Annotated in this window: 42 protein-coding genes and 1 rRNA gene (1 of these 43 only partly in view); 17 read left to right on the top strand and 26 right to left on the bottom strand. The window is 58.8% G+C overall.

From position 1 onward, the window contains the following. Positions 1 to 265: ribosomal RNA gene (locus tag LARV_RS02850) — 16S ribosomal RNA — on the bottom strand (it extends 1,235 nt beyond the left edge of the window). A 648-nt stretch (positions 266 to 913) separates the two neighbouring features. Between LARV_RS02850 and LARV_RS02855 the strand changes: the two genes are divergently transcribed. Both LARV_RS02855 and LARV_RS02860 read left to right on the top strand, forming a co-directional pair. Further along, entirely contained in the window at positions 914 to 2,791 is a 1,878-nt protein-coding gene (locus LARV_RS02855) for a tetratricopeptide repeat protein (protein WP_075072221.1), read from the top strand. A gap of 10 nt (positions 2,792 to 2,801) precedes the next feature. Continuing rightward, positions 2,802 to 5,681 (top strand): transglycosylase domain-containing protein, encoded by a 2,880-nt coding sequence (locus LARV_RS02860; protein ID WP_075072222.1) that lies wholly within the window; start codon positions 2,802 to 2,804, stop codon positions 5,679 to 5,681. Between the two features lie 28 nt (positions 5,682 to 5,709). On the opposite strand, the gene LARV_RS02865 is transcribed toward LARV_RS02860, so the two are convergent. Then, positions 5,710 to 6,924: an alpha/beta hydrolase family protein gene (locus tag LARV_RS02865; protein WP_172797767.1), complete on the bottom strand. Its 1,215-nt coding sequence runs from the start codon at positions 6,922 to 6,924 to the stop codon at positions 5,710 to 5,712. A gap of 199 nt (positions 6,925 to 7,123) precedes the next feature. Here LARV_RS02865 and LARV_RS02870 point away from each other — a divergent pair, with 199 nt between their 5' ends. Together LARV_RS02870 and LARV_RS02875 are read left to right on the top strand one after the other, a co-directional pair. Next, positions 7,124 to 7,729 (top strand): chromate transporter, encoded by a 606-nt coding sequence (locus tag LARV_RS02870; protein ID WP_075072224.1) that lies wholly within the window; start codon positions 7,124 to 7,126, stop codon positions 7,727 to 7,729. Then, positions 7,726 to 8,238, top strand: a complete 513-nt coding sequence (locus tag LARV_RS02875; RefSeq protein WP_083522275.1) for a chromate transporter — start codon at positions 7,726 to 7,728, stop codon at positions 8,236 to 8,238. The genes LARV_RS02870 and LARV_RS02875 overlap by 4 nt, the downstream gene beginning before the upstream one ends. A gap of 336 nt (positions 8,239 to 8,574) precedes the next feature. Here the strand turns inward: LARV_RS02875 and LARV_RS02880 are convergent, their stop codons facing one another. The 4 genes from LARV_RS02880 to xseA form a co-directional block, all read right to left on the bottom strand. Further along, a complete protein-coding gene (locus tag LARV_RS02880) occupies positions 8,575 to 9,585 on the bottom strand; it encodes a phosphotransferase (protein WP_075072225.1) in 1,011 nt (336 codons plus the stop codon). Between the two features lie 142 nt (positions 9,586 to 9,727). Next, entirely contained in the window at positions 9,728 to 10,183 is a 456-nt protein-coding gene (locus LARV_RS02885) for a divergent PAP2 family protein (protein ID WP_075072226.1), read from the bottom strand. A 1-nt stretch (position 10,184) separates the two neighbouring features. Further along, complete coding sequence (locus tag LARV_RS02890; RefSeq protein WP_075072227.1) at positions 10,185 to 10,427, bottom strand: exodeoxyribonuclease VII small subunit; 243 nt, start codon at positions 10,425 to 10,427, stop codon at positions 10,185 to 10,187. Positions 10,428 to 10,429: 2 nt separating this feature from the next. Further along, a complete protein-coding gene (xseA, locus tag LARV_RS02895; RefSeq protein ID WP_083522276.1) occupies positions 10,430 to 11,665 on the bottom strand; it encodes an exodeoxyribonuclease VII large subunit in 1,236 nt (411 codons plus the stop codon). A gap of 278 nt (positions 11,666 to 11,943) precedes the next feature. Here xseA and LARV_RS02900 point away from each other — a divergent pair, with 278 nt between their 5' ends. Beyond that, on the top strand, positions 11,944 to 12,453 hold the full coding sequence (locus LARV_RS02900; protein WP_075072229.1) for an HIT family protein: 510 nt from the start codon (positions 11,944 to 11,946) through the stop codon (positions 12,451 to 12,453). 197 nt (positions 12,454 to 12,650) lie between these two features. Here LARV_RS02900 and LARV_RS02905 read toward each other — a convergent pair whose 3' ends face one another. The 3 genes from LARV_RS02905 to LARV_RS20285 form a co-directional block, all read right to left on the bottom strand. Beyond that, positions 12,651 to 13,787, bottom strand: coding sequence for a DUF5667 domain-containing protein (locus LARV_RS02905; protein WP_152031670.1), 1,137 nt, complete (start codon positions 13,785 to 13,787; stop codon positions 12,651 to 12,653). After that, the gene (locus LARV_RS02910; protein WP_075072231.1) at positions 13,778 to 14,323 is read right to left on the bottom strand and encodes a sigma-70 family RNA polymerase sigma factor; all 546 of its coding nucleotides are present in this window, start codon (positions 14,321 to 14,323) and stop codon (positions 13,778 to 13,780) included. The genes LARV_RS02905 and LARV_RS02910 overlap by 10 nt, the downstream gene beginning before the upstream one ends. A 232-nt stretch (positions 14,324 to 14,555) precedes the next feature. After that, on the bottom strand, positions 14,556 to 16,223 hold the full coding sequence (locus tag LARV_RS20285) for a DUF5666 domain-containing protein (protein ID WP_075072232.1): 1,668 nt from the start codon (positions 16,221 to 16,223) through the stop codon (positions 14,556 to 14,558). Positions 16,224 to 16,621: 398 nt separating this feature from the next. Here LARV_RS20285 and LARV_RS20780 point away from each other — a divergent pair, with 398 nt between their 5' ends. The 5 genes from LARV_RS20780 (at position 16,622) to LARV_RS02940 (ending at position 22,568) form a co-directional block, all read left to right on the top strand. Continuing rightward, the gene (locus LARV_RS20780) at positions 16,622 to 17,722 is read left to right on the top strand and encodes an amidohydrolase family protein (RefSeq protein ID WP_075072233.1); all 1,101 of its coding nucleotides are present in this window, start codon (positions 16,622 to 16,624) and stop codon (positions 17,720 to 17,722) included. A gap of 179 nt (positions 17,723 to 17,901) precedes the next feature. Next, positions 17,902 to 18,888, top strand: a complete 987-nt coding sequence (pyrB, locus tag LARV_RS02925) for an aspartate carbamoyltransferase (protein WP_083522277.1) — start codon at positions 17,902 to 17,904, stop codon at positions 18,886 to 18,888. A gap of 137 nt (positions 18,889 to 19,025) precedes the next feature. Next, positions 19,026 to 20,459, top strand: a complete 1,434-nt coding sequence (gene pyrF, locus LARV_RS02930) for an orotidine-5'-phosphate decarboxylase (protein ID WP_075072234.1) — start codon at positions 19,026 to 19,028, stop codon at positions 20,457 to 20,459. A gap of 388 nt (positions 20,460 to 20,847) precedes the next feature. After that, entirely contained in the window at positions 20,848 to 21,915 is a 1,068-nt protein-coding gene (locus LARV_RS02935; RefSeq protein ID WP_075072235.1) for a quinone-dependent dihydroorotate dehydrogenase, read from the top strand. Between the two features lie 203 nt (positions 21,916 to 22,118). Further along, positions 22,119 to 22,568, top strand: coding sequence for a hypothetical protein (locus LARV_RS02940; RefSeq protein ID WP_075072236.1), 450 nt, complete (start codon positions 22,119 to 22,121; stop codon positions 22,566 to 22,568). Between the two features lie 308 nt (positions 22,569 to 22,876). Here LARV_RS02940 and LARV_RS02945 read toward each other — a convergent pair whose 3' ends face one another. From LARV_RS02945 to LARV_RS02960, 4 genes are all read right to left on the bottom strand, one after another. Then, complete coding sequence (locus LARV_RS02945) at positions 22,877 to 24,703, bottom strand: tetratricopeptide repeat protein (protein WP_172797768.1); 1,827 nt, start codon at positions 24,701 to 24,703, stop codon at positions 22,877 to 22,879. 5 nt (positions 24,704 to 24,708) lie between these two features. Further along, on the bottom strand, positions 24,709 to 25,578 hold the full coding sequence (locus LARV_RS02950) for a toxin-antitoxin system HicB family antitoxin (protein ID WP_075072238.1): 870 nt from the start codon (positions 25,576 to 25,578) through the stop codon (positions 24,709 to 24,711). Positions 25,579 to 25,595: 17 nt separating this feature from the next. Beyond that, complete coding sequence (locus LARV_RS02955) at positions 25,596 to 25,826, bottom strand: type II toxin-antitoxin system HicA family toxin (RefSeq protein WP_075072239.1); 231 nt, start codon at positions 25,824 to 25,826, stop codon at positions 25,596 to 25,598. A gap of 613 nt (positions 25,827 to 26,439) precedes the next feature. Then, complete coding sequence (locus tag LARV_RS02960; protein WP_083522278.1) at positions 26,440 to 27,189, bottom strand: class I SAM-dependent methyltransferase; 750 nt, start codon at positions 27,187 to 27,189, stop codon at positions 26,440 to 26,442. Between the two features lie 234 nt (positions 27,190 to 27,423). On the opposite strand from LARV_RS02960, the gene LARV_RS02965 reads away from it, so the two are divergent. The 3 genes from LARV_RS02965 to LARV_RS02975 are packed head-to-tail and all read left to right on the top strand — an operon-like array spanning position 27,424 to position 30,115. After that, positions 27,424 to 28,449: an ABC transporter ATP-binding protein gene (locus tag LARV_RS02965; RefSeq protein ID WP_083522279.1), complete on the top strand. Its 1,026-nt coding sequence runs from the start codon at positions 27,424 to 27,426 to the stop codon at positions 28,447 to 28,449. Beyond that, complete coding sequence (locus LARV_RS02970; protein WP_075072241.1) at positions 28,433 to 29,269, top strand: ABC transporter permease; 837 nt, start codon at positions 28,433 to 28,435, stop codon at positions 29,267 to 29,269. The genes LARV_RS02965 and LARV_RS02970 overlap by 17 nt, the downstream gene beginning before the upstream one ends. Before the next feature lie 3 nt (positions 29,270 to 29,272). Then, the gene (locus LARV_RS02975) at positions 29,273 to 30,115 is read left to right on the top strand and encodes an ABC transporter permease (protein ID WP_075072242.1); all 843 of its coding nucleotides are present in this window, start codon (positions 29,273 to 29,275) and stop codon (positions 30,113 to 30,115) included. A 136-nt stretch (positions 30,116 to 30,251) separates the two neighbouring features. Here LARV_RS02975 and LARV_RS02980 read toward each other — a convergent pair whose 3' ends face one another. Further along, complete coding sequence (locus LARV_RS02980; protein WP_075072243.1) at positions 30,252 to 31,787, bottom strand: hypothetical protein; 1,536 nt, start codon at positions 31,785 to 31,787, stop codon at positions 30,252 to 30,254. Between the two features lie 210 nt (positions 31,788 to 31,997). Here LARV_RS02980 and LARV_RS02985 point away from each other — a divergent pair, with 210 nt between their 5' ends. From LARV_RS02985 to LARV_RS02995, 3 genes are all read left to right on the top strand, one after another. Beyond that, positions 31,998 to 32,867, top strand: coding sequence for a nitrilase-related carbon-nitrogen hydrolase (locus LARV_RS02985; protein ID WP_075072244.1), 870 nt, complete (start codon positions 31,998 to 32,000; stop codon positions 32,865 to 32,867). 12 nt (positions 32,868 to 32,879) lie between these two features. Continuing rightward, on the top strand, positions 32,880 to 33,707 hold the full coding sequence (locus LARV_RS02990; RefSeq protein ID WP_075072245.1) for an NAD+ synthase: 828 nt from the start codon (positions 32,880 to 32,882) through the stop codon (positions 33,705 to 33,707). Positions 33,708 to 33,818: 111 nt separating this feature from the next. Continuing rightward, positions 33,819 to 35,072: an MFS transporter gene (locus tag LARV_RS02995; RefSeq protein WP_075072246.1), complete on the top strand. Its 1,254-nt coding sequence runs from the start codon at positions 33,819 to 33,821 to the stop codon at positions 35,070 to 35,072. Positions 35,073 to 35,116: 44 nt separating this feature from the next. Here LARV_RS02995 and LARV_RS03000 read toward each other — a convergent pair whose 3' ends face one another. The 6 genes from LARV_RS03000 to LARV_RS03025 all read right to left on the bottom strand — a co-directional run bounded on the left by LARV_RS03000 (position 35,117) and on the right by LARV_RS03025 (position 43,565). Beyond that, the gene (locus LARV_RS03000) at positions 35,117 to 37,918 is read right to left on the bottom strand and encodes a glycoside hydrolase family 31 protein (protein ID WP_075072247.1); all 2,802 of its coding nucleotides are present in this window, start codon (positions 37,916 to 37,918) and stop codon (positions 35,117 to 35,119) included. Further along, positions 37,915 to 39,060, bottom strand: coding sequence for a glycoside hydrolase family 15 protein (locus LARV_RS03005; RefSeq protein WP_075072248.1), 1,146 nt, complete (start codon positions 39,058 to 39,060; stop codon positions 37,915 to 37,917). The genes LARV_RS03000 and LARV_RS03005 overlap by 4 nt, the downstream gene beginning before the upstream one ends. Positions 39,061 to 39,067: 7 nt before the next feature. Beyond that, positions 39,068 to 39,925, bottom strand: coding sequence for a carbohydrate ABC transporter permease (locus tag LARV_RS03010; protein WP_201785863.1), 858 nt, complete (start codon positions 39,923 to 39,925; stop codon positions 39,068 to 39,070). Between the two features lie 3 nt (positions 39,926 to 39,928). Further along, entirely contained in the window at positions 39,929 to 40,693 is a 765-nt protein-coding gene (locus tag LARV_RS03015) for a carbohydrate ABC transporter permease (protein ID WP_236709915.1), read from the bottom strand. A gap of 224 nt (positions 40,694 to 40,917) precedes the next feature. After that, on the bottom strand, positions 40,918 to 42,267 hold the full coding sequence (locus LARV_RS03020) for an ABC transporter substrate-binding protein (protein ID WP_075072250.1): 1,350 nt from the start codon (positions 42,265 to 42,267) through the stop codon (positions 40,918 to 40,920). 128 nt (positions 42,268 to 42,395) lie between these two features. Continuing rightward, complete coding sequence (locus LARV_RS03025) at positions 42,396 to 43,565, bottom strand: ROK family transcriptional regulator (protein WP_075072251.1); 1,170 nt, start codon at positions 43,563 to 43,565, stop codon at positions 42,396 to 42,398. Between the two features lie 347 nt (positions 43,566 to 43,912). Between LARV_RS03025 and LARV_RS19815 the strand changes: the two genes are divergently transcribed. Next, on the top strand, positions 43,913 to 46,582 hold the full coding sequence (locus tag LARV_RS19815) for an ABC transporter permease subunit (protein WP_236709916.1): 2,670 nt from the start codon (positions 43,913 to 43,915) through the stop codon (positions 46,580 to 46,582). Positions 46,583 to 46,700: 118 nt separating this feature from the next. Here LARV_RS19815 and LARV_RS03040 read toward each other — a convergent pair whose 3' ends face one another. The 6 genes from LARV_RS03040 to LARV_RS03065 form a co-directional block, all read right to left on the bottom strand. Then, the gene (locus LARV_RS03040; protein ID WP_075072252.1) at positions 46,701 to 50,870 is read right to left on the bottom strand and encodes an ExeM/NucH family extracellular endonuclease; all 4,170 of its coding nucleotides are present in this window, start codon (positions 50,868 to 50,870) and stop codon (positions 46,701 to 46,703) included. 314 nt (positions 50,871 to 51,184) lie between these two features. After that, the gene (locus LARV_RS03045) at positions 51,185 to 51,847 is read right to left on the bottom strand and encodes a deoxynucleoside kinase (protein WP_075072253.1); all 663 of its coding nucleotides are present in this window, start codon (positions 51,845 to 51,847) and stop codon (positions 51,185 to 51,187) included. Positions 51,848 to 52,037: 190 nt separating this feature from the next. Beyond that, complete coding sequence (locus LARV_RS03050) at positions 52,038 to 54,368, bottom strand: PEP/pyruvate-binding domain-containing protein (RefSeq protein ID WP_075072254.1); 2,331 nt, start codon at positions 54,366 to 54,368, stop codon at positions 52,038 to 52,040. 187 nt (positions 54,369 to 54,555) lie between these two features. Beyond that, entirely contained in the window at positions 54,556 to 55,683 is a 1,128-nt protein-coding gene (dnaN, locus tag LARV_RS03055; RefSeq protein WP_075072255.1) for a DNA polymerase III subunit beta, read from the bottom strand. Between the two features lie 174 nt (positions 55,684 to 55,857). Then, positions 55,858 to 57,045, bottom strand: a complete 1,188-nt coding sequence (locus LARV_RS03060; RefSeq protein ID WP_075072256.1) for a sigma-70 family RNA polymerase sigma factor — start codon at positions 57,043 to 57,045, stop codon at positions 55,858 to 55,860. 129 nt (positions 57,046 to 57,174) lie between these two features. After that, positions 57,175 to 57,651: a YceD family protein gene (locus LARV_RS03065; protein WP_075072257.1), complete on the bottom strand. Its 477-nt coding sequence runs from the start codon at positions 57,649 to 57,651 to the stop codon at positions 57,175 to 57,177. Positions 57,652 to 57,671 lie beyond the last annotated feature (20 nt).

The following is a 57,671-nucleotide window of genomic DNA, read 5'->3' on the forward strand; positions in this document are numbered from 1 at the left end:
GTAGGCCACTACCCTACCAACTAGCTGATGGGACGCAGGTCCCTCCCGAAGCGAATTACTCCTTTCATCCCGGACTGCTAATCTCCGGGATCACATGCGGTATTATTGGTCCTTTCGAACCAGTATCCCACACTTCGGGGCAGGTCACCAACGCGTTACTCACCCGTTCGCCACTAAGATCGTATTGCTACAATCTCCGTTCGACTTGCATGTATTAGGCACGCCGCCAGCGTTCATCCTGAGCCAGGATCGAACTCTCCGCAACAACTTTCTCAACCTTTCGGTTGTTTCAGTCGTCTTGGTCTCCTCTCTCTCAAGGGCTCGCTTTCCTATCACTCTTCAGTTGTTAAGGTTCTGCTCGTCACGACCGGCCGACAAAAAGGCGCAAAAAAACCGATGTTTCCCTTCGTATTCCTCTGGTCAACATCGGCTCTCACAGCGATGTCTTCGGCCTAACTGCCACGACTATTCTGTTTTGATGGATCGGTTTACGCTCGATCCGTTCTCAATCAGGAGTTCAAGTTTATCTTGAACTTCGTGGTTTGTCAAGGTTTTTTCCGGGCTAAATTTTGCCGATGTCTTGCTTGTTCATCGGCCCCGGGCCTTGCTTTGCGGTCGTTTTCGGTTTTTATCGGTCGCTTTCTGGTGACCGGCTGTTCATTTCTGAAAGCTCGATAATTATATGCAGATCAAGAAATGTGTCAAGGGATTTGGTGGAAAGTCGCAAGAAGTGAAGAGTGATGCGTGAAGCGTGATGGGGCTCCTCTCTATTTTTCATATCCTCTTCTCCGTGGCCTCCGTGGTGAAATGCTTCCCCTTCCTTACTAAACTGTGAACCCGCCCCGGTCTGCCCGCGCTTGCCCGGCATCCGGGGCTGTGCTACACTTTGCCTATGCCTACCCCAGAAGAGAAGATGGCCCACGAGGCCTTCAAGGCCCTCGAAGCCCGCGACCGCAACCGCGCCCGCGACCTGCTGGCGCGCCTGATCAAGCTCAACCCGTCCCGCGTCGATTATTGGGTCTGGATGAGCACAGTGGTCGACAGCGCCAAGGAGCGCGTCTTCTGCCTGAGGGAGGCCCAGCGCCTGGACCCGCAGAACGTGATGGCGCGCCGCGGCCTGACCGTGCTGGGCGTGCTGCCGGTCGACGAAGCGCTGGTGGTGCCCTACGCAACCCAAAAACGGAGCTGGCAGCCCAGCCTATTAAAAGAAGCCGAAGAGCAGAAGAAGCTGGCCGCCAAAGCCTGGAAACAACTGGCCGTGTACGCCGGCGCGGCTGTGCTGGTCATCTTCCTGATTTCAGCCGCGGTGTACGGCGCCAATAAACTTTTCCAACCCAGCACACAGGCCAGTGGACCCTCAGGCGCCTTCCTCGCTAACGCCACCCCCACGCCGCTGCCCACCAACACGCCCCTGCCCGGACGCGGCGTCACCCCGACCCCCACCGCGCCCTGGGGCGACCTGCAACTGTCGCCCACGCCGCTGTACGCCGCAACCGCTCACCCGCGCACCGAAGCCTACCGCTCGGCCATGCGCGCCTACGAACGCGGCGATTGGGCCGGCGCATTGAGCTATATTCAACAGGTCATCGAGGTCGAACCGGACGCGCCTGACCTGTACTATCTCATGGGCGAGATCTACCGTTTCCAGGGGCAGACCGATGAAGCCTCAAAGGCTTATGAGACTGCCATGGAAAAGGCCGATTTTGCCGCGGCCTACCTGGGCCGCGCCCGCCTGCGGATGGAATCTTCCCCCAAATTCACCAACGATACCATCCGCGCCGATCTGGAAAAGGCGGCCGAAATCGACCCGCAGTTGGGTGAGGTTTGCCTCGAGTTGGCGCGCCTGGACATGAACGACGCCGCCCACCTGGATGAAGCCGGCCAGGCCCTGGATCAGGCCGCCAAACTCATGCCCGATTCTCCCGAGGTCGACCTGCTGCGGGGTGAGGTGCTGCTGGCCCAGGGCAAAGCCGCCGACGCGGTCCAGGCCCTGCGCGATTCAATCGAACGAAATCCGGCCAACCTGGCCACCTACAAACTGCTGGGGCGCGCGCTGCAGTTGAACGAACGATACGCCGATTCGATCGAGCCGCTGCAAACGTACATTCAATACAGCGAACCGGATGCGGAAGCGCTGGCCTGGCTGGGCGCGGCCTATGCAGGCCAGGGTAAATATGAAGAAGCACTCGAGACGCTCGACAAAGCCGTGGCGCTGAACAGTAAATCCTTCGAGGCCCTCTACCAGCGCGGCCTGACCAACCTGGCATTGAAAGAGTACAAACAGGCGGTCAAAGATCTTTCTAATGCGTATGTGCTGAACATGGATTCCTTCGACGCCAACCTGGCGCTGGCACGCGCCGATCTAAAGATCGACGCCACCAAGGAAGCCTTTGCCCTGTTCGAGGCCAGCGAAAACCTGTCGCGTTCGGACGCCGACCGGGTTCAGGTCTACTATTATCGCGGCACGGCCCAGCAGGAATATGGCAGCATCAGCGCCGCAATCCGCGATTACCGCGCTTTGTTGGAAATGCCCACCGATTTGGTGCCGCCGGCCTGGTCGAAAGAAATCCGCGCACGGCTCGACCAGCTCGTTTCGCCCACGCCGACCGCCACCCGGGCCACCTCCACGGCCAGCCCAACAGCGCGCACCAGTAAAACACCTGCCAAGACAGCCACCTCCACGCCGCGCGTCAGCAAGACGCCCACGCCAACTCCAACGAGGACACCCACCCCGCGCGTGACACCCTCCCAGGGTGTGACACCCTCGCAGGGTGTGACCCCCACGCCGTAAATCCACTGCCGTGCGATCGCAACCTGTTTCACTGCTGGTCAGACGCCGCCGCCGCCGTTCAATCGAACGGCGCGAGCGAAACCAGCGGCGCGCCGGCGGCGCGCTGCTGGGGTTGGGATTCGCGTTGGTGGTGGCGCTGATGGCCGGATTGATCAGCCTGGGCGCGGGTTATGCCAGCCTGACGGCCGATCTGCCGCCGGTCAGCCAACTGACGGCCTGGCTGGACCCCGAAACCGGCGCGCTGCTGGAACCCACCCGCCTGTACGACCGCAGCGGAGAGCACCTGCTGCTGACGCTGGATAACCCGGGCGTACCGCGCAAGCTGCTGCCGCTCGACCCGCAGCAGCCCGATTCGATCAGCCCGATCTTCACCCAGACGGTGCTGGTGCTCAACGACCCGACCTTCTGGCAGAATCCCGGCTTCAGCCTGAAATACCTGCTCGATCCCGAACCCCACACCCTGGCCGAACGCCTGGTGAACGACCTGCTGCTGGGCGGAGAACCCGCCACAACGCGGCGCGCCCTGCGCATGCGCCTGCTGGCCGCGCAGGTCACGGCGGATTACGGGCGCACGCAGGTGCTGGAGTGGTATCTCAACAGCGCATCCTTCGGGCATCTGGCCTACGGAGTCGACAGCGCCGCCCAGCTTTACCTCGGTAAATCCGGCAGCCAGCTCGATCTGGCCGAAAGCGCATTGCTGGCGGCCGCGCTGGAAGCGCCCGCCCTCAACCCGATCGATTCGCCTAGCGCGGCCCGCGAACGCCAGCAGCAGGTGCTCGAGCGCCTGTTGAGCCAGGGCGCAATCTCCACGGACGATTTTCAGAAAGCCCGCCAGGAGACGCTCGTCTTCCGCCAGGCGCTCGATCCGCCCAACCCGATGGCGCAGGCCTTCACCCGCCTGGCCCTGAATCAGCTTTCGGAACGCTACGGGCGCGAACGCCTCGAACGCGGCGGGCTGCGCATTCTCACCAGCCTGGATTACGATCTGCAATTGCAGGTTTCCTGCGCGCTGCGCACCCAGCTCGCGCGCCTCGAAAACCAGACCCCCCAGGCCAGCCTGCCCGGCGGTCAATCCTGCGAGGCAGCTCGCCTGCTGCCGGCGCTCGCCACGGCGGGCGAGGCGCTGCCGGACGGTTTGGAAGCCTCGGCCGCGGTCACCGACCCGAACAGCGGCCAGGTGTTGGCGCTGGTGGGTGAATCAACGCACAGCGCCGAAAGCAGCGCGCTTGGCAATCACGAGCCCGGCTCACTGCTCAGCCCGTTTGTGGCAGTCGCCGCCTTCGCGCGCGGTTACGCGCCGGCCAGCCTGGTGTGGGACGTGCCCGCCAGCCGCCCGGAAGCCATCGCGCGGCAGGAAAACCCGGACGGAACGTATCACGGACCGCAGCGGCTGCGCACCGCGCTGGCCAACGATTATCTCGTCCCACTCAGCCAGCTCGTCGACCAGATCGGCGCGACGGCGGTGTGGCGCTCGGCGGCTGCGCTGGGCCTGAGCAGCCTCGAAGCCGCTGATAACCCCGGCGGGCTGCTTTATGAAGGCGGCAACACCGACCTGCTGCAGATCGCCCAAGCCTACGGGGCTTTCGCCTCACTGGGTGTGGAATATGGAGCCGCCCAATCCAGCAGCAGCACCCTGCAATCCATTCTGGTGCTCTCCGTCGAGGATCTCTCCGGAAAGGGCGGAATCAGCGCGCCCGCGGCGCATTCGCAGACCGTGCTCAGCGCCCCGCTAGCCTACCTGGTGCACGATGTACTTTCAGATGAAACCGCCCGCTGGTCCAGCCTGGGGTTTTCGAATGCGCTGGAAATCGGCCGGCCCTCGGGCGCCAAGATCGGGCAGACCGCCGACGGGCAAAACGTCTGGACGGTGGGTTACACGCCGCAGCGCCTGGCGGCCGTCTGGCTGGGGCTGCCGTCCGGGACGGGCAAATCGGCGCAGATCGATTCTCGCGCCGCAACCGGCCTGTGGCACGCCGTGATGCAGTACGCCAGCCGGGACCTGCCCGTGCAGGATTGGAGCGAGCCGGTCGGGCTGAGCCACGTCGAGGTGTGCGACCCTTCCGGCGGGCTGCCGACCGCCGCCTGCCCGAACGTCGTTTCTGAAATCTTTCTGACCGGCAACGAGCCGGTCGCTCCGGATACGCTATTCCGCACGGTCCAGATCAACCGCGAAACCGGCCGCCTGGCCACCGTCTTCACCCCGCCGGCCCAGGTGGTCGAACAGACCTACATGATCGTGCCGCCCGCCGCGCAGGAGTGGGCCTTCAACGCCCAGATTTCGCGCCCGCCGGAGGAATACGATACCATTCAGATTCCACAGGCCGACCCGAACGTCAACATCACCCAGCCGGCCCTGTTCAGCGCAGTGAAAGGCCGGCTGCGCGTGATGGGCGCAGCCGGCGGGGATGATTTCGCCAGCTACCGCCTGCAGGCCGGCGAGGGCATCAACCCCTCCACCTGGCTGCAGATCGGCGACGGGACGCAGCCGGTGAACGCAAACCTGCTGGGCGAATGGGACACCACCCGGGTGGAGGACGGCCTGTACGCGCTGCGGCTGCTGGTGGTGCGCGGCGACCAGAGCGTGGAAGTCGCCGTGGCCCAGGTTACGGTGGATAACACCCCTCCGCTGGCGCGTTCGGTGTACCCGATCGCCGGGCAAACCCTTGAAACCGGGCGCCAGGTGGTGCTGCAGGCCGAAATCAGCGACGCGGTGGGCATCGATCAGGTGAGTTGGTGGTTGGACGGCGTCCAGATCGGCGAACGCAACCAGGCGCCCTTCAGCCTGGCCTGGAAAGCCACGGCCGGCAGCCATACCCTGGTGGTCAAGGCGCAGGACACGGCCGGGAATGTGGGCGAGTCGGCGGCGGTGACGTTCGAGGTGAAGAAGTAAAGCCGCGGGAATCGGGCGCTTCGCGCCATTAATCCAATACTTCATCCAACCAATCAAAGACCAGTTGGCTCATCAGGCTCAGGTTGGTGCCCACAGCGTGCGAATCGGCGCCCTCATTGCGCGGGGTGACGATGAGTTCCTTACGCGGGTGTTGAATCTCGCGCAGGCAGCGCCCGGCCCATTCCCGGCCCAGGCTGAACTGGCTGTATTCCTGCTCGGCCACCAGGTTCAGGGTGGCGCAGGTGATCCGCGCCGGGTCGACCACATGATCGCGGGTCTTCTCGATCGCTTCCAGGACGCTGTCGACGCCCCAGCGCCACTCGTAGGTGGCCAGCATGTTCATGACTGCCGCGAATCGTTCCGGCTGCAGCCTGCGCAGCAGCCTGAAAAACGCCCCGCTTTCCAGCGCCGCGGCGCGCGGCGACCAGATCTTCGAAAAATCGAGGATGATGGAACAGGCCACACAGGCCTGGAACCGTTTCTCCACCGTCAGCGCGCGCGGCACGCTGTATCCACCGCCGCTGATGCCGTAGATCGCCATTCTTCCGGCGTCGATTTGCGGAAAATGGTCCAGCGCGTAATCCGTGACCGCCTGGAGGGGCGTTTCCATGTCGGCCCGCCAGTAGAGCCCATCCCACGGCAGGCCGCCCTGGCCGGGAAGGTCGACGAAGAGGACGTTATACCCACGCCGCAACGCCATGGGAACGATGTAGAAATACAGGTCTTCCACAAACGTGTCCGCGCCGCCGATCATGAACAGCGTCTGGCGCGGCGGACCGACCGATTCGACGGGCGCGAAATATCCCGGCAGCGCCTTGCCCTCGAAAGGCACATTGACGATTTCCAGCGGCACATCCAATAACTGACTGGCTTTAAGGAAAAAACCACGCGCCTTGAGATATGCCTGCCGGTAGCGTTCATCCGTGCGTGGATTGAGAAAGGCCGGCGCCGCCCGGTAATAGACATAGCTACGCAAATAGCCTTCCCGCGCACTGATGAGATGCCCCTGCCGGAACGAGGCAGCCGCGCGCGCCTCCACCCGTTGGCCCAGCGCGGTGAACTCGCGGTACCAGCTTTCCGGGTCGCCATCCCGAATGCGGGCCGCGGCGAACATGGCTTCGCCCAGCTCTGCGCCGCCGTTGCTGTGTGTCCCCGCCAACCACTGGAAGAAAAAATCAAAAATGGGTTGTTGAAAGCGATAACGGATGCGCGGATCGCGCGGCAGGCCGCCTTGTTTTTTCATTGGTTCCTCCCTTTTCCTCACATGGGACGCGGATGATTTGATCATACACCGCCCGGACGCGCATTCAATCAGACATCCGGACAGTCCCGCCTCCCCAACACGGGCCGGCGGGCCCTGCGCGTCCATCCCGGTTTCCCAATGAACGCGAGACGAGCGATCCGCTCCTGCCGATCTTTTCCATCCATGATATCATCACGTCATGCCACCACGCTATTCGCACAGCCTGCGAGAGATCTTCAGCACCTTTCTGGTGATCGGCCTGCAGTCCTTCGGCGGCGGAACCGCGACATTTTACCTCATCCACCAGGCTTGTCTGAAACGCGGCTGGCTTTCGGAGGAAGAATTCCTCAAATACTGGGCTCTCGCGCAAATCACGCCGGGCATCGGCCTGGCGAAAATGACCTGCCTGCTCGGCAAACGCCTGCACGGCTGGGCCGGCATCGCGGCGGCCCTCAGCGGGCTGATGCTGCCCAGCGCGGCCATCACCGCATTAATGACCGCCGGGTATAACAGCATCCAAAACCAGCCCCTGGTCAAGGCCGCCATGCGCGGCATCCTGCCGGCCACCATCGGACTCACCCTGGCCTTGAGCTGGGACCTGGGCTCGCCGCTGCTGATCAAGGCGCGCCGGGACGGCCGGGCGCACCTGAGCCTGGTGATCTTTCTGATCCTGGGCGCGGCGGCGCTTTTCGTGCTGGCGCAGTTCTCGCCGATTCTCATCCTGCTGATCGCGGGCGGACTGGCCATCGCCTCTCGAACGGCCGTGCAGAAGCTGGATCGGGAAAAAATCGCGGGGCAGCCGTGATCCAACCCCTACAGTTTTTCCTGATCTTTCTGAAAGCCTCGCTGCTCTCGTTCGGGGGGCTGGGAAATTTGCCGTTTCTGCATGAAGACCTGATCGCGCTTGGTTGGGCTAACGAGTCGAATTTTCTGACCGCCATCGCCGTGGGACAGATCAGCCCCGGGCCGAACGGCCTGTGGGGCATCAGCCTGGGCTATTTAATCTACGGCTGGCCCGGCGCCGGCCTGGCGCTGCTGGCGCTGCTCCTCCCGCCGCTGTTGGTTCTGATCCTGATTGCGGCCTACCAGCGCATCGACAAACATCCCGGCGTGCAGAATTTCTCGAGCGGCTTGATGCTGGGCGTGATCGGGCTGCTGCTGGGCACGGCCTGGATGCTGGCGCAATCGGCCGTCACGGATGCCTGGGCGCTGGTCATCACGGTGGGCGCAACGGCCCTGGCCCTGACCAAACGCGTGCCGGCCATCCTCATTCTGGCGCTGGCCGCCTTGGCCGGGGTGTTGATTTATGGATAAGAATTTACAAGATGGACAGGATTTCAAGGATTTAGCGATAAGAATTCACAGGATGAGCAGGATTTCAAGGATTTATCGATAAGAATTTACAGGATGGACAGGATTTCAAGGATTTATCCATAAGAATGCACAGGATGGACAGGATTTCAAGGATTTATCGATAAGAATTTACAGGATGGGTAGGATTTCAAGGATTTAGCGATAAGAATTCACAGGGTGGAGAAAATTTCAGGGATTTATCGATAAGAATTTACAGGATGGACAGGATTTCAGGGATTTGCAGGCGAGGAACGGGTTGATGGAACAGCTTTGGCGCAACCTGGCGTAGACTCTTCTCTACCTTTGTAATAATCGATCGGTGTCGCGGGCGATATCGATCACCCCGCCCGGCTCGAAACAACTGGTGAAAAAACCGAGTCCCCGCTCGCGGTCGTCCCGGCTGCCCTGGACGCCCAGGATTTGTTCGCAGAAGGCGGCGATGTCCTCGACGATGCGTTCGTAGCGATAATAGGCCAGGGCGGAAAGGTCGAGCTCCGCCGCGCCGTAGCCCCGGTAGAACAGGGCCTCCTCGCGCGGGCTGTTCCAGATGTGGCCGATGCCGCCGCCGATGAACATCAGGTCGCGTTCTTTGGGCGCCAGAATGGGAGCATCCCAGTCCACGATATAGAATGCGCCATCCTCGGTCAGCAGCAGGTTGCCGGCGTGAAGATCGGCGTGGCAAAGGACGCGTTCCGGGGATTTGGATTGCAGCGCGCGGCCCAATCGATCGGCCCGCTCGATCAACCGGCTGATTTCCGGGCGCTGATCCCGCATGAAAGCCGCCAGTCTGGTCGTCACGGGATCCGCGTACGCGCCGCGCTCGACCTGCGCCTGATAATCGACCCGATCGCGCCAAAAGGAAGAATAATTTTCAACGCTGATCCGCCGGCGCAGGTCATCCGGTAAAGCCATTGCATGGATGGCGCGCAGCGCGGCGCCGAATTCCGGCCACTGCCGGTCAGACAGGGCCCGTTCGAAGCCGTCCCGGCCCGCGATGAAAGGATAGAGGATGCAGGTGTACGCGTCCAGATGAGCCCAAAGCTGGCCGGCGGTTGTTCTCGAGGGCGGGATGATCGGGCGGATGCCATGCTCATGCAACCGGCTGGGAACAAGCACCGAGGTTTCATCGAAGGTCCCAGCGCGCAGTTTCAGAAACCAGGGGACGACCTGATCGTCCAGGACGCGAAACACGGCCGTGTTGGCGTCCGCGCCCAGCGGAAGAAATTCGAGGCTGGCGGCGCGCAAGCCGTAGGCCTCCCGCAGCATCGCAGCAATGCGTTCGTCTGGAAGGATTGGTTTTTCAAGCATCGAGAATTCTATGGATCGGGGTAAACGGTGAAGTGATTCCGGTTCGAGATGTTGGGTTTCGTTCCGGCATTGGATCCATCAGGGCATTGATTCACACCACTCAACCCAACCTACCCAAGGCCGACGGCTAACCGCCATTCCCTCACCTCGGCGGCCAGACCACATACATCAACAGCGAGCAGGCCGCGCCCAGCAGAATTCCGGTAAACACCTGCAGCGGGGTATGGCCCAGGACCTCTTTGAGGCGTTTATCGGTGATGGGATGCCCGGCGAAAATTTCCTCGAACAGGCGGTTGATGCGGGCAGCCTGCATGCCGGCCTGCCGGCGCACCCCGGCGGCATCGTAGACCACGATCATGGTGATGGCTACGGCAAGGGCGAACAGCGGCGTGGAAAACCCATCGTAAAGTCCGATCGCCAGCGTCGTACCGGTCATCAGCGCCGAATGCGAGCTGGGATTGCCGCCCGCGCTGAACCACAGACCCCAATTCCAGCGGCGTTTGATCGTGTATTCGACGAAAGGTTTGAGCACCTGCGCCAGAAACCAGCCCAGCAGTCCGGTCCACAACACCTGATTGTCAAGAATATTGCCGTTCATATCAGCCTTCAGAAGCGTCTTCGTCGGGTAAATCGGGCAAATGGACGTTCACCTGCTGGACACGCAATTCAGCGCTGTCGAGCAGGTCGGCGCAGCGTTTGGCCAGCAACTGGCCGCGCTCGAACAGGGCCAGCGATTCTTCCAGCGCCTGCTGGCTGTTTTCCAGCGCAGCCACGATGGTTTCCAGTTCGGCAAAGGCTTCTTCATAGTTCAATTCATCAACCGGCTTGGCTGTTGCAGTCATGATCATTCTCCAGGGTCGAAATTTGCGGGTGAATCGGGGGATAACGTCTCGACGCGCGCGCCGAACGAACCGTTGGCCAGGCGAACCTGCACATCCGTGCCCGGGGTAAGCTGGGCGACGCTGCGCACGATTTCACCAGCGCGGCTGACAACGGCGAAGCCACGCCTCAGCACGGCCAGCGGATTCAGCGCCAGCAGGCGCGAACGCGCGCTGTCGGTCATGACGCGGCGCAGGGCCAGGTTGTGCAGCATGTTGCGCTGCAGGCGTTCGCCAAGCGCATCCAGCCGCTGGCGGTCGTTGCTCACCCGCCAGCGCGGCGAATTGCGTTCCAACAGGCCGAGGGTTTCGTTGAGCGCGCGGTAGCGCAACGAGACGCCTTCCAGAAATGCAGAATCGAGCTGGCGAAGCGTCCGGTTCAATTCGACCGTCAGGTCAGCCTTGTCGGGGGTGGCCAATACGGCCGCTCCGGTGGGGGTGGGTGCGCGCAGATCGGCGGCGAAATCGGACAGGGTGAAATCCGTCTCGTGGCCCACGCCGGTGACGACCGGCGCGGCCGACTCCACGACACTTCGCACCACGCGTTCATCATTGAAAGCCCACAGGTCCTCCAACGAACCGCCGCCGCGCGCCAGCAGAATCACATCCACGCCGCTGCGATTGAGCGCACCCAGAGCAGCGACGATTTCCAGCGGAGCGTCATCGCCCTGGACGGCGCAGGGCGCCAGAAGCACCTCGGCCAGGGGATAACGGCGCCGTAAAGTATTAAGCATATCCTGCAGTGCAGCGCCGGTGGCCGATGTGGCAATGCCGATGCGCTGCGGGCGAGCCGGCAGGGGACGTTTGCGTTCCGGGTCGAACAGACCCTCGGCCTCCAGGCGCGCCTTGAGGCGCATGAACTCCTGATAGAGCATGCCCTCGCCGGCCAGACGGGCGGCATCGACATAAAGCTGGTAGGCGCCGTCCCGTTCGTACAGGCTGATGTAGCCGTGGGCTTCGATGGCCATGCCATTTTGCAGCGGCAGGCGCAGGCGAAGCGCATTGGTACGCCAGATGACGCATTTCAACGCGGCGGCCTCATCCTTGAGCGTGAAATAGATATGCCCGGACGAGGGCCGCGAGATATTGGAAATCTCGCCCTGCACCCACACATCGCGCAGCACATCGTCGCTTTCGAGAAGCTGGCGAAGGTAGCGGGTCAGGTCGGTTACGGAAAGGGAATGGGAAGCGAAGAGCGGCATTTGCTCCATGTGAATTAGGATACCCGCTTTCAGGAAGAAGGTCAACCGTGAAGAAATGATAAAAGAGTAAAGTCTAGAGGCAAGCGTTGATGAGGGATGAGTGATGAGGAAGAAATCGCATGCCAATCGGGTTTCTTCTCCCCAGAACTCAGAACACAGAACTCGAAACTTCTTCGTTTGCAGATTCTTCCTGCCTGCATTACAATTGCACGCACATGCGGCGCCGGGGGAGCGGGGACATCAGACGCGCCGTAAATTTCTCCTACAGGTGGTGAGGCATGGACCATTTATGGTCGCCCTGGCGGATGAAATACATCCAAAAGCAGGATCCCGTTCCAGGCTGCGTTTTTTGCACGGCGATGGAAATGCCCGATAACCCAGCGAATCTGATTCTGGCGCGCGGCGAACAGGCATTTGTCATCTTGAATCGTTTTCCCTATACCAGCGGGCACCTGATGGTGGTGCCTTACGAACATAAATCGACCTTCGAGCTGCTCAAGCCATCCGTCCGCGCCGAGATCATGGAGTTGATCACGTGCGCCATGGGCGTGCTGCGCAGAGTGTATAACCCAGAAGGTTTCAACGTGGGCGCCAATATCGGCGCGGCGGCCGGGGCGGGCGTGGCCGAACACGTCCATTTTCACATCGTGCCGCGCTGGGACGGCGACAGCAATTTCATGTCCACGCTGGCCCAAACCCGCGTGCTGCCCGAATCGCTGGAAGACACCTACCTGCGGCTGCATGAAGCCTGGTACGGCGAGGAGGATGCCGGAACCGGCGAATCGTAAAAAGGCCGTGTTTCGCCGGGAATATACATTCTCTTTGAATTATTCTTTACAATCCCCTGTTCGATTCTGAAAGAAATATCCTGAAAGTAATGAAATAATGACCACCGCGAGGGATACCCGATCGCCCGCGGCTTTTATCGCGCGGTTCAAATTATCTGCGGTCTACCTCAGCCCATCGAAACCCTTTTGCCTGAGCCTTAGGGCTCCAGCATGGGAGATGGCATGGGCGTCAAAAAGAGTTGCCCGGGATCGTCCGGCGTGGCGGTGGAATCCGGCGGCCGGGTTTTCTCGCGCGGATCCTCGCCGGATGGACGGGTTTCATTCGTTCCGGGCTCCGGATTGCCGCCCGACTCATCCCCGCGCGTGGGTCCGGGCGATATCTTCGCGCCGGGGGTCTTCTCCTGCCTTTCGCTCTCGCTGGAGGGTGCTGGCAAAGTCCGATCCGGTAATTTTCCACCCCGGCCATCGTTCAGGCGCATCGACAGCGCCAGGAAATCGTCCACTGAAGGCCGGATGGCGGTAATTCGAACTTTTTGGCCCGCTGCCGGCGGCCGGTCGACCTGGGTTTGGTCTGTAATCGACACCCAGATACCGCTGACCGCCCAGCGCTCTCCCTCATGGTCGGCCAACACACCCCTGAGATCAAAGAAACGCAATTGCAGCGCATTCACCTGCACCTGCCCATCCGATTGCACCTGGCCATGGACTTCGATATACGATCCCGCCAATTTCTGAGCAACCCCGCGCTGCTCCGCATCGAGTTGCAGCGGAATGCCGCCCACCACCCAGGGCTGGTCGCCCCCGCCGGAAAGGAAACCGGCAAAATTGACCGGCTGCCCGCTGCCCAGTTCCACCAGCCGGACGGCTTCGTCGACCCGGCGCTGGTCGAATGTCTCTTCCAACAGCAATTTGCCGGCCGGATCGGACGACGCAAAGGCAAGTTGTGCCTGTTCGAGGGCAAGCTTCATGGGATATAGCGTCTGTCCGGGCAGGGCCGAGGCTGAACGCAGACCGGTGAAGAATACAGCGCCGGCCACGATTGCCAAAATCACCGCCAGATTGAGCGCCAAATGAAGGCGCTGGAAAGAAGCAGACGTCCGTATCGCCCGAGCATCGGCTGCGCGTAAAAAACAGGCCCGGCTGCGCGCCACGGCCGCACGCGGCACGGTTCGCTGATCGGACTGGCGCAGCCAGCGGGCTGTTTCCAGCAGCGGAGCCAGTTCGGCGGAGAATTCACCGCATTCCGCCAACACCTGGTCCATGGGCTCGCCAGCCTGCAGCTTGCTCAAGGCCTCATTCAAAACCAGGTTCACATCCGGCTGCTTCATAGCCATTTGCCTCTTTCATCCATCGCCCGCCGCAGGGACGCCAGGGCGCGAAACTGCAACACTTTGACCGCATTCACCGATTTGCCCAGAATCTGGGCGGTTTCTTCCAACGATAACTCCTGAGAAAATCGCAGCGCCAGTACATTTTGCTGATCCTCAGTCAGTTTCCATAACGCCTGCCGTAATGCCTGGTGATCCTGGCTCTGTTCGGCGGCCTGTTCGGGCGATTCCCCGCCGGACAGGTCTTCGTGATGGTCCAGATCCGTTTCCGGACGCTGGTACTGGCGCCGGTAGTGATCGCTGACCAGGTGAGATGCCGTGCCAATCAACCAGGCGCGCAGGTTCTGGATGGAACTCGAGCGCTGGTGGATTCGATCCAACAGGCGCACGAACGTCTCGGAAGTGATATCCTCACACGCCTGTGAATCCTCCAGCCGGTAGCTGACGTAGCGGTAGACCAGCGGATAGAGCTGATCGTGCAAAGCCGCCAGGGATTGCATATCCCGTTTTTTTGCGCGCGCTAGAAGGTGCTCAAGCGTCATGACCGTTGCTACTTTTGCGTTTACTTTCCCAGTCAGACAAAGTGAATCTGTTTTATTTGGATATTGTCGACCGTTTGAGTATACCTTAAGTCGGGCTGTCCCTCAACCACCGGCTGGTTGTTTACTGCCTTGCGGAGGGCGGTAGAATCCCGTCCTCCGCAAGGCCTTCATTGGTAATGTGCAAACCCTGCGCCGGCCGAAAGGTCAAATTTCGGGCCGCGCAAGAGAGTGGCTAATGCCGTCCGCCATTGGAAAAGCCGTCCTCACCGTTGTCAGGATGTTGGCCGGCGCGGTCATTATTGGAATTGTTTCCATTATTACCGCCAGCGCCGGAATTTCCATGGCCACGCTCGCCCGGTTCGGGGGTCGCGGTGCCGGGACCAACGTTCCGGCCATCATGACCGACATCCATCAACAGTTTGATCTCATGAGCGGTCAATGTGCCGCCTGAATCGAAGACTTTCACCTGAACGAAGTCACCCACCTGCGGGGAGAACTTGATCACGGTATCCGAGGTCACGGCGACCGAAACGCCGGAGACGACCCACAGGTTGTCGCTGATCGATTCGACAATGCCGTTGAACCTGGATTCACCGACCATGGGGCTGTTATCGTTCTTGGACTTGATCTGGTTGGCCGTGATGACGCCGTTGACGTCCAGGGCCTCGACCATCACATAATCGCCCACCTGCGGCGAACCCTTGATCATGGTATCCGGGGTGATGGCCACCGTCTGGCCGGAAATCACCCACATGTCTGCGCTGATCGACTGGACAACGCCGCTGAACTTGATCCGGTTTCCACCCGGAACGCCGCCGTGTCCGCCCCCTTCCCCGGTCTCGACGGCTTTGATCTCACTGGCCAGCATCGTACCGTCTGGCTGAATGGTGCCTTCGGCCATCGCCATATCACCGACCGCCAAACCGCTGGCGATCTGAGTGGTGGCGTCCGTCTGAATGTTGAACCCACCGATCACCCACAGCGTATCGGTGATGGATTCGACGACGCCCTTGACCTCGAACTTAACGACGCCGACTTCAGGATTCTCAGCCAACCGGACTTCGAGCGCCGTCAGGCTGCCATCGGATGCGCGCAAGCCATCCACGGTGACGATATCGCCCACCTGAGGATTGTCTTTGATCTCGGTCTCAGGGGTAATGGCGAAGGTCAGGCCGTCCACCTTCAGCGAGGCGCTGTCCATGGCAAGCAACTCGCCGGTTACCTCGATCTTCGCCTCACCCGAAGGGATTGGCGTCGGGGTTACCGTGGGAGTTACGGTTTCGGTGGGGGTTACCGTCACCGTCGGAGTGGCCGTGGGGGTAGGGGTTTCTTCCACGAAGAGCTCGATGCTCAACGCCTGGAGTTTGCCGTCCACCACCACACCGTTCACTTCCACCATGTCGCCCACCAGAATGCCAGCCTCGATCTGAGTACCGGTATCCACCAGTACGGTCTGATCGCCGATTTGCCAACTGGTATCACCGATGGAAACGACCGTATCGTGGAAATTAAAGGTCACCACGCTCGCCGGCAGGTCCAGACTTTCAGACCGCTGGACATCCACCGCATAGCGGGTCGCGTCCGGCAACGCCAGCGCGCGTACGCGTACCGGCGTGCCAACGGTCAGGTTCCGGGCCAGACTGGTCTGGTCGTCCACCCGGAAGGCGATGTCCGCCACCTGCAGGCTGGAATCGGAAATCGCCTGCACGTTTCCGGTAAAGAAAATTTGACCAAGCTGCGGCAGGGCCGCAATGGAAACGCCCGCCAGGGCGTTTACGGCTGAGGCGCTGGATGATGAAGCGCCGGGAGCAGCCACACCCGCGCATGCACTGAGCAGCAGCGCGGAGAGCACCACGATAAAACGCAGTGAGTTGGCTGCCGATAAGATCTTCTTATTCATCACGTTCCTCCTTTGGTTCGATTTGCTGAGTACAGATAAAAGGCTTACGCCTATTTCCATAGTCGCAGGATGGCTGAAAAAGTTACGGGGAGAAATGGGGCCTGGATGACGAAGGCCAGACCCGCCGATTCAGGATTCTTCGAATCGCGAAGAATGCAATTGTGAAGGGCCTGGAGGATGATTTCTCATCCATGCCGAATTTACAACGAATCCTGTCTTTTCCCTTGACAACCGGCCGCTTTTGCCTATAATCCATCCGACATGTACGAACAAACGTGTGTGACCCCTCCATCGAAAATTCAGCCTACGCCCCGGGTTTCTGGGGCGTTTCTTTTCCCCGCTTTTCACCACCCCGAGAATCTTCTCGGGGTGTTTTTTTACCCCGTGGAGGTGAAGCCATGTTGAAACTGCCCGGTCTGATCGACCCGCACGTGCACATGCGCGAACCCGGCGGCGAGCACAAGGAAGATTGGGACAGCGGCACGGCGGCCGCCCTGGCCGGCGGCTTCACCCTGGTGCTGGCCATGCCCAACACCAAACCGCCGGTTACCGACGCCGCCACGTTCGAGCTCACATTGGCCGCTGCGGGAGGCAAGGCGCGCTGCGATTATGCCCAATATCTCGGCGCGGGCGCCGATAACGCCGCCGAGGCCGCGGCCCTGGCCGGACGCGCGGCCGGCTTGAAGATGTACCTCGACCAGACCTACGGTCCCCTGCGCCTGGATGACATGACGCTGTGGATGCAGCATTTCGAGCGCTGGCCGGCGGACCGGCCGATCGTGGTGCACGCCGAGAGCCGCAGCATGGCTGCGACGCTGCTGCTGGCCGGGCTCTTCGACCGCCCGGTGCATATCGCGCATATCTCGCTGCGCGAAGAAATCCTGCTCATCCGCAAAGCAAAAGAGCGCGGCCTCAAAGTCACCTGCGAAGTAACCCCGCACCACTTATTTCCTCCCCCACCCAACCCTCCCCCAAATTTACGAAATTTGGGGGAGGGCCAGGGAGGAGGTGGAGGTCGATTGGAAGTCCGTCCGCGCCTCAATACCCCCGCCGACCGGCAGGCATTGTGGGACAACCTGGACTGCATTGACTGCTTTGCCACCGACCACGCCCCGCACACCCTGGCCGAAAAAGACGGGCCCAACCCGCCGCCGGGCTTCCCCGGCCTCGAAACGGCCCTACCGCTCCTGTTAAGCGCCGTCCATGCCGGCCGCCTGACCCTGGACGATATCATCCTGCGCAGTTACACCAATCCGCGCCGGATCTTCCACCTGCCCGAGCAGCCCGACACCTGGATCGAAATCGACCCGGACGCCGAATGGACCATTCACGCGGTGGATACCTTCACCCGTTGCGGCTGGACGCCATACGAAGGCCAGCCCGTGCGCGGCCGTGTCACGCGCGTGGTGCTGCGCGGAAAGGAAGCCTACCAGGAAGGAAAGGTGACAGCCGAACCCGGGACAGGGAAGAACGTAAGAATGATGAATGAGGAATGCTGAATGATGAATGAAAAGAGATTGTTGATTTGTGATTGCTGATTTCTGACTGAAGAAGAAAATTCTTCTTCGGTTCACGTTTCGCGAATACCGAAATGCCGAATACCGCATCAACGAATACCGCATCCACGAATACCGCATCCACAATTACCGATTTTTATACCCCAAAGGAGATTTCCAAAATGCATATTCCACCCGCACGCCGCTTCAGCCCCTATCTGCCCTTCGGCGAAAACAAAGAATCCGCCTGGTACGGCAAGGACATTCTCACGGTCAAACAGTTTGGCGTCGACGACCTGAACTACATCTTCGGCGTGGCCAATGAAATGCGCGGCATGGTCAAGCGCGTCGGCACGTTCGACCTGCTCAAGGGCAAGATCCTGGCCAACCTGTTCTACGAACCCTCCACGCGTACCTCCTCCAGCTTCACCTCGGCCATGGAACGCCTGGGCGGCTCGGTCATCCCGATCAATGAGGTGAAATACTCCTCGGTTTCGAAGGGCGAGAGCCTGGCCGACACGGTGCGAACGCTGGAATGTTACGCCGATGTGATCGTCCTGCGCCATCCCGAGGTCGGTTCGGCGGCGCTGGCGGCCAAATACGCCCGCAAACCGGTCATCAACGCCGGCGACGGCATCGGCGAACACCCCACCCAGGCCCTGCTGGATACCTTCACCATCTTCGCCGAATTGGGCAGCGCCGACGGCCTGACCGTGACCATGCTGGGCGACCTGAAGTACGGCCGCACGGTGCACTCGCTGGCCCGCCTGCTCTCGTTATTCAATGTCAAGATCAACTACGTCTCGCCCGACATCCTGCGCATGCCGCAGGAAGTGATGGACGAGGTCAGCGAGAAGGGCATTCCCCAGCAGGTCTGCGACCGGCTCGAGGACGTGCTGCCGCAAACCGATGTGCTCTACGTGACCCGCGTTCAGAAGGAACGCTTCGAGGATCCGGCCAATTACGAGCTCGTCAGGCACCAGTTCGTGGTCAACCCCGAGATCATGAAGCTTGCCAAGTCTGAAATGATCGTCATGCACCCGCTGCCGCGCGTCGGTGAGATCAGCATGGATTTCGACGAGGATCCCCGCGCAGCCTACTTCCGCCAGATGGAATACGGCCTGCACGTCCGCATGGCCCTGCTGGCGATGGTGTTGGGAAAGGCGTAAGAGTGTTCTGAGTTGATGAGTTCTGAGTGGATGCGGTTTGTATCTTAATCTCATACCTCATAACTCATTGATTTCTTAATTCACTTTTACCTTTCTCATTTTGGATTAATCTTGATTCAACCGGTATAATTAGCCCCATGACCACCTCATTCTTCACCCAACTGGACGAACGCGCCCGCCGCACCGGCTCTCTGCTGTGCATCGGGCTGGACCCGCACGCCGCCGACCTGCCGGAGTTCACCGCCCAGGCCGCGCGTGACTTCTGCCTGCGGTTGATCGATGCCACACGCGACATAGCCCTGGCCTACAAGCCCAATACCGCCTTTTTCGAGGCGCTGGGTGCGCCCGGCTGGCAGGCGTTGCGTGAGGTGATCGACGCAGTGCCGCACGGCGCTCCCGTCATCCTCGACGCCAAACGCGGCGACATCGCTTCCACCGCCGAGGCCTATGCCGAATCAGCGTACGGTCTGCTCGGCGTGGATGCCGTAACGATCAACCCCTACATGGGCTACGATTCGCTCGAACCCTTCCTGAAGAGCGGCAAGGGCGTCTTCCTGGTGTGCAAAACCTCCAATCCCGGCACCATCGACGTGCAGGACCTGAAACTGGCCGGGGAAGGCAAGCCATTGTGCCTGTATGAAAAAGTGGCCCTGCTGGCCCAGGAATGGAACGACGATAACAACAACATCGGCCTGGTGGTGGGCGCCACGCACCCCGAGGCGCTGCACCGCATCCGCACGCTGACGCCCAACCTGTGGTTCCTGGCGCCCGGCGTGGGCGCCCAGGGCGGCGACCTGCGGGCTGCCCTGCAGGCCGGACTGCGTCCGGATGGGCTGGGCATGCTCATCCCCGTGGCGCGCGCCATCAGCCGCGCCGCCGATCCGCGCGCCAAGGCTCTGGAACTGGCCGCCGAAATTCGCCAGGTGCGCGAGGAAGTCCTGGCGCATCCCGAAATCGTCGAAAAGGCGCGCAAACGCCAGGTCTCGTCCGAATTGGCCGAGGGTCTGTTGAGCGCAGCCTGCGTGCGCTTCGGTCAGTTTACCCTCAAATCCGGGCTGATTTCGCCCATCTACATCGATCTGCGCCAGCTCGTTTCGCATCCGGATCTGCTGGCTCAAGCGGCCGCCGCCTATAAGCCGCTGCTGGACGAATTGCAGTTCGACCGTATGGCCGCGCTGCCCTACGCCGGGCTGCCCATCGCCACCGCCATCAGCTTGCAAAACGGCTGGCCGGTCATCTACCCGCGCAAGGAAGCCAAGACGTACGGCACACGCGCCGAGGTGGAGGGCGAATATCACGCCGGCGAGCGCGTGGCGATCATCGATGATCTGGCCACCACCGGCGGCTCCAAGTTCGAAGCCATCGACAAGTTGACCCAGGCCGGCCTGGAAGTCCACGACGTGGTGGTCCTCATCGACCGCCAGTCCGGCGCGCGCGAATCGCTGGAGGCGGCCGGCATTCATTTGCACGCCGTGCTCACCCTGACCGATCTGTTGGACTACTGGGAGCGGACCGGCCGCATCCCACCCGAACAGATCGCCGCCGTGCGTACCTTCCTCGAAGGTGAATAAAGAGGATTTACCCACGGAGACACGGAGAAGAGGATGAAAAAAAGAGAAGAAACGAGGAATAAAACTCCATTTCTTCTCTTTTTTTGAGTGTTCTCTTTGTTTTCGAAGTTTCTCGTAGATTGGGTGGAGCCAATCAAGGCAACCTTTTCAATTCAGAATTGCCGCGACCTATCTGAAACCCAACATCGATCCCCAACGTTGGGTTTCGAGGTGAGGAATATGCCCATTGAATACCGTAATCCCCCACCTCTCAACCCAACCTACCGGCTCCGTGGTGAATCCTCTTCTCTTCCTCAACGATCTCTTCTCCGTGACCTCCGTGTCTCCGTGGTGAATCCTCTTCTCTGCGATCTCTGAATCTCTGTGGTGAATTTCATAAGGACCCCTAATGTCTACACCCTACCGCATCGTTCGTCCGCTCATCTTTCGCCTGACCCCTGAACAGGCGCACACCTCCACCATTGCACTGCTCCGCCTGGGGGGCAGCCTGGGGATTGGACGCTGGGTACTGCGCGCCTGGTTCCACACTCGCGAGCAGGGACCCGCCGTGCAGGCTTTCGGCCTGACCTTTCCCAACCCGCTCGGCATGGCCGCCGGTTACGACAAGGATGGCCTGGGCTGGCGCGGGCTGGCCTGCCTGGGCTTCGGCCACATCGAGATCGGCACGGTCACGCCCAAAGCGCAGCCCGGCAACCCCAAACCGCGCATCTTCCGCCTGGTCGAAGAGGAGGGCGTGATCAACCGCATGGGATTCCCCAACCGCGGCGCCGAATTCATGGCACGCCGCCTGCGCGCCCCGCACCCCAGGGGGCTGGTGCTGGGCGTCAACATCGGCAAGAACAAGGTCACCCCACTGGAGGAATCCGTCAGCGACTATCTGAGCCTGTTCGATACCTTCGCCCCGCTCAGCGACTATCTGGCGGTCAACATCAGCTCGCCCAACACACCCGACCTGCGCAAATTGCAGTCCAGGCAGGCGCTGGAAGAGCTCCTGGCGCCGCTGGCCGCCCGGCGCGCCGAATACACACGCGCGAGCGGCCGTTCGATGCCGCTGCTGGTCAAACTGGCGCCCGATTTGAACGACGCGGAACTGGACGAGGCGCTCGACGTGATCCTTCAGCAGGGCATGGACGGAGTCATCATCCACAACACCACCGTCCGGCGCGACCTGGTCAAAACCTCCGCCAAGGCCGGCGAGACCGGCGGGTTGAGCGGGCGCCCGATCAATGCCATGAACACCGCGATGCTGCGCAAGGTGGTGGCGCGCACGGGCGGCAAACTGCCGGTGGTGGCCAGCGGCGGGGTGATGTGCGCGGCGGATGCCCAGGAAAAACTGGACAACGGCGCCGTTCTGGTGCAGCTCTACACCGGCCTGATCTACGAAGGCCCCGGCCTGGTGCGGGATATCTTGAACGCCGGGATGAGAATATCGCGTCCGTCAGGCTTCGCGCGCTGACCAGGAACCTCTCGAATTTAAGGGCGCAGCCTGGAATCCGGACCGCATCGATCGGTCCGTGCCAGGCTGCGCCCGGCTTGAAGCATCTCATTGCTGCCCGATAATTCCATCTTGCTCCAAAGACCTTCGGCGCGCATCCTGCCAATCCGACCGTTCCAAATACTTCACGAAATCCTTTGTTCAATCGCCAAAAGGAGGTCGAAATGTCCGATGAGGTTTTGAAACTGATTCCCCTTTCACCGACTTATGTGCCGGACAACGAAATCCTGAAAACAGCCGTCGCCCGGGTGCGGGAATATTTTCCGAAAGCCGAACGAATCGAGATGGAAATCAGCGAATCGCCTCAATTCATCGATCCGGGCAGCAACCTCGAACGAATTACATGCCCGATCTGCAATGCTGTTCTTGAGGATGGCTGGTGGCAGGATGCCATGGACAAAGCATCCGAAAATGGGTTTCGGGACCTGGCGGTCGAACTTCCCTGTTGCGGGCAGAAAACAACCTTGAACGATCTTCGGTATCAATGGCCGGCCGGTTTTGCACAGTTTTCGATTGAAATCCACAATCCTGAAGCAGAAGATCCCGAAGCCGTTTTGCCCGATCTGGCAGACTTTCTGGGAAGCCCGCTGAGAATCATCCGGGCGCATTATTAAGCAGCAAACAGTATCCCCGTTACACCCGAAGGGTGCTGGACCCTTACGGCGAAGAAGCCGGGCCTCTGCTGCTCGCCCACTGACGACGTTAGGGCACAGTGGGGAATCCGGACCGCATCGATCGATCTGTGACAAGCTGCGCCTGATCCGCGTCGGCGACTTCCGCCCGGGGCATGTTCTGCGGATCGTGATGGACGAGGATAAGGGCCAGGCGGTGGGATATTTGGTAGAAGAGAATAAGGCGTGAGTGGTGGGGAGTGATCCGGTTTTCAATGAGTAAAACGGATTCTAAGTAGCGATAATGCCAATTATTTACTTAGAACCATCCACGCTCTAAGGGCAGATTCATCAGGTGTATTATTAACCGCGTTCAATACCTGATTCCATGTTTCAATAGCAGCTGAAAGATCTCCCTTAGCTGCTTCCACACAACCAGCGATCATCCCAACAAGCGATTTATTTGCTGAATCTTTTCTTAGGTCTTCTACAATACTCTGCGCTCGCGTTATCTGAGTCGCTGCCATGGCAGCCGCAGCACCACATGCGCGCGCCGCATCTTCCAGTGTCATCAGTCGTCCAGGAATTGAGATCGGATCAGGTTGCATTTTTCCATTGACCCAGAAAGATACTCTCAGCATTGCTTCTTCTTTCCTATATTTTGATTCTAGGACTGCCGCAGACGCTTTCCGCGATTTTTCATAAGCACCAGTTATATTGTAAAGATATGCGAGGTCGCAGTGGGCTATTTCCCCAAATAAACCGACTTTGGGATGATCTGCCACCTGTATCAACAATTCTTCAGCTTGAGTAGTCTCTCCTTTTTCGATTAGGAAATACCCAAGATTTGAAGAAAAACGCCCATCATTTGGTTTGAGATCTACCAGTTGGCGATAAACCGCTATAGCAGGTTCACTCAAACCATGCTGATAGAAATCTGCTCCAATATCTGCTAGCACGTTCAACCGTTCTTCCGATTTCTTTTCAAGATACGGTCGAATAAAATTCAATGCTTCCTGACTACGTCCCAATTGATGGAGAACTTTAAATTTCAGTGCAGCCAACCGCTCCATGAGATCCGGATTGGAGACCGAATCAAGAATTTCCAAAGCCTGATTTGCCTGATTTGTGGTGGACAAAATTTCAACGGGGTATTGATAAAAACGATGATCATTCGGAATTTCCTGTCGGGCAAGTGTCATCTCAGCCACAGCGTTTTCCAAATGTCCTAATCTTATGAAAGCAGCGAATCGCTGTAGATACAATACTGCAAGAACCGGTTCAGCCTCAGCCTTTCCTTCGGCTTTTGAATGGATGATCTCGATGCCTTTTTGAGATGCCAGCAGAGCTTGATCAAATTGACCTAAACTTAAGAGTACATCCGATTTGGCCTGCCAGTTGCGATAATGGTTGGGGTTAATAGCGATTGCACGCTCAGCTGCCTCCAAACCTTTATCAAAGTTTCTTGCCTCGTTATAACATTGGGCTAAACCACGCCATGCTCGATCAAACTGCGGGTCTATTTCTACGGCTTTCTGCAATAGATGAGTTGCATAAATACAGTCATTGGTAAGAAGGCAAGTCAAAGCTAATTCTGATAGGGTTCGAGCAGTTGTCGATATCTCAACAACAGCCGTAAGAACGTTTCGAGCCTCTTGCGGATCACCTTGGTCAAGCAGGTAGCGACCATAACGAATACCGAATTCTGTATTCTTTGATTGTTCCCATGCGGTTTTTAAAGTTACTTGGATTTTTTCTTCACGTCCAGGAAGGTGATGAAAGGCTTCCAATAAGCCATCCAAACTAAGCGAATCAGTTGGATTTTTCTGAAGATGCTTTTCTAAGTAGGGTAATGCTTCGGAGTATCGGTTTTGAGAAATTAAGAAAAGTCCTAATCCTTGTAGAGCTTCCGTATTATCTGGCTCGATCTCAAGGGCTTTGCGAAAAAATATTTCAGCCTGTGCATCACTGCTTGTTGCTTGATATAGAGCTCCTAGCAAAACATAGGCTGGTGCGAAACCTGGATCATCATGGATTGCATCCTGTAGAACCTCAATTGCCTTTAAATCGTATCCCGCCTGACGTAATAAAATTGCAGATGAAACCAGCAGTGCTGATTTGTTTTGAGGAAGGGTCATCTTTGTCACCATTTGTTCACGGGTTCTACTATCGTATTCGAGGTTTCGGATTCACACATGGATGTGGTCGCAGAAAATCGGCTTTTTTCGAGTATCTGCATACGGCTTTGAATTGGATGATTGATGGCCCCAACAATCATACCGATTTGTTCGCGCATTTGTTCAGCCTTAAGTACCTTCTGATTCATATCGCAATTCAATTCAAGGAGTTCAGAGAATTCCATCAAGAATTGGCTAAGTGAACGTAGGATGGGACTGCGCTCCCAGTGTTCTTTTAGTAATTCAGATAAAGCCTTTGCTTTCGCCAGTGCTTGTTCAAAATTCCTTTTTTCGCAATCTATCTGAATATCATACAGGTTTTGATCAAGCCAATTAGCGAATAAACGCTCATCCATTACACCAGCTTCATGCCCCATACCAACATCATGTAATATATGCTGTATAGCAGAAGAGATTCCTGGCCATGTTGAAGTCGTGGAGACTTCTTCAGCCTTGACTGCGTTCGCAGGAAATTGAGCGGTTGACTCCCCAACTGCTTCAGCCAATGCGGTATTAATCCATTGGTTCAGGCTAACCCTATCGCGATCAGCAGCTTCTACCAATTTACGGTGAAGTGCCTTCGGAACACGAGTATTGAACTTGCCACTGTATTCTTCTTCCTCACGAGGTTCTGGGATTGGTTCTCCGTCTTCCAATTCGCCCTTGATCCAACCATACATGGCATCATTTAAATTATGCAATGCTTCTTCAGGCGAATTACCCTGACTCATGCAATTCGGTAACTCTTTAACTCGGGCAAACCAAATGCCGCTAGCTTCTGGGATCAATTCGCGGGTATATGGCAACCCAAGGTAGTATTCAATATTCTTATTCATCGTATCATTCCTAATTTTCAATCAAGATCACGGATTTCTCGAATAATCCGTAATGCTTCTTTGACTATGTGAATCGCTAGAGGATTCTGTTTGATCGGTATAGGAAATCGCCGGTAACCAGGCTTTTTATACTGTACATGGTCTCCTTCTTGACCCTTGTTTTCGAAACCGTATTCTTCAAGTAATTCCATCAATTGCTTTGGAGTGACATTCGAAGGGTTACGCTTTATTCGTTCATAAAGATCCATGTCGGCCTCGTTATAGTACCATATACAGTACCAATTGTCAACTGTCTTTTACGAGTTGATAAGTTTTGGCTTTTGAATTTTGACAATGTTGTTGTTCATTGAGATCGTTTTGAAATTACATTTGACTCATGTAGGAGGAAAAAGAACTTTCTAGATTTTCTTCATTCAATAGGTGTTATCAATCCCAACATGCTCCATAGCATTATAATGAGCTTTGTGATATTCTCGGTCACCACACGACTAAAATTTCACTACTGATATGATAAAAACAGCAATAATTGATTCCGCTTACCGGAGGTTGATTATAGACATGAATGGAATCCTTCGATTCTGCGAATAAAAGGTTGTGAAAGAACATCTGGTTTGTTCAGGCGTATGATCGATCTGACTTTTCATGATATTTTGTTATTATCGATTTTTTTCCCGAATTCATCCCCTTTTATTTCCAGAGAGAATAATTGTTAAGGAGTTACTTTCATGTAATCAATGTTAAAAGGACACATTAAAAGTGTACATGTTGATAAAAAATGCGTCAAATACAAAGAAGTAATTTCTTGATCTTCGAATTTTAGATTTTCATAGTTTTTAAATAAGGTGTAAGAATACTCCACACTCAGCCTTTCTTCCACACCTCGTAGTGCCCCAGCCTTCCCCCCTGGCCGTCCGACTCGTACGTCTCAACAACCTTAAAGCCAGTCAGTTCCGCCAGCCGCCCCAGTTCCTCCGGCGTGAAGCGGTGCACGTACCTGAGGCCGACCTGTTCCGGCTGTCCGGGCAGGGCATAGCGCCAGTCCAGCAGCGTATCCCCCTCGTCCACGTCAGCGTCCACCAGCCCGATGCGCTCCCAGGGCTGGACGCGCGCCAACAGCTTGGGACTGTGCTGGAACTGCCAGTTGGAGTGGATGAACAGCCCGCCCTCCGGCATCAGCCCGCGCACCTGCCGGATGACTGCCACGCGCAAGGCTTCCCCGGGAAGGTGGTGCAGCGCCGCGAAGCACAGCACGCCGTTGAAAGGTCCTGCGCAGGCCTTCGACCAGTCGCCGGCCAGATCGCCGGGCTCGTAACGGATCTCCAGCTCCGGCGTCGACAGTCCCTGCGTCTCGCGGCGCGCCTCATCCAGCAGCGCCTCGCTAGAGTCGATGCCCAGGTACAGCCCCTGCCGCCCGCTCGCGGCCCATTCCACGCCCAGCGCGCCCGATCCGCAGCCCAGGTCCAGCCAACGGCCGCTGTGTGGCACCCATTCGGTCAGCGCGCGGCGCACGCCGGGCTGAATCCGGAGTCTAGTCTTTGCGAACGCGGGACCAAAATTCTGGTAGAATTTTAAATTAAGGGATAGCAGGCGGGCGATCGTGTCGGGTTTCATGGTGTTTGACGGGAAGGTGTGCTGTGGTTGGAAGTGTTTCGCTGTAATGTGTCAATGAGTGATGGGTAATGTGTGATTTGTAATGAGTGAAGAGGAATGAGGAATTAGAAATTTATAAGCTTTTCCCTCATCACTCTGAACTCAGACCTCATTACTCATAACGGGTTTGTTATTTCCGCGGCCTCCGCGCCGCGTCCTCTTCCTCAGTTTATCATACTCCCCATGGGAGGCGTTATGGCTTCGGAATACTCCATCGAGACCGAAGGACTCGGTCGCGTCTATAAATTGCGTGAAAACAAGAAGAAGGATCAGCCCAAAGAGCTGATTGCCCTGAGCGATGTCAATTTACGCGTGCGCCGCGGCGAGCTGTTCGGCCTGCTGGGCCCCAACGGCGCTGGCAAGACCACGCTGATCAAGATCCTCACCACGCTGCTGGCGCCCTCCACCGGCTGGGCGCGCGTGGCCGGCTTCGACGTGCTGCGCGAGACGGTCAAAGTCCGCCCTTGCATCAACATGGTCTCCGGCGGTGAATCCTCCGGTTACGGCCTGCTGACCGTGCGCGAGAATCTGTGGATGTTCACCCAGTTCTACGGCATCCCTTCGGCGCTGGCCTATCAGCGCATCGACGCGCTGCTGGCTACCTTCGGGTTGGCCGACCGCGCCAAGACGAAATCCTCCGACCTCTCGACCGGCCTGCGGCAGAAGATGAACATCATCCGCGGCCTGATGACCGATCCCGAGGTGCTCTTTCTCGACGAACCCACCCTGGGACTGGATGTAGGCGCATCCCGCGACGTGCGCAACTTCGTGCGCCGCTGGGTGGACGAGAACCCGGCCCGCACCCTGCTGCTGACCACGCACTACATGGTCGAAGCGGATGAGCTGTGCGATCGGGTGGCCATCATCAACAAGGGGCGCGTGCTGGCCTGCGACACGCCGGCCGCATTGAAGCGCCAACTGCAAAAAGAATCCATCTTCAACCTGGACGTCAGCCCGCTGAACGGGCTGGGCACGGCGCCTTTCGAGGCGCTGCCGGGTGTGCGCAAGGTGCTGCATACCCGGGCGGACGGCTACTCGCAGGTGCAGTTCTACCTGGCCGAGGAAGCTGCCCTGGCCGGTGTGGTGGAGACGCTCACCCGCAACAGCATCCGCATTCTCAACCTGCAAAAGCGCGAGCCGACCCTGGAGGATGTGTTCGTCACGCTGGTCGGGCGCAGTATGTCCGACGAGGAGAAAAACGCCAATGGAAACCCCGATTGAGAAAAACACCGGTTGGCGGCTGTTTATTCAAACCATTCTCGGGCGCGCTTACCCGCGTGTGATCGGCCTGCAGCGCGAGAAATCCTGGCTGTTCTTCGATTCCTTTCTGCCGCTGCTCTCGGTGGCCGCCTACGTGTTCGTCTACCGCGCCATCGGCGCTCCGGAGGAATATGTCGGTTTTGTCATTGTGGGCGGCGCGATGACCGCCTTCTGGATGAACATCCTGTGGAGCATGTCCAGCCAGCTCTACTGGGAAAAAGAAACCGGCAACCTGGCCCTGTACATCCTCTCACCCGCCAACCTGATGGCCATCCTGCTGGGCATGGCCATCGGCGGGCTGGTGGCCACGGCGGTGCGCGCCGGAGCCATCATCCTGGTGGGCAGCCTGATCTTCCATGTGCAGTACGCCGTTGGCAACCTGTTTCAACTGCTGGCCGTGTTCCTGCTTTCGATGACGGCGCTCTACGGCATGGGCATGATGACCTCGTCGATCTTCCTGCTGCTCTCGCGCGAGGCCTGGCACATTGCCAACCTGGCCCAGGAACCGGTCTACCTGGTTTCGGGCTTCTACTTTCCGATCAAGAGCTTCAACTTCTGGGTGGCGGCGGCCGCTTCGATCATCCCGCTCACCCTGGGATTGGACGCCATGCGCCAGTTGGTCTTCCCTTCCGGCCCGCTGCTGGGCTTCGTGAGCGTGAACGTGGAGATCGGGGTGCTGATTGCCCTGAGCGTGATCTTCCTGGTGGGCGCGCGCCTGCTGCTTGAAAAGATGGAACGGCTGGCCATCCGCGAAGGCCGCCTGACAGAAAGCCGGAGGTGAGGCATGGGACTGCGTTCCTTTCGCATGGCTTCCTGGCTGGGCTGGAAGATCGAGTCCAACTGGACCGATCCCTTCCTGTTCGCCATCTACTCGATCATCAAACCGCTCTCCGGGGCGGCCATCCTGGTGGTGATGTACAGCGTCATCACCAACGGCAATTTCAGCGACCCACTCTTCCCGTACATCTACCTGGGCAACGCCTTCTACATGTACGTCGGCGCGGTCATGACCGGTGTCTCGTGGGCGGTGCTGGACGACCGCGAGCACTATAAGACCCTCAAATACATCTACGTGGCGCCGGTGCATATTCCCTCTTATCTCATGGGACGCGGCGTGGCGCGCTTCATCACCGGCACCTTCTCGGTGGTCATCACCATTGTCTTCGGCGTATTATTCCTGCACGTGCCCATCGATCTGGCCCATGTGGACTGGCTGCTGTTCATCGTCAGCCTGCTGTTGGGCGTGGTGATGTTGGCCTTGATGGGTTTGCTGCTGGCCGGTGTGACGCTGGTGGTGGCGCGCCATTCCGACTACCTGGGGGATGGCGTGGCCGGAGCGCTGTACCTGTTCAGCGGCGCGATCTTCCCGCTGGACGTGCTGCCAGCCTGGTTGCGCCCGTTCGGTTTTGCCCTGCCGGTGACCTACTGGCTGGAACTGCTGCGCCGTTCGCTGGTCGGTTCGGTGGCGCAGGCTTTTCCAACCCTGGCCGGCTTCAGCAACCTGCAACTGCTCGGCATTCTGGCCGGTCTGACGCTGCTGACCGGCGTGCTGGCGGTTTTTGCCTTCCGCTGGTGCGACTGGCAGGCCCGCGAGCGCGGCTACATCGACCGCACGACGAATTATTGAGAGGAGTGTGAGGAGTGATGCGTGATGAGTGAATTCGGTATTCGTTGAATAGGTATTCGTGAACGATTCATGCCGAATTCTTCCCTCAGAACTCGGAACTCATCACCTCAGAACTCTGAACGCATCCCCTCAGAACTCATCGACGCAGAACAGTCGGCGCGTTTCTGAACGCGCTGATTTGAGTTCCCGCATCCGGCGATAACTTCATTACGCCCGGCGGCAGGTTGACATACAGCATGCCTGCGCCGGATCTAGCCGGGAGAACAATTTTCCCCTGGATGGTAAATTCCGGCTTCTCCTGGGCGAGATGTTCCAGGTGAGATTCATCGGCCAGAATCTTGCGCACGTTGCCCTGCGAATCGATGAAAAGATACGGCTGGTAACCTTTCAGGCAGGTCTTGCAGTACAACTCGCGCCCCAGGCTGCGCTCGGCGAACACTTCGGGATCCGGGTTGTAGAGTGCCGGATCCTGCTCGACGACCCAGCGCGCCAGGGGCGAGAAATTCATATAGGATACCGGTCCCATGGCCAGCAGGAGGACTGCCTGTGTCAAAACCGCCGCAGCCGCCAGCCCGCGGCCGGTCGGTCGGCGCATGGGCAGCCAATCGCTGAACAGGTAGAAGATCAGGGGCAAATGCCAGACCGCGTAGCGGTTCAGGCCGGCCGCGCCGTGATTCCAGTTGGCGGTTTGCAGGCAGGCGAGGGACATCGCCAGCAGCACCGGCGCCAGCCCGAGCGCAGGACTGATCTTCCGGCGCTGGAGGGTGATGATCAGGAGGACGAAGACCGTGCACAGCGCCACGGGAATATAGGGCAGCATGCCCATGTTCAAATCCAGGTACAGATCCGCCAGGCGCGTGAGAGAGGCCAGCCTGGGGTCGGCCATGCCGGTTCGCAGAATCAGGTTGGGCGTGCCGAAATGAAGGTAGTAGAACAGCATGGGCGTCACTGCCGGCGCACCCGCCAGGCAGACCCCGATGGCCTTACGCAGGCGAAAGTTCCGGCGCATTTCCCATAGATGGATGAGTATGAAGAAGCCGGCCAGGAAGATCAGGGGTGGGTTCTGCGTGGCCGCCAGCGCGGCGAACACCGTCGCGGCCGTCCAATTCCGCCGGCTGAAACAGACCAATGAAATGGTAACCAGCGCGAAGCTCCACGCTTCGGGATGCGTCCAGCTCAGGTAGAAGAAGGCCGGGTTGAACGCGGACAGGCCGAGAAAGGTCAGCTTTTGCGCCCGGCTGCCACGAAAGAACCCGGCGATGCTCCACAGCGCGGCCAGGTAGAAGAGCACGTTCGTCCACGCGAAGGCGCTAAGCCGGTCAGCGCCGGTCCAGCGCAGCAGCATCTGCGCGGGCAGCGTTGTGAATGAATACAGCCAGAAATGGTAGGAATAAAGCTCCCCGGTGTTGGAAGGAAAATAGCCAAAGGGTTGGTCGGAGAGCGCTTCCTGAAAATCCCGCTCGAAGGACGTTCGCGCGGCTTCGATATCCTCCGAACGTAGATCCGGGCTGAGGTGATTTGCGAAGGATTCGGCGGTAAGGTAGTATTCGCGCGCATCGCCGGTCAAAACCGGTTTCTGCCGGGAGATGTAGAGGATGCAGCCGATCGAAAAGGCGATCAGAATCAGCCGCAGCGTGCGTTCAAAACGCGAGGAATGTTCGAAGTATGACACGATCTGTTTTCCCAATCGAGGTGCAAGTATATCATCCCGGCCCGGGATGCGGCATCGATCGAGGGTTCACCCACCTGGGATGAGTGATAAAATGGGTGAAGCGTGAATCATAAACCGTGACCTGGAATGCGGATGAGTCACTCATCACTCTTCACGTCTCACTCATCCCGCATCCCTCATCCCGCATCAACGAATACCTCTTCTTATCTTATGAAACTGACAATTGCGCTTTCGCAAATCAATACCGTGCTGGGCAATGTACAGGCCAACCTTGAAAAGCACCTGGCCGTCATCGAAGAAGCCAGCGCAGGCGGCGCTGAACTGCTGGTCTTCCCTGAGCTGTCGTTGACCGGTTACGTGTTGCAGGACCTGGCGCCGACCGTTTCGCACCGCCCCACCCGCGACGACCCCATCTTCCGCCCGCTGCTGGAAGCCAGCCGAAAACTGGACCTGGTGGTCGGCTTTGTGGACGAAGATATCCGCAACCGCTTCTTCATTTCGGCGGCCTACCTTTCACAGGGCGAGGTGCTGCACGTGCACCACAAGGTCTACCTGCCCACGTACGGTCTGTTCGATGAGGGACGCTTCTTCGCCCTGGGCGAATCGGTGCAGGCCTTCGATACCCGCTTCGGCCGGGTGGGTCTGTTGATCTGCGAGGATTTCTGGCACGCTTCCCCGCCTTATCTGCTGTGGCTGGACGGCGCCGACCTGTTCCTGTTCACCTCGGCCTCGCCGGGCCGCGGGTTGACGAACGAAGCCCAGCTCGAATCGGCGCGTTGGGTCGATCAAATCACCCGCGCCTACGCCAGCCTGTTCACCTCGTTCGTGGCGCACAGCAACCGCGTCGGATATGAGGACGGGCTGAACTTCTGGGGCGGTTCGGCGCTCTACGACCCGAACGGCAACCAGTTGGCCTGCGGGCCTTTCCACAAAGAAGACCTCACGTTCGGTGAGATCGATCTCAACCAGCTGCACCGCACCCGCGCGCGCCTGCCGATGCTGCGCGACGAACGCACCGCGCTGGTGCAGCGCGAGATGAACCGCATTCTGGCCGACGGCGAACGTACTTCAGGGCGCTAGGCGGAGGCAACCATGATTGATGTAGACCTGAACATCCATACCGACCTGGTCCGCGGCATCCTGACGGGTTTCATCCGCAGCGAGCTGAACCGCATGGGCTTCACCAAAGCGGTCATCAACCTGTCCGGCGGCATCGATTCGGCGCTTTCCTGCTATCTGGCGGCCGAAGCGCTGGGACCCCAGAACGTGCTGGCCATCCGCCTGCCGTATCGCACCTCCTCCCAGGATTCGCTCGACGACGCCCAAAAGGTGATCGATGCGCTGGGCGTGCAGTCGCTGACCTATGAAATCACCGGCATGGTCGAACCGCTCTTCCAGCAGTTTCCCGAGATGAGCAACACGCGCAAGGGCAACAGCATGGCGCGGGCGCGCATGATCGTGCTCTACGACCAGAGCGAAGCCTTCCACGGACTGGCCATCGGCACCGGCAACAAGACCGAAATCCTGCTGGGCTACACCACCCTGTACGGCGATTCGGCCTGCGCCATCAACCCGATCGGCGATCTGTATAAGACGCAGGTGCGTCAGTTCTCCCGCGATTTGGGGCTGCCGGATTCGATCCTCGCCAAGGCTCCTTCCGCTGACCTGTGGCTGGGCCAGACCGACGAGGGCGAGCTGGGCTTTACCTACGCCGAGGTGGACCGGCTGCTCTACCTGATGGTCGACCAGCGCTACACCCCGCAGGAAGCCGTGGAAGCCGGTTTCGCCGAACCCTTCGTTAACGCCGTGGTCGAGCGCATCCGCCGCAACCAATTCAAACGCATGCTGCCGCCCATCGCCAAGCTCTCCAACCGCACGATTGGATATGACTTTTTGTATTTGCGGGATTGGGGTACATAAGAAGTTCAGAGTTATGAGTTATGAGTTATGCGGTATGAGGTTCTTTCCGCATAACTCATTGACGCAGAACTCTCCTTCATTCAGCATTCTTCATTCACCATTCAGCATTCAATGCATCTTCCCCCATCCCTTCGCCACCGTAAATTCGTCCTGCTGTGGGCCGGATTGTTCATCTCGATCGCCGGCTCGCAGATGCAGTACTGGTCGCTGCTCTGGCACATCCGCGAACTGACCGACCAGCCCATCGCCGTCAGCGGCATCGGGCTGGCGCGCTTCATCCCCATCCTGGCCTTCGCCCTCATTGGCGGGCTGTTCGCCGACCGTTACGACCGGCGTAAGATCATGCTCATCACCCAGGCGACCATGGCGTTGGTCGCGCTGGCGTTGGGGCTGCTCACCCTTAGCGGGCAGATCCGGCTGGGCTGGATCTATCTGTTGACCGCCGTGCAGGCGGTAGCCATCTCGTTCGACCTGCCGGCCCGCCAATCGCTGATCTCCAACCTGGTGCCGCGCGACGACCTGGCCAGCGCTTTCAGCATGTCCTCCATCGCCGCCGATCTGGGCGCGATCATCGGCCCGGGGTTGAGCGGGTTGACCATTGCCGCGCTGGGATTGTTTTCGGTCTACATGATCAACGCTGTATCCTTCCTGGCCGTGATTGTGGCGCTGCTGATGATCGGAACGGTGCCCCAGCAGGCGGTCAAGCGCGCCGAAAACAACCATTTCCGCGGGCGCGTCGACGCCGGGCTATTCGACATTCGCGAGGGTTGGCGCTTCATCCTGCACCAGCCGGTCATCATGGGCAGCATGATCCTGGACTTCTTTGCCACCTTCTTCTCTTCGGCCAACACCCTGCTGCCCTTCATCACGCGCGATGTGCTGCACGCCAGCGTCCAGCAGTACGGCTGGCTCTCGGCCGGGCAGTCCATCGGCGCGGTCAGCGCCGCGCTGGTGATTTCGCAGCGCAGCCGCATGCGCAGGCAGGGATCGCTGCTGCTGGGCGCGGTGGTCATCTTCGGCTTGGCGACCGTGTTCTTCGGATTGTCGCACAGCTTCTGGCTGACGCTGGTCGCGCTCATCCTGATCGGCGCGGGCGATTCGGTCAGCACCATTTTACGCAACACTATCCGCCAGTTGCAGACTCCGGACGAACTGCGCGGGCGCATGGTCAGCATCAACCAGATCTTCTTCCAGGGCGGCCCGCAGTTGGGCGAGGTGGAATCGGGGATCGTGGCTCAGGCATTTGGACCGGCGGCCGCCATTGTTTCCGGCGGGGTCGGCTGCGTGCTGGCCGTGGGCCTGGTAGGCGGTCGCTGGCCGCAACTTCGCGCCTACGATGGGGTGGAAGAAGCGGCCAACGCTTAGTCAGTATGCAATTCGAATCATCCGCCTGGCGATGAAAAGGCGGCTCACCGGATCGTAACGCTCAAGGGTCCCTTGCGGCCGGGCAGGTGAATGTGCACGAGGCGGCTTTCGGGCAGCCATTGCCAGAAGACGCTGCCATTGCCTGCCGTTGCAGAACCCGGCTGCATCAAACAGCCGTTGAAACAAACCTGTTCCGGTTTGTCGCCGAGGATCAGCAGGTCGACCGGCAGTTCTATACGCTCCAGGTTGAGCTGTACGCAATGTTCTCCGGGATTCTCGCGCGCCGTCAGTGAGCCAAATCCGTGCTCGCGGCCCTGATACAGCTCCACGGTGCTGACCTCGCCCGGATAGACCAGCGCGGCCAGATTTTGCACCGTTTCGGGCGAACCGCTGGCCGGGCTGAACAGAGCCAGGTCGTCGCCCAGGTTGAGCGACACGCAGCTTCCCTTGCGCAGGTAGACTTCAATCGAGCCGCGCTCCGGCGCTACCGTCCGAATTTGCGGTCCGCTAAAAGGCTCGCCCGTCCACAGGCTGCGCCACTCGCCGGCCGGCAGGTAGACTTTCCATTCTGGCGCACCTTTTTCCACGACCGGCGCAACCAGCAGGCTCTCGCCAAAAAGGTATTCATAGGGGAAGGAACGCGCCTGCCGGTCGCCTGGAAATTCCAACGGCAGCCCGCGCATAAGCGGCAGCCCGCTTTGGTGGCTGATGCGCGCCTGCGCCTGAATGTACGGGGCCAGGTTGACGCGCAGGTTGGCGTATTTCCGGAACACCGGGATGATTTCGCCATCGCCGGTCTGCTCCTGGACGTTCCACGGCGTGCGGTCGCGGCTGGGAATCCGGCGCGCGTTTCCATCCGAATGGTATTGCATGATCGGGCAGAAGGCGGAAAAGGCCACCGCCCGCAGATAGAGTTCCGCTTCCGGAAGCGGCCCGGCGAACCCGGCGATATCCCAACCCATGAACGAAAAGCCGCACATTCCGGCGTTCAACATAGCGCGGATAGTCGAACGGAAGGCCTCCCAGGTGGAGGATTCGTCCCCGGCCCAATGCGAACTCACCTGCTGCGCGCCGGTATACCCGGCTCGACTGAACAGTACGTGATCGTCGCCCCGGAGAGATTCCATCCGGCGCGAATAGGCGCCTTCGTAGGCCAACGGGTAGCGGTTGATGCCCCGCGTTCCGCGCAGCCCGTCCGCAAAACGGGTCGCGTTGTCCCAGATGTGCTCACCGCCGTCGGTTTTAAATCCATCCACGCCCATTTCCTTTACCAGATAGGCGCGTTTGTCCAACCACCAGCGTTCCGCATCCGGGTTGGTGAAATCCAATACCAGACTGTTGCCAAACCATGGCGCGTGCCCTTCGACGCGGTGCGGCGTGCCGTCCGCCTTGCGCACGACATAACCCTGCTCGATCGCGTAAGCCTGATCGGCGTCTTTCTGCCGCTCGTCCAGGCCTTCGGCGGGATTGGGAAATTTCAGCGCCGGAATCTGCCACAGCACCAGGCGCAGGCCGGCCTGATGCAGTTCATCGATCATCGCTTTCGGATCCGGCCAGAGCCCGTCCGCCGGAAAAGTGTAATCGGATAGAGAATAAGCCTGCGAAGCGGGTTTCAGCGTGTAGTGCGAGTTGTTCCACGTGTAGAAGTTGATTTCATCGCTCCAGGCCTCGATGACCAGCACGCTGGCCGGAATGCGGTGCTGCCGGGTCAGGTGCAGTTGGCGCAGCACCTCCGCCTGGCTGTTCCAATCATTGCTGCTCATCCACAGGCCGAAGACCCATTGCGGTGGCAGCTTGGGCTTGCCGGTCAGATCGGTAAACGCCTGGACAACCGCCTTGGGATGGGTCTGGAAGAAAAAGCGCAATTCCAGGCTGGCGTCATCCTCGGCCTGGCCCGTCACGCGCCAGCACTCGCTGTCTTCGGCGGCCAGGTCGAAATTCGCCTGGCGGTCTGTATTCAACCACAAACCGTAGCCCCGCGATGAAATGAAAAATGGCACCGGGATATAGGAGCGTTTGCCCTGGCCGGTGTATTGGGCATACACGTAGTTATCCAACGAATTGCCGCGTTGGTCGAAGGCGTTGAAGCGCTCGCCAAAGCCGTAGAAAGCCTCATCGGCCGGACTTGCGAAGCTCAACCGGAACATCGATACGCGGCCGTCCGGCCTTACCAGCGCCTGAAGCGGCATGGATGTTTCCAACGCCAGGCGATCGCTGTCGCGGCGCAAGGCCATTTGCAGCGGGCTGCCGGTCAAAGCCAAGGATAGACCCGCCCAGTTCCTCTCAAAGACCATGTTCTGAGGATATTCGGGTTTCGGACTTTCATCCGCGGAAAGCGCCTTGAGCCGCAGCGCAGCGCTGCCCTTTCCGTCCAGGGCGAGGGTCATCTCCAGGAACAATCCGGCCTGATTGGTCGACAGGACCACCCGGACCCCATCCGCGCAATCTTCGACCCCGACCACGGCCCGGGCTTCCGCCCAGGCGGACACTGGCAGGGAGAATTCCTGGCTCTCCACCTGTTCCGCGCCGCTGCCGGCATACAAACGATACCTCACATGCTCACGGCGTGAGAAGGCCGGCAGATCGATCTGCCAGTGATCCGCGTTTTCACCGACCTGCACCCGAGTACCTTCCACCCGCTGCGCCGTTGAACCGCCGGCGTCCTGCCAGACGCACCAGACCGCATTCGCGGCCGGGTTTTGCCCGGTTTCCACTCCCAGGGTGATGGGCTGCCCGACCCATGGGTCGCGCGGAGAGCGTTCGTAGGGCAGCGGCTCGTAGGGGTGCTGCTCGCCGTAGGGCTCATGGCGCAAAGTCAAACGGGGAGATTCAGGGGTGGCGCTCATTTCGTTTTTCCGTGTTGGATGGCATTAACCAGGATGATATACATGGCGTGCGACCAGAGCAGCGGTTTGGCCACCGGCCCCCACTTCTTGAGCCAGGGTTCGTACTGATCCGGAGCCAGGATGTGATCTGAAATCTGTTCCGCCAACTGTTCCTCGCCATCCGCCTGAGCCTCGATCCAGTGCAGCAGTTCTTCCGCCCGGTCAAGATTGCCCACCTGGGCATCGTACCAGCCCAGCCAGGCAGCCAGCAGGATCCATTCACCGCCGCCGTAGTAGACGTCTTCCTTATAGCGGTATACCCCGCCGCGCGGGTGGTGCAGATCCCTTTCGATGGCCTGAATTGTACCCACAATCAGCGGATCATCCAGGGGAAACACGTGATACGGGATCGCCAGACCCAGCAGGCTGGCGTCCACTCCGCTGCCGATGAACTGACTGGGGGTCCCTTTCCCGTTGGCCGGCCGGATGTGTTTGACAAAAACCCCATCCCCAACCGCATACTTTTGCAGGAAATCGGATACCTGGTTGGCCAGCCGTCTCACATCCACCGTTGGGGCCACAAACAGGCCATCCTGGACCAGTCCGTCCACCGCCGCCAATCCGCCGTAAACGGTCGCCAGTGAATAGGGGTGCAGGTATTCGGGGTGTTCCTCCCAACAGTCATAGTTCGGCAGCTTCCATACCAGTTCCAGGTATTGCAGGGTGATATCGATCGGCTCTGCCAGTTCCCGCAGAAGGGACACATTTCCCGTGCGGCGCACATGCTCCGCCAGCGCCCAAAGCCAGGTGCCGTAACCATCCACCTGGAAATTCCCCCAGGTGCTGTCTGACGTGTCCTCTTCGCCGTCCAGCGTGAATCGGGTGTGCATCGTATCATCCTTGCCGATTGGCAATCCCTTTTCCAAAAGACGGCGCACTTCGGCGACCTTATACCCATATTTCTGGATCGTTCTTCCCACCCAGCGGAAAAACGCCTCTGCGCTTTCCGTTTCCCCGGCCACATCCATTGCATGGGCAATAAAACTGCCGTCCCTCAGCCAGCAGTAATGGTAGGTTGGAAAATTGGGCGAAGCGATGTAAGCTCCCGAGGGGGATTGGCCTTCTTTGATGATCTGGATGCTTTTCAGGTAAAGAGAAGACATGGACCCATTATCCTTTCAAGCCGGTAAGTTTGAAACTTTGCACGAAGTATTTTTGGACGCAGAAAAACAGGATCAAGATCGGCAGCATGGTCAAAATCGAACCGGCCATTAGGAGATTCCAATCGGTATAGAATTCGCTGTTCAGGTAGGAAAGGCCCACCTGCAGCGTGCGCAGCTTCTGATCGTTCAGGACGATCAACGGCCATTGGAAATCGTTCCAGATTCCCTGAAAAGCCATCAATCCCAGCGTGGTGAAGATCGGTTTGGAATTCGGCAGCAGGATATTCCAATAAAATCCAAACGGGTTGCAACCGTCCAGCTTGGCCGCATCCATCAGCTCGGATGGGAAGGACTGGAAGAACTGGCGCATCAGGAAGGTGCTGTAAACGCTGCCAACCGCCGAGAGAATCAGGGCCCAGTGGGTGTTGACAGCCCCAATTTTGCTCATGATCACGAAGTTCGGGATCAGCAGCACCGTCCCCGGAATCATCATGGTAGCCAGGTAGAACACGAATAATTTATCCCGGCCGGGAAACTTCAATTTGGCAAAGGCATAGCCCGCCAGCGAAGAAGTCAGCAGTTGCCCGACGGTAACAATCAGCGAGACTTTCAGGGTGTTCAGGGTATAGGTCAGGATCGGGACTTTTTGCCAGATCTGTTTATAGGCGGAAAAATCCGGGGGAAACTGGATCCAGAATGCAGAATGCGCAAAGACGTTCTCGGAGCTTTTCAGCGAAGTCAGCAGGCTCCAGACGAACGGGAGGATCATGGTGATCGCACCGATGGTCAGAATCGTGACGGATAAAAGGATCACGATGCGTTTTTGAAGGGAATTGCTTTGGGTACGGGTATGTGCGGCTTCCATGGTTTACTCCTCGGAATAGACCCAGCGCTTGCGGAGGACCCATTGGATCAAGGTCAGGATCAGAATGGCGATAAAGACCACATAGGCCAGGGCAGCGCCGTATCCCATGTGCAAATACTTGAACGCCTGCTGCCAGATATAGTAGCCAATCACGGTCGTCGCATGGCCCGGCCCGCCGCCGGTCATGTTGTAAACCAGGTCGAAGCTCTGGAAAGAGCCGATGACCCCGGTGATGGTCACAAAGAAAATCACCGGCGAAATCAGGGGGACGATGATCCGCGTGAACTGTTGAAAACGGTTGGCGCCGTCGATGGAGGCCGCTTCGAGAAGTTCATTTGGGATATCCTGCAGGGCAGCCAGGAAGATGATCATATTCATCCCCAGCCCCTTCCAGATGGTCACCCCGATCACCGAGTTCAGCGCAATTTTGGCGTCCGTCAGCCATTTCACCGGCTTCAGGCCGACCGATCCCAGCAGTTGGTTGAGCAAACCGTTGCTGGCCAGAATCCACATGAACATCAGGCTGACCGCCACGGAAGCGGTGATGACCGGCATGTAATATGCGGTGCGGTAAAAGGAAATTCCACGCAATTTCTGGTTGAGAAGTACCGCCAGGACCAATGTGAGAATGACGTTGATGGGCACACTGATCATCGTAAAATAAAAGGTGTTGAAAAGCGTTACCCGCGCAACCTGATCGGTCAGCAGCTTTTGATAATTCGCCATGCCGATAAAATTCGGCTGGCTGAGAATGTTCCAATCCGTCATGCTCATGTAGAACGAAAAGAATACCGGAAAGATGGTGAAAATCAGAACGATTAAAAAGTTTGGGGTAATGAATAAATAGCCCCAGAGAGCTTCACGAATCTTATTCGTCCTGAAGGTTTGTTTTTTTCTTGCAACGGGGAATTCCTGAATTATCTCCATGGGGCACCTTATACAAATGAAGGGGATGAGATTTGATCCTCATCCCCTTCATGATCAATGAAAGATTACGGTTGAGCCAAGACAGTATCCACACCCGCGCAGGCTGCGTTGAGCGCCTCGGCAACGTCTTTCTGACCACTCATGGCCAGATCGAGTTCAGGGGCAATCGCATCATAGATTTCCTGCCAATGGGCATGGACCGGCTGCGGAACTGCGTAAGCCATGGCTTCCATGAATACAATGGCGTGTTCGGGATCGTCGCCGGCTAGGTTTTCCACGTAATACTTTTCAGCAATTTCCTTGACCGGGGAAATTTCGTACTTGCCGTCCTGGCGAATCTTGGTGCCCTCGGGGCCGGTGGCGAATTCAATGAACTTCCAGGCGGCGTCTTTGTTCAGGGAACCGGCAGCCATGCCGTAGGAATTGGCGTACACATGGGTCGCCTGTTTATCACCGGCGGGCATGTTGGCAATGTCATAGGTGAACGTGGTGATCTTGTCATTGAAAGGCTGCACTGCCCACGGTCCGGTCGGGTACATGGCCAGCTTGCCGGCGATGAACATGTCCCAATCGCCCTGTTCGGCCAACTGGTCGACGGTCGGGGAATATTGCTCGGTGTAGCGAGCGTCTACGATTTTCTGAAATGCCTTGATGGCTTCGGGGGAATTCAATGTGCACTTGTTGGTGGTCGGATCCCAGATGTGGGCATTGTACATTTCCAGGATGACGGGCCACCAGGGGAAGGCATAGCCAAACTGGTCGAGCGTGCCGTCGCCATTGGTGTCCTTGGTCAGTTCCAGGCCGGCTTTCTTGACGTCTTCCATCGTCCAGCCATCCTGCGGGTAGGCCAGGCCGGCGGCGTCGAAGAGGGCTTTGTTGTAGTACAAAACGACATCGGAGAAGGTGGCGGGCATGGAATATTGGACGCCATTCACTTTGAACATGTCCAGCGTAGCCGTATAGATTTTGCTGGTATCATAGCCGCTGGCCTGAATATAGCTGTCCAAGGGTTCGAGGGCGCCCATCGCGCCGAATTGGTAGGCGTTGTCATAATTGAAGGCCATCACATCCGGGGGTACCTTGCCGGCGATCAAAGTCTTGTACTTGAGGAAAATATCGCTCATCGGGACCGATTCAAATTCGACTTTGATATCGGGATATTTGGCCTCGAAGGCGGCAACCACGGCCTGTTCGACTTCGGGATTGTCGTATGCGAAGAAAGACATGACTTTGATGGTGGTGGCGGCGCCGGTAACAGCCGCTTCAGTGGCGGCTTCTGTTGCAGCCGGTGCGACTTCGGTCGCGGCCGGATCCGCGGCCGGCGCAGCGGTCGGGGTGGCGGCAGCGCAGCCGCTCAGCAGCATGCTCATAACGAGCACAAAGGATACAACAATCCATGACACACGTTTCTTCATCTTCGTTTCCTCTTGAGCAGTTGGGATTTGGTTCCTGTAGCGAGCAGATACAGGTTTCTTTGTATAGTGAACAAACCAACTCGGATTAAAAAAACAAATTGGTCTACTTCAGTAAAACGCCTCCTTGACTAGATCGGTGAATTAAAGGTCCCGGCAATAACCAGACTGGCAGCGCCCAGCGCCCAAATGTCATCACCCCAGGAATCGACCCGAATCTCGGTGTCTTCTGCCAGTCCGGGCATGACATTTTCATGAAAGGCTGAACGAACAGCGGTAAAGAAAGTTTCCCCCATGCGAATACCCTCTCCGCTGATGACGATCAAGTTTGGATCCAACACGTTCACCAGGTTGGCGATTTCAAGCCCCAACAATCCGCCGGCGCGTTTGAGCACCGCCAGCGCTTCCGGCCGGCCGGCTTGCGCCAACTCCAACAGCCCGTCCAGGTTGGTGATCCCCGGATCGACCTCGCGGCGGGCAATTGCCACCAGGGCGTGATCGCTCACCAGGCTTTCCAGGCAGCCGTGCTTGCCGCAGTCGCACAGCGGCCCGTCCGGATCCACCACCACGTGGCCGAATTCGCCAGCGCCGCCGCCCTTGCCGCGGTAGATGCGCCCATCCAGGACGATGCCCATGCCCACGCCGCGGCCGATCGTGATCACCACGAAGTTGTCCACCGGTTTGCCCACGCTCAGCCACTTTTCGCTCAGGGTCAGGGTGTTTACGTCGTTATCGATATACACCGGTACTTTCAAACGGTTCTGGAGCAGGTTGCGCAGGGGGATATTTTGCCAGCCAAAAAACGGATTCTGGCGTACAATTCCATTGGCGTAATCGACGACTCCGGCCAGGCCAATACCCACGCCCATCAACTGCTTTTTGCGGACGCCGCTGCCGTGTGTCAGGCGGGCGACCAGCGCGACCAGCGTATCGACCGCCGTGTCCACGTCCACACCGGAAAGGCCGATCGAATCCTTGGCCAGAATGGTCGCGTTCAGATCGGTGAGCGCCCCCACTGCCTGGTCTTCCATTAACTTGATCCCGATCACGAAGCCGCCGCGCGGATTCAAAGCCAACATGATGGGCGGCCGGCCGCCGGTCGAGTCACCGGTCGTCTTTTCGAACACCAGCCCTTCCTTGATCAACTGCCCGGTGATGGCGGTTACGGTGGCCGGGCTCAGCCCGGTCAGATGGGCAATGGCCGCGCGCGACACTTCGCCCTGCGTCTTGACGACGTTCAGGATGATCGAACGATTGATGCTGCGGATGAGGTTGCGGTTGGCTCGGGGAAGGGCGCTCATGGGTAATTACTTTGTTTAGAGAATAAACTATGTTTTTTATTATAGGGCGCAATTCCGAATTGTCAATACCCTCTTCAGACGCTTTCTGATTCTGTTGGCTGGATTCTGGCGATAACCTCCCCCGAGATCGCCGTTGGCCACATTGCCAGGCCCGGGTTGGGCCAGTAGAAACGCCCAGCCATTAGCCAGTAGGATTGATTTTCCGAGAAGTTGGCCAGGATTGTAGCCGCTGAGCCCTGAAGAGGGGTATCATTGCGCTGCTGTTCGATTTCACACCTCCGTCTCCCATACAAATGTATCCCGATACCCCCATACCTTCCCCCACCGATGAAAATTCTCTGGTAACTATGCTGGCGGCGAATCCGCTCGTGCGGACCCTGCGTTATGTTCTGCGCCGTTTGATTGCGATTCTACTGACCATCCTGGTCGGCGTGTTCATTACCGTCGTCGTGGCCAACGGCGGCGGCATGTTGGATCGGATCGCAAAGGATCAGGTCGAGACTCAGGTTCGCCAGTTAATGTGGGATGGCATCCCGGCCAATGAAATCGAAGCCAGGCGGGTTCAGCTCGAAACGGCCGCGGGGGTCTCACTGCCATTCTGGCCCAAACACATGCTCTACACCTACCGGGCGCTCACCATCGACTGGGGAAATGTCGCCGATCAGAAAAATTTCGGCATGTTCATCCAAGCCTCCGGCAACCAGGTGATCAAGACCTACGATGTCCGCACCATCATCCTCAGCCACCTGAACAACACACTCCTGTTATCCGGGACAGCCTACCTGGTGTTATTTTTGATCGGCATTCCGCTGGCGCTGTATCTCAGCCAGCACGAAGGCCATTGGCTGGATCGACTGGTCGCAATCCTGACCCCCATTTCATCGGTGCCAAGCTGGGTGATCGGAATCCTGTTGGTCATGCTTTTTGCGGTCCAATTCAGGATTTTCCCGGTGGCGAAGATGATCAATTTCCCGCCCCCCTCGACCACCTGGGGAGTCATCCTCCAAACGGCCTACCATATGGTCCTGCCGGTGGCCTCCATCGTGCTCAGCCTGATCTTTCAACTGGTCAACAACTGGCGGACCTTCCTGCTGATCTATTCGGAAGAGGATTACGTCGACCTGGCCCGCGCCAAAGGCCTTACCGATCAGGCCGTTCAAACGCGCTACGTCCTGCGCCCGGTGCTGCCCTACCTGCTGACCGGGCTGGCACTCAGCCTGGCCGGCTTCTGGCAGTTCATCACCGCGCTGGAATTCTTCTTCGATTGGCCGGGCATCGGCAAACTATACGTCAACGCCCTGCCGCATTTTCTGGGTGAATCCATGTTCCAGGGTGAGATCAGCGTCATGATCAGTATCGTGGTGCTGTTTGCCTACCTGTTGGGCATTACCGTCTTCATTCTGGATTTTATGTACGTGATCGTCGATCCACGCCTGCGCCTGGGTGAAGAGGAACACCATCTGATTCCGGCTCACATGGGCGAACGCGGCCGCTTTCAGGCCTGGTTCAGGGAACGCCTGCAAGGATTTCGCACCCTGCAAAGAACTCCGCGGCCCGCTCGAAAGGAAGCCGAACCGGTCAAGATCCGGATTGACCTTCGGGTCTGGGGCGAGAACCTGTCGCAACTGCGGGATACCCTTTCGAACATCCTGCACGAAATCCTGCGTTCACCCGGGGCGGTGGTTGGATTATCGATCATCACCCTGCTGGTGCTCGTTTCCATCGCCGTAACCGTATTCCTGCCTTACAAGACCATCGGCCGGCAGTGGGAAGCCACCGCGATTACGAGTAAACCCATCCGCGCCAGACTGGCGCTGCCCAAGTGGGTCAACTGGTTCCGCAGGAACGACCTGCCGGCTACCCTTGTGCTCGACAACCGCCAGGGCGCCGGGGTGAAAACCTCCAGCCAGCTCACGGCGGAGATGACGCAGACCCAGATCGAATTCGCGTTCGACTACCCCTATCAGGATTTTCCGAGCGATATCGTCGTCTATCTCACCACCACTTACGCCGAAAAAGCGCCCTTCATCTCCATGACCTGGATCACCCCGGATGGCCGCGAAATTGGGTTGAAGAACGTCAGCGCAACCCGGGATATGATCTACAAATTTGACGAAAATGTACCCTACCAGCCGCAGCTTCAGAAATACCCGAACTGGAAGAAATGGTTTGTCACCTCGGGCAACTATCCGACCCCGGCCTATGATCTGCTGCTGGCGGATCCAAATGCCGACCAGGCCAGAGCCTTGCCCGGGCGCTACCGGCTGCGCATCACCGGCACCTTTTTCGAACCCAACGGCGATCTGGACGCTCAACTGGTGGTCTTCGGCAAAGTGGAAGGTTGGGCCGGCACCGACATTCTGCGGCGCGATTTGCTGGTGCCGCTGTTATGGGGTCTGCCCATTGCGCTCGTCGTCGGCGGCCTGGGCGCCATTGCCACCACGCTGCTGTCCATCCTGATTGCCGCGACCGGCGCCTGGTTCGGGGGTTGGGTGGATGCGTTCATCCAGCACGCCATCGAGGCCAACCTGATTCTGCCGGTTCTGGCAATCGGCGTGTTGTTCAATGCTTATTACGGCTTCAACCTGTGGCTGATTCTGGGGCTGATGGTGCTGCTCAATGTGCTGGGCAGTCCCACCAAAGCCTTCCGGGCGGCCTTTATGCAGGTCAAGAACGCCGATTATATTGAAGCCGCCCGCGTCTACGGGGCCAGCAACGCGCGCATCATCCGCAGCTATCTCATCCCGCGCATCCTGCCGGTGCTCATCCCGCAAATCGTCATCCTCATCCCCAATTTCTTCTTCCTCGAAGCCACGCTGGCCATCTTCAACATCAGCGATCCGCGCTACCCCACCTGGGGCCGGGTGATCTACTCGGCGCTGCGTTTCGGCGCGGCTTACGGTTCGGAATTCTGGGTGCTCGAACCGATCTGTTTGATGCTGCTGACCGGCCTGTCGTTCGTGTTGCTGGGTTTTGCCCTCAACCGCATCCTGAACCCGCACTTGAAAAACGTGTGAGGAGACCGGATGAATGGGGTCTGGTGTTCTCCATGGATGAATGAAAGTTATTCACATGCTGAATAGAATTTCATCAGCAGGCGAAATACAAGGTTTCCGCGCGGCCATCCGGTAATCCTCAGCGTTCGATAAAGGGGAGAAATACCACAAACGGGTTTTCGATCACCTTGAGGGTGAAGACGGCCGAGTCCGTACCGCCATCGCCGTCGCTGACCGTGACGCGAATGGCGTGGGCGCCGGCCGCGCTGTTCGGCGGCGTGCCGCTGAAGGTGAGCGTCTCCGGGTCGAAGCTCAACCAGGCCGGCCAGGCGCTGCCGTCCGCCAGCGCGGCAGTGTAGGTCAGCGCCGCGCTGTCGATGTCCGTGGCGGCCGGGATGACGTAGGTGTGACTCTCGCCCGCGGTCCATTCCGCGTCCGCGATCGTGGGGGCAATTGGGTCGTCATTGACGGGTGTGACCGTGATGCTGACCGTGGCGCCGGCCTGCCCGCCGCGCCCATCGCCGACGTTGTAGGTAAAGCTGTCGCTGCCGCTCCACTCGGCGGCCGGGGTGTAGGTGAAGGCGCCGGTTGCGCTGTCCAACAAAAGCTCGCCGTGCTCCGGCCCAGCCATGCGCACGAACTCGAGCGGGTCATTTTCCGCATCGGTAACGTCGAGCACATCCACCAGCGGCATGTCTTCATCGATGGTAAAGGATTGGTTCACTGCCACGGGGGACGAGTTGGGCGTGAATACCAGGGCCGTCGCGGACAGGCTGGCCAGTGAAGCGTTCGAAGGCCAATTCAAATCATCCAGTGTAACGCTAAAGTGAAAGAATTCAGGCGTGTTGAAGTTGATGCGGAAGGTAAATGTCATTTCGGCGGGGGCGCTTAGCGGGAAACCGCCCTGCGGGCCATACGAACTCAGCAGATCGGCATTATCGGCGCTGAGCGGCATGGGCACCCAGGTGGCTTCATCCGTGAGGTATTCGAAGCTGGCGATGTCGGCCAGTTCGGCATTGGCGATGCGAAAGCGCAGCAAGACATTGGGGTAAGTGGCGCCGATATCCAGGTTCTCCAGATTAATGTGAAATGTCTGTGTGACGCCGGTGGTAAAGGGCGCGTTGAGGTCTAGCGAAGCGAGGCGCGGCAGAGTGTGCAAATTCAGGCCGACGATCAGCGGATCGTGATCGGCAGCCCGGTACACATCGGCGCTGTAGAGCGAGACGAGCTGCCCGGCGGTCTTGTACTCGGTGTTGTAGTCCAGCACGGCGGGTTCGTCGGCGTTGATGTGGAACTCCGCCGCTCCGGCCACCTGCCCGGCCAGGCTGGCGGAGGCCAGGGCGTGGTCGAGTGCGCCCCATTGCCCGTCGTAGGCGTAGGAGTAAGCGCCGGAAGGCGCCAGTTCGGTATAGCCGGCGCTCTGAAGGGCGGCGATGGGATCTTCCATGGCGTAGGCGTTCAGGTCGCCCAGGATGAGCACGTCCGGGTCGCCCGTGCCGGTCGGGTCGGTCGCCAGCCAGGCCGCCAGGGCATTGGCGGCGGCCAGGCGCACGGCGTTGCAGTTGCCCTGCCCGTCGCCCGCATCCGGCGCGTCGCAGGCCGAACCCTTGCTCTTGAAGTGATTGATCACGGCCACGAAACGCGCCCCGCTGATATTATCGGCGAAGGCCTGGGCCAGGGCCGGGCGGTTGCGGTTGGCCGAGTCGCCGCCGGTGACGAAGGCGGCGCTGTTGAGCGCGGCGGTGACGCCCACCGGGGTGACCGCCGCGGGTCGATAGATGAAACCGACCTTGATGGCATCCGTTCCCAGCGCGTTGAGCTGCCCAGTGTGGGCGTCGGCGTCGATGAAGGCATAGGCGCCCGGGGTTGCCGCGGCGTTGAGCCTGTCGACCAGGTCCTGAATGGCGCTGGTGGGACCGTAACCGTCGTTCTCGAGTTCAACCAGGCCGATCACCTCGGCGCCGCTGGCCAGGATGGCTTGGACGAGCTTGGCGGACTGGCGCCCGAACTCGATCGGGTCGTCTGCGCCGCGGCAGTCGGTGAGCGCGCCGCCCACGCCCAGCATGCAGGCGCTGCCGAAGGTATTGAAGTAGTTGAGCGTGTTGAACCCGGCCACCTGAATGGCGCCTCCGACCGCCGGCGCGGCGGTCGGGCGCGGATTGGCCGGCAGGAAGTTGGGAATACTCCCGCCGAGGGCGCCGAGCGGGCGGACGCGGTAAGCGTTCGGGCTGGCGCTGTTGCCGGCCCAGGTGTAGGTCATCACGCCCACCACGCCGCTCAGGCTGTCGCCGGCGCGCAGGGTATTGGCCGCCGATAGCGGCAGCCCGCCGCGCCCGAAGAGGATCGGGTCGGCGTTCGAGGCGTTGGTTGCATCATCGAGGAGGATGCGGTTGAGATCGTTTTGGGCCTGCAATGCCACAGCCGCCGCGCCTGGGGCGACGACGTTGGTGGGCTGCTGCAAACGCGCACCTGAGGAGAGCGTCACCTGGCCGAAGCGGCCCAACAGGTAATGGTCGGTGACATAGAGAGTCTGGGGTAACGCGACCAGCATACCCTCATAGCGCTCAGGGAATTCGGCTGATTCGAATGGGAGGGTCACTTCAGTGGGTGAAACGGTTCCCTGACCGCAGATTGAGATGGAAGAGATCGATGATAACTGCGTCTGGCCCTGATATTCTCCGGCTACGGCGCTTACACGCACAACATTACCCGGAGCTACACTGTCAAAGCCAGGATTGTAGACGAATATACCATCCGATGTGACGGGATTCCCATCGCCGGTCGGGTCCTGCAGGTAGAAGCCCTGCAGGTTCGGCGAGGCACCTTCATAATCGCCAACCACGACCCCTTGGGTGGTAACCGGGCCGGTGATGGCCGCTGTGGCGCCGCCGCCCTGGATGGCGTAAATAGGCAGGTAGGAACCATCGCAAACTCCGATGGCCTCAGCCGTCGAAAAATTCCATGAATAATCTTCCACCAGGCTGCGCCCTAGGCCGCCCTGCTCAGTGATCAACGTGTTTTCGAGCGTGACGGTGCAGGCTTCAGACGGCCAGAAATCGAAAACCGGATTGATGGTGTAAGTGATGGAGTCGACGGTGGAAGACGCGCCGGCATGGACGCCTGAGTAAGTGCACTGGATTGTGAAGAAGCCTGTGCTGGCATTGACAGGCTCGCTAAAGGTTACACTCAGGTCGCTTCCCGTTGGGACATCCTCAGCGCTGTTCAACGGCTCAGTGCTGCTGACAGTGGGAAGCGGATCGGCCAGCAGTGTGCGGAAACTGAAGCTGAAATCCGCCAGCATATGGTCGTAAGGGTCGATCGTGTCGAGATCGGTCACCTGGTCGGCCAGCACATTGAGCGTGCACAATTCTTCCGCCGAGAAATCAGTGACCGGATCGAGTTGAAAATTCAGATCGTCGGTTGTCACCAGGTCATAGGAGTGCGGACCGCTGGTGCCACAGGTCAACGTAAATGCCGTGGCCGGCGCGCTCACCGGCTCGTTGAAGGTGACCATGAGATTGGCAGCAGTTGCCACGCCGGTCTCGCCATTCGTTGGAGAGGTGATTGTGATGTATGGGGCCGGATCGGGAATGGCCGAGCCCGTGATCGAAATATCGTCGATGCCAACCCACTCGTCATTTCCAAATGCGTTTGCGGTCATGATGCGGAGTTGCACCAACGCCTGGTTGTTGGCGGCCGGCGGCAGGGTGACGTCCACCTGCGTGCTTTTTGGCAGCATCTCGATCGGATCCGTTGCATCGGCCACAAAACCTTCCGGCAGGTTGGTGAACGCGCCGCTGGAGCCGATCCGGTAATGCAGCGCAACCGGTTGAACAGATTCATCGGGGGAGCTTTCGATATCCCGGATCAGATAACGGACCAGAATATTCTCCATTCCAACGGTGCTGATCGAAATGAGCAAATAAGGGGCATCGGCGAGCATGTCGCCGGCCAGCGCCACCACCGTATTTGACGAAACAGTGAATTCGGCAACGCCATAGGTTGCGAAGATGTTCGGGTTCGTCAGGTTGGCGTTCACGTCCATCACCCCGTTGTCGTCCGCCGCCAAAATGGTCTGCGGGTTGGCGCCGACCACCGAGGCCAGGTTGTCGCCGCGGTAGCCCATGATGCCGGGCACGGCCGACCAGTTATCGTTGATTGTGATCAACCCCGCATCGCTCCAGTCCTGTGCGAAGGGCAGGCTTTGAACGACCGTGTTGGCGGATCCATTCTGAAGCGGCAGCGCCAGCCCGCCGGTTGCCATGGCAAGCGCAACCAGCAGATTCAGGAAACGAAAATGAGTATTCATATCGTATTTTCCCCCATGGAATGTATCGAAAGAATCAATTCCAGGCGTTTTAAGAAAGCGAAGGGTTCCTCGCAGGCGCGGTGATGAATCGGCAAATCCGCCTTCCGAGAGGGCCCATCCGGGCGGACACATTCCCCTTAGAGGGATCGGCGGTCCGCCTCTACGCGTGAGACACGATTGGGATATGAAATTAAAAGAAAGTAAACGATTCCAGTAAATTAAAACAATATTGGTAACAATTAATATTATAGCAATGTTTATGGAAAATAATCACAAAGAGAGAGCGGAAATAGGATTTCCCCGCACCGAAATTTCTAATCGTTGGCCGCCTGCACGTCCTGGGAGGAGAAGACCACCTCTTCCTTACCGGTCAGCTTCTCCTGGACCTTGTGGATGATGAGCTCCAGGTGGCGCGGGTGGGCCACGTAGTCCAGGTCGTCGGCCGGCACGGTCAGCACCGGGCAGAGCGTGAAGCCGCTGATCCATTCCTCGTACAGGCGGTTGAGTTGCTCGAGATATTCGGGCTGCATGGTGCGTTCGTAATCCCGGTCGCGCCGCGAGATGCGTTGGATGAGCGTGGGCACCGAGGCGCGCAGATAGATCATCAGATCGGGCGGGGTGAGAAAATCGGCCACCGTCTCGTAAAGCTGGTGGTAGGTCTCGTAGTCGCGTTCGCTCATGTGACCCTGGCGGGCCAGGTTGCGGGCGAAGATCTCGGCGTCCTCGTAGATGCTGCGGTCCTGGATCACCGCGCCGGGGTAGCGCGCCATGAGCTGGTGAATGCGCAGGCGGTGGGTGAGAAAGAAGACCTGCGAGTGAAAGGACCAGGAATCCATCGATTTGTAGAAATCGGCTAGATAGGGATTCTCGGCCACGGGTTCGTAGAAAGGTTGAAAATCCAGGTGCTCGCAAACGAGCTGCACGAGGGTCGACTTCCCGACACCGATATTGCCGGCCACGACGATGAACTTTTTCATGCTGCCCTCTCCGCCATGAATTTTGTTTCGATCATTATACCGTCAGAAGGGGCGGCGGTTGGGCAAAGATGGGAAATTGTAACGCTCAGGGCGCAGCCTGGCACGGACCGATCGATGCGGTCCGGATTCCCCACTGTATCCATACGCCGGCAGTGGGCAAGTTGTTCTTTCCTTCAGCATTCTACATTCATCATTCTGCCTTCACCAGATATCCCACCGCCTGGCCCTTATCCTCGTCCATCACAATGCGCAGGGTGTGCCCCGGCCGGTAATCGCCGACGCGGATCAGGCGCAGCGCGCCGCGCAGATCTTCCCTCAACTGCAACACCTCATCCAGGTGATTGGGTGTTTCCTCGAAAAAGGCAGTGTTGATGGAATTCTGCGGATCGTCCAGGTGGATGGCCAGCGGGTAGATCTGGGCTTCGAGGATATCCTGGAAGAAGTGCGTGCCCAGGGAGGGCTCGGGTGGCAGGCCGATGCCCTGCCCGGCCAGTTCGACCAGCGCGCGGGTGTGGTAAATATCGCCGTAATCGATGGGCACGCCCAGGTCGGTGTTGGTGCTGCCCCAACGGCCCGGCCCGACGCAGATGAAATTCTTGCCGTCCAACGCGGCGTTCAGACTGCCCACGGCCCGCGCCAGCAACGCCCGGTCATTGGCGGTGGGCAGCGCAAAATAACCGCTGGCCGGGACGTAGACCACGTAGTCGATCCGCTCGATCATGCCCTGCGGGACCATGAAATGGGTGTTGAAAATCACATCCTCGGCGGGCAGATTTTCGGGCAGGATCGCCTTTTCCATGCTCATCAGGTGGGCCTGCGGGCGGCACTGCAGGATGGTCAGGCTCAATTCGGGTTTGCCATTCTCCAGTTCTTTCAACGCGATGGTGAATTCCATATCCACGGGTGTGCGGTAGGAGCGTTCCAACTGCGCCAGGACCTCACGCATCAAAATCGCGAATGGAGTGCGTTTGAGCAGTTCGTCGAAGGTGAGCACCAGGCTGCTGGCGCCGCCTTCGATCACCGTGCTGTGCAGGGGCACGAAATAGCCGTCCTGGTCCAGTTGCGCCAGGTAACGCAGCGGCGGATAGTGGCCGTCGAGCACATCCACCACGGGCAGCGTTTTGAAATCGTTGTCTTCCAGATCGATCACATCCACATACTGCTGCGAATAGCGCCGGATGTTTTTGGGCTCGTTGTTGGGACGCAGGGTGGGGTGGCTGAGGGCGATCAGGCGCGGATAGTCGTTGCCCACCCGGTCGACCGCGCGCGTGCCCAGCCCCCACACCAGGCGCACAAAGCCGTCCTCGCGCCGGATTTGCGGCGTCCAGCGGTAGAGGTTGCGGCTGAAGGCCACGCCCGCGCCGTGCGGCATATAGTAGCGCCCAAAAGCCTCACCCTGGACGACCTGGATGAGCACGCCCATCCGCTCGTCGTAATCCAGCAGGCCCTTGGAACGCCGGTAGAGCAGCGCATTGGGGTTGAGGGTGGAACCGTAGATATGCGAGATCGCGCGTGTTAGCGCGCGCAGATTTTCCTGGGGGCTGGCCTGGTTGGCCAGGAAAAGGCTCTCGTATTTTCCGGCGAAGGAGGTGCCGAAGTTGTCCTCCAGCAGCGAGGAGGAACGCACGATGAGCGGAACCGGCCCGACCGTGGACAACATGGATTGAAACCGCTCCAGCAGGTCGGGAGAAAAAACGCCGGCTTCGAATTCTGCCAGGACGGCGGGAAATTCGGCGCGCATTTCGGCTTCGTTCTTGTACTTCTGATCGTTCCAGTGGCCCAGGTTGTTGACTGCCATGAAGGTGTACATTTCGTCCGAGCCGACGAAATAAGATTCGGGGATGTAGATCTGGGAGCGCAGGGTCAGATCGCTGGAATCCTTGAGGATGCGGTAGGCCAGCATCATACCAGCCGCCTTGCCGCCGATGCGCCCCGCCCCGATCTTGCGGCGGCGAATTTCCGCCAGGTCGGCGATGGTGAACCACTGTTTGGCGATGTTGATGTAGCGCAGTGAATCGCTAATCAGCGAGCGGATCAGCACCACTTTGGATTCCTGCAGGCGCGCTTCGAACTGGCTGCGCTGTTCGTAGGGCATGCGGTCGATGGTCATGGCCTGCTCGAAGACCAGTTCGATGGGCGCGAGTTCAGGATTGAGCGAGAGCGTCATTTCGCGGAGGTTGACGCCGCGTTCCTGGAGCACTTCGTTGACAATTTGCTCGAAGAGCTCGAAGGGCAGATGCTGGCTGAAGATCAGCGAAGTGAGTTGATCGCGCACGCGATTGAGGCGCATATCCCAAATTTCGGCCGGCTCTTCGCCGTAGGGGTTGACCAAGCCTTCCTGCGTTTGGGTGCGAATGGCCATGTCGCGCACCTCGGATTCGAAAGCGTGCTGCTGGATGATGCCGCGCGTAAAGAGTTCGCGGCGCATGCGGTTGTGGATGCGCGTGCTGAGGATGGGATACTGACCCAGGGTCAGGTATATGGAAAGCAGCCGTTCGGAGGAGGTGGGGGAATAAGCCATAGGGATACCTGCATTCGATAACAATAACTCAGCCGGAAAGAGCCCGCGGCGCTTTTACTGAAATAATGCGCGGCGTTCAGGCGGATGAACGAATGGAGAGCATTCTTAAAGCGCGAGGCGCAGCCGGACAATCCGTCCTTGTGCTGCGCCCGGGTGACCAAATGTTAAAGATCGAGGATGGTTTGCGTCAGCCCAAATGCATCGGCATGATGACATGCAGGAAGTTTTCGTCGCCCACGGGTTTGATCAGCGCCGGGGTGTTGCTGGCGTTGCATTCCAGCGCCACCGAAGGCGTCTTGACCACATCCAGCACCTCGCGCAGGAAGCGCACGTTGAAGGCAATGGCCATCTGCGGCCCGTCGATGGTGGCGTCCACCTGCACCTCGGCCGAACCGGTCTGTTCAGACTGGGCGGAAATTTCCACCTGGCCGGGCTGGTCGCCCTGGGGATTGATGCTCAGGCGCACCACGTTGTTGCTCTCGCGGGCGATGATTTCGGCCTGCTTGCAGGATTTGAGGAAAGCCGCCGTGGTGAGGATGGTGTGGGTCTTGAAGGAACGCGGAATGATGACTTTATAATCGGGGAAATTACCCTCGATGAGCTGCGAAACCAGTTCGGCGTCGCGGGTGTGGAAAATGACCTGACCGCGACCGCTGGGGACAGCCATGACCAGGGTCTCATCGCCGTCGGCGGCAATGCGAGCCAGTTCACTGAGCGCGCGCGCCGGAATGATGACCGAAATGGGATGCGAAGAAGCGTGGTCGAGCGCGGATTTGCGGACTGAGATGCGGAAACCATCCGTGGCGGCCAGCGAGATTTCAGCGCCGTTGACCGTAACCATCACTCCCTGCAGCACGGGGCGGGCTTCTTCGGCGGAGGCGGCAAAGGCCACCTGTTGGATCATCTCGCGAAAATCAGAAACCTTCAGTTCGATGCCATCGGACAGATCGGGAACCGGCATGGGCGGGAATTCATTGGCGTCGATGCCCTTGATATCGGTGTTGCTGCCGCCGCAGCGCACGTTGAGTGTTTGGGTGCGGGCGTTGAGCGACATTTGCACCGGGTCGGCCGGCAGCGCGCTGATCAGGTCCACGAAGGTGCGCGCCGGCACGGTGATGGAGCCTTCTTCTTGTACTTGCGCGGGAATCCAGCAGGTGATGCCGAGTTCGAGGTTGGTGGCCGAAAGGCGCAAACGGCCTTCATCGGTCGCGACCAGGACGTTGGCCAGCACGGGCAGGGTGCTGCGTGGAGAAACGGCGCGAGAAACCATGCTCAAGCCATGCGCCAGGTGTTGTTGCGAAACCGATGCTTTCATGGAATCCCATTCCCTCCCGATATTGGTATTGATGAATAATTATACACGAAAAGAAGAGCAGCGTTCTGGAGAAGAAAGCAACCGGGATCAAGAAGATGAAGAGGATAGGGAAAAAGAGGGGATGCGTAGGATAATGGAATCCCATCCCCCAGAACACTGAACTCAGAACCTCTTCTACAAATACTCGTGCAACTGGCGCGCGCGGCGCGGATGGCGCAGACGGCGCAGGGCCTTGCTCTCGATCTGGCGAATGCGTTCGCGGGTCAGGCCAAATTTCTGGCCGACTTCTTCCAGGGTATAGGTGCGCCCGTTTTCCAATCCGAAGCGCAGGCGCAGAATGCGCGCCTCGCGCGGCGGCAGGGTATCGAGCACTTCTTCCACTTTTTCGCGCAGCAGTTTGGTGTAAGCCGATTGGATGGGCGTGGGCGTGGTCTGGTCTTCGACAAACTGGCCCAGCTCTGAATCTTCTTCATCGTCGTTGATGGGGCTCTCCAGCGAGAGCGGCAGCCAGGAGACGCGCATCATCCACTCCACCTTGTTGACGGGGGTATTGAGCTGTTCGGAAATCTCCTCGGTGGTCGGTGAACGGCCCAGTTTCTGTTCCATTTCGTGGGTGGTGCGGTAGAGCTGGCGGATGCGGTCGACCATATGCACCGGCACGCGGATGGTGCGGCCCTGATCGGCGATGGAACGCGTGATGGTCTGGCGAATCCACCATGTGGCATAGGTCGAAAAACGGAAGCCGCGTTCGACTTCGTATTTTTCCACGGCTTTCATCAGGCCCAGGTTGCCCTCCTGAATCAGGTCCAGGAAAGGCACGCCGCGGCCGATATAGCGTTTGGCAATGCTGACCACCAGGCGGGTGTTGGCCTTGATAATGTGTTCACGCGCCAGGATGCCATCGTTGATCTGCTGTTCGAGCTCTTCGCGGCGTTCAGGCGGGGTTTGGCCGTTGGAACGCTGGAGGGTGTGTTTGGCACTCCGCCCGCGGTTGATACGCTGCGCCAGAGCAACCTCTTCTTCGGCGGAAAGCAACGCCACCCGCGACATTTCTTTAAGGTACAAGCCGATGGTGTCGTCACTGGACACAGGATCCAGGTCGGCAAAAGGATTCAGCTCGGGATCGAGCGGAGAATCATCCGCTAAGTCATCCAGATAGTACGGCGTTTGATCGTGGTCGATGACATCCACACCGCGCCGGCGCAGCATGAGCATAACCCCTTCCAGGTGTTCTGCATCCCGGCTGACGTCCGGATAAACTTCGATGAGGTCATCGGTCGTTAAATATCCCTGAACATCTGCTTTTTCGAGCAGCATATTGAGAATTTCGACATTCCTTACGCGCCTACCCGGATTGGCCACCCGCACCTCCTAGGTCAAAAAGGAGCCTGTTGAATCACTCAGCCGCTTTGCAGCCGCAGAAAACAGATGCAAATTGCAGGCTCTGCGAAAAAGCATGAGAAAGAATTGCAAATCCCCCAAAAAAGAAGGTCAGTCTTCGACCACCTGCGCCTGGTGAGGGCAAGTGGTTTCATTCAGGTTTGCGCCGCATTCCAGACACAAGCCGCGGCAGTCGGGGCGGCAAATCGGTTTGATGGGTACCTCCAGCAGCAGATATTCGCGAACTAATGGAGCCAGATCGATATTGCCATTTTCGGGAAGGACAAGCCCTGAATCGGTGGCCTGATCCGACCTGAACGCAAACAATTCCTGAAATTGAGCATGGATCGGCTGCTTGAATTCGGTCAGGCAGCGCACACACTCAACGGTTGAAACCGTCTGAAAGTCCCCCTCGACCAATATGCCCTGTCCGGTTTTTGAAACCCGCGCTGTTCCCGAAAATTCGCTTGCCGGAAGATCGTCCCAAAGATCCAACTGCTCGAACTCGAAGGGAATTTCACGATACGTCCCGACCGGCTGATTGATTAAGAAGCCAACATTAAATCGTAATGGATAGCGAAGGTTCACAATTGTTTTACCAGAGATGG

The organism is Longilinea arvoryzae, from assembly GCF_001050235.1.
GTDB lineage: Bacteria > Chloroflexota > Anaerolineae > Anaerolineales > Anaerolineaceae > Longilinea > Longilinea arvoryzae.

What these genes read in the sequence shown, in the direction of transcription:
- LARV_RS02880 (WP_075072225.1), bottom strand. Translation starts at nt 9,585, where the DNA reads ATGCTTGAAAAACCAATCCTTCCAGACGAACGCATTGCTGCGATGCTG.
- LARV_RS03045 (WP_075072253.1), bottom strand. Translation starts at nt 51,847, where the DNA reads ATGAAAAAGTTCATCGTCGTGGCCGGCAATATCGGTGTCGGGAAGTCG.
- LARV_RS02940 (WP_075072236.1), top strand. Translation starts at nt 22,119, where the DNA reads ATGTCCGATGAGGTTTTGAAACTGATTCCCCTTTCACCGACTTATGTG.
- LARV_RS20780 (WP_075072233.1), top strand. Translation starts at nt 16,622, where the DNA reads ATGTTGAAACTGCCCGGTCTGATCGACCCGCACGTGCACATGCGCGAA.
- LARV_RS02935 (WP_075072235.1), top strand. Translation starts at nt 20,848, where the DNA reads ATGTCTACACCCTACCGCATCGTTCGTCCGCTCATCTTTCGCCTGACC.
- LARV_RS02865 (WP_172797767.1), bottom strand. Translation starts at nt 6,924, where the DNA reads ATGAAAAAACAAGGCGGCCTGCCGCGCGATCCGCGCATCCGTTATCGC.
- LARV_RS02945 (WP_172797768.1), bottom strand. Translation starts at nt 24,703, where the DNA reads ATGACCCTTCCTCAAAACAAATCAGCACTGCTGGTTTCATCTGCAATT.
- xseA (WP_083522276.1), bottom strand. Translation starts at nt 11,665, where the DNA reads ATGCCGCTCTTCGCTTCCCATTCCCTTTCCGTAACCGACCTGACCCGC.
- LARV_RS03025 (WP_075072251.1), bottom strand. Translation starts at nt 43,565, where the DNA reads ATGAGCGCCCTTCCCCGAGCCAACCGCAACCTCATCCGCAGCATCAAT.
- LARV_RS02965 (WP_083522279.1), top strand. Translation starts at nt 27,424, where the DNA reads ATGGCTTCGGAATACTCCATCGAGACCGAAGGACTCGGTCGCGTCTAT.
- LARV_RS20285 (WP_075072232.1), bottom strand. Translation starts at nt 16,223, where the DNA reads ATGAATAAGAAGATCTTATCGGCAGCCAACTCACTGCGTTTTATCGTG.
- LARV_RS03010 (WP_201785863.1), bottom strand. Translation starts at nt 39,925, where the DNA reads ATGGAAGCCGCACATACCCGTACCCAAAGCAATTCCCTTCAAAAACGC.
- LARV_RS02910 (WP_075072231.1), bottom strand. Translation starts at nt 14,323, where the DNA reads ATGACGCTTGAGCACCTTCTAGCGCGCGCAAAAAAACGGGATATGCAA.
- LARV_RS02900 (WP_075072229.1), top strand. Translation starts at nt 11,944, where the DNA reads ATGGACCATTTATGGTCGCCCTGGCGGATGAAATACATCCAAAAGCAG.
- LARV_RS02870 (WP_075072224.1), top strand. Translation starts at nt 7,124, where the DNA reads ATGCCACCACGCTATTCGCACAGCCTGCGAGAGATCTTCAGCACCTTT.
- LARV_RS02890 (WP_075072227.1), bottom strand. Translation starts at nt 10,427, where the DNA reads ATGACTGCAACAGCCAAGCCGGTTGATGAATTGAACTATGAAGAAGCC.
- LARV_RS02960 (WP_083522278.1), bottom strand. Translation starts at nt 27,189, where the DNA reads ATGAAACCCGACACGATCGCCCGCCTGCTATCCCTTAATTTAAAATTC.
- LARV_RS02975 (WP_075072242.1), top strand. Translation starts at nt 29,273, where the DNA reads ATGGGACTGCGTTCCTTTCGCATGGCTTCCTGGCTGGGCTGGAAGATC.
- LARV_RS02905 (WP_152031670.1), bottom strand. Translation starts at nt 13,787, where the DNA reads ATGGCTATGAAGCAGCCGGATGTGAACCTGGTTTTGAATGAGGCCTTG.
- LARV_RS02950 (WP_075072238.1), bottom strand. Translation starts at nt 25,578, where the DNA reads ATGAATAAGAATATTGAATACTACCTTGGGTTGCCATATACCCGCGAA.
- LARV_RS02970 (WP_075072241.1), top strand. Translation starts at nt 28,433, where the DNA reads ATGGAAACCCCGATTGAGAAAAACACCGGTTGGCGGCTGTTTATTCAA.
- pyrF (WP_075072234.1), top strand. Translation starts at nt 19,026, where the DNA reads ATGACCACCTCATTCTTCACCCAACTGGACGAACGCGCCCGCCGCACC.
- LARV_RS19815 (WP_236709916.1), top strand. Translation starts at nt 43,913, where the DNA reads ATGCTGGCGGCGAATCCGCTCGTGCGGACCCTGCGTTATGTTCTGCGC.
- LARV_RS03040 (WP_075072252.1), bottom strand. Translation starts at nt 50,870, where the DNA reads ATGAATACTCATTTTCGTTTCCTGAATCTGCTGGTTGCGCTTGCCATG.
- LARV_RS03005 (WP_075072248.1), bottom strand. Translation starts at nt 39,060, where the DNA reads ATGTCTTCTCTTTACCTGAAAAGCATCCAGATCATCAAAGAAGGCCAA.
- LARV_RS02990 (WP_075072245.1), top strand. Translation starts at nt 32,880, where the DNA reads ATGATTGATGTAGACCTGAACATCCATACCGACCTGGTCCGCGGCATC.
- pyrB (WP_083522277.1), top strand. Translation starts at nt 17,902, where the DNA reads ATGCATATTCCACCCGCACGCCGCTTCAGCCCCTATCTGCCCTTCGGC.
- LARV_RS02855 (WP_075072221.1), top strand. Translation starts at nt 914, where the DNA reads ATGGCCCACGAGGCCTTCAAGGCCCTCGAAGCCCGCGACCGCAACCGC.
- LARV_RS02955 (WP_075072239.1), bottom strand. Translation starts at nt 25,826, where the DNA reads ATGGATCTTTATGAACGAATAAAGCGTAACCCTTCGAATGTCACTCCA.
- LARV_RS02985 (WP_075072244.1), top strand. Translation starts at nt 31,998, where the DNA reads ATGAAACTGACAATTGCGCTTTCGCAAATCAATACCGTGCTGGGCAAT.
- LARV_RS02995 (WP_075072246.1), top strand. Translation starts at nt 33,819, where the DNA reads ATGCATCTTCCCCCATCCCTTCGCCACCGTAAATTCGTCCTGCTGTGG.
- LARV_RS02885 (WP_075072226.1), bottom strand. Translation starts at nt 10,183, where the DNA reads ATGAACGGCAATATTCTTGACAATCAGGTGTTGTGGACCGGACTGCTG.
- LARV_RS03020 (WP_075072250.1), bottom strand. Translation starts at nt 42,267, where the DNA reads ATGAAGAAACGTGTGTCATGGATTGTTGTATCCTTTGTGCTCGTTATG.
- LARV_RS03000 (WP_075072247.1), bottom strand. Translation starts at nt 37,918, where the DNA reads ATGAGCGCCACCCCTGAATCTCCCCGTTTGACTTTGCGCCATGAGCCC.
- LARV_RS03050 (WP_075072254.1), bottom strand. Translation starts at nt 54,368, where the DNA reads ATGGCTTATTCCCCCACCTCCTCCGAACGGCTGCTTTCCATATACCTG.
- LARV_RS03015 (WP_236709915.1), bottom strand. Translation starts at nt 40,693, where the DNA reads ATGACGGATTGGAACATTCTCAGCCAGCCGAATTTTATCGGCATGGCG.
- dnaN (WP_075072255.1), bottom strand. Translation starts at nt 55,683, where the DNA reads ATGAAAGCATCGGTTTCGCAACAACACCTGGCGCATGGCTTGAGCATG.